Annotated in this window: 49 protein-coding genes and 2 tRNA genes (2 of these 51 cut by a window edge); 23 read left to right on the top strand and 28 right to left on the bottom strand. The window is 63.0% G+C overall.

What is annotated here, in order from left to right:
• From KHO27_RS25380 to KHO27_RS25310, 15 genes are all read left to right on the top strand, one after another.
• On the top strand, positions 1 to 245 hold the 3' end of the coding sequence (locus KHO27_RS25380; protein ID WP_110701043.1) for an IS110 family transposase. Its footprint begins 718 nt before the window's first position; the window shows 245 of its 963 coding nt (coding positions 719–963); its start codon lies off the left edge, out of view; it ends in the stop codon at positions 243 to 245.
• Between the two features lie 175 nt (positions 246 to 420).
• Positions 421 to 597, top strand: a complete 177-nt coding sequence (locus KHO27_RS25375) for a hypothetical protein (protein WP_003250005.1) — start codon at positions 421 to 423, stop codon at positions 595 to 597.
• Positions 581 to 3,556: a sensor histidine kinase gene (locus KHO27_RS25370; RefSeq protein ID WP_178082059.1), complete on the top strand. Its 2,976-nt coding sequence runs from the start codon at positions 581 to 583 to the stop codon at positions 3,554 to 3,556. Before KHO27_RS25375 ends, KHO27_RS25370 begins: the two co-directional genes overlap by 17 nt.
• A gap of 4 nt (positions 3,557 to 3,560) precedes the next feature.
• Entirely contained in the window at positions 3,561 to 5,003 is a 1,443-nt protein-coding gene (locus KHO27_RS25365; RefSeq protein ID WP_110701728.1) for a sigma-54-dependent transcriptional regulator, read from the top strand.
• 746 nt (positions 5,004 to 5,749) lie between these two features.
• A complete protein-coding gene (locus tag KHO27_RS25360) occupies positions 5,750 to 7,144 on the top strand; it encodes a polynucleotide adenylyltransferase PcnB (protein WP_214500950.1) in 1,395 nt (464 codons plus the stop codon).
• Between the two features lie 2 nt (positions 7,145 to 7,146).
• Positions 7,147 to 7,626 carry a 2-amino-4-hydroxy-6-hydroxymethyldihydropteridine diphosphokinase gene (gene folK / locus KHO27_RS25355; protein WP_110701730.1) on the top strand — a complete coding sequence of 160 codons (480 nt, stop codon included), beginning with the start codon at positions 7,147 to 7,149 and terminating at the stop codon, positions 7,624 to 7,626.
• Between the two features lie 250 nt (positions 7,627 to 7,876).
• Positions 7,877 to 8,677 carry a 3-methyl-2-oxobutanoate hydroxymethyltransferase gene (panB, locus tag KHO27_RS25350; protein ID WP_102683204.1) on the top strand — a complete coding sequence of 267 codons (801 nt, stop codon included), beginning with the start codon at positions 7,877 to 7,879 and terminating at the stop codon, positions 8,675 to 8,677.
• Positions 8,674 to 9,537, top strand: a complete 864-nt coding sequence (gene panC, locus KHO27_RS25345; protein WP_214500949.1) for a pantoate--beta-alanine ligase — start codon at positions 8,674 to 8,676, stop codon at positions 9,535 to 9,537. Before panB ends, panC begins: the two co-directional genes overlap by 4 nt.
• A 190-nt stretch (positions 9,538 to 9,727) precedes the next feature.
• Positions 9,728 to 11,392 carry a glucose-6-phosphate isomerase gene (pgi, locus tag KHO27_RS25340; RefSeq protein ID WP_038706862.1) on the top strand — a complete coding sequence of 555 codons (1,665 nt, stop codon included), beginning with the start codon at positions 9,728 to 9,730 and terminating at the stop codon, positions 11,390 to 11,392.
• Between the two features lie 156 nt (positions 11,393 to 11,548).
• A complete protein-coding gene (gene acs, locus KHO27_RS25335; RefSeq protein WP_214500948.1) occupies positions 11,549 to 13,483 on the top strand; it encodes an acetate--CoA ligase in 1,935 nt (644 codons plus the stop codon).
• Between the two features lie 78 nt (positions 13,484 to 13,561).
• Positions 13,562 to 13,864: an ArsR/SmtB family transcription factor gene (locus tag KHO27_RS25330; protein WP_023631021.1), complete on the top strand. Its 303-nt coding sequence runs from the start codon at positions 13,562 to 13,564 to the stop codon at positions 13,862 to 13,864.
• 171 nt (positions 13,865 to 14,035) lie between these two features.
• Positions 14,036 to 15,019: a zinc-dependent alcohol dehydrogenase family protein gene (locus tag KHO27_RS25325; protein WP_110701738.1), complete on the top strand. Its 984-nt coding sequence runs from the start codon at positions 14,036 to 14,038 to the stop codon at positions 15,017 to 15,019.
• Between the two features lie 35 nt (positions 15,020 to 15,054).
• The gene (locus KHO27_RS25320; RefSeq protein ID WP_102683200.1) at positions 15,055 to 15,408 is read left to right on the top strand and encodes an antibiotic biosynthesis monooxygenase family protein; all 354 of its coding nucleotides are present in this window, start codon (positions 15,055 to 15,057) and stop codon (positions 15,406 to 15,408) included.
• Positions 15,409 to 15,439: 31 nt separating this feature from the next.
• Positions 15,440 to 16,309: an oxygenase MpaB family protein gene (locus KHO27_RS25315; RefSeq protein ID WP_110701740.1), complete on the top strand. Its 870-nt coding sequence runs from the start codon at positions 15,440 to 15,442 to the stop codon at positions 16,307 to 16,309.
• Between the two features lie 79 nt (positions 16,310 to 16,388).
• A complete protein-coding gene (locus KHO27_RS25310; protein WP_214500947.1) occupies positions 16,389 to 19,325 on the top strand; it encodes a DUF748 domain-containing protein in 2,937 nt (978 codons plus the stop codon).
• A 66-nt stretch (positions 19,326 to 19,391) separates the two neighbouring features.
• On the opposite strand, the gene KHO27_RS25305 is transcribed toward KHO27_RS25310, so the two are convergent.
• Positions 19,392 to 19,805, bottom strand: coding sequence for a VOC family protein (locus KHO27_RS25305; RefSeq protein WP_046854071.1), 414 nt, complete (start codon positions 19,803 to 19,805; stop codon positions 19,392 to 19,394).
• A 60-nt stretch (positions 19,806 to 19,865) separates the two neighbouring features.
• Here KHO27_RS25305 and KHO27_RS25300 point away from each other — a divergent pair, with 60 nt between their 5' ends.
• Complete coding sequence (locus KHO27_RS25300) at positions 19,866 to 20,168, top strand: heme-binding protein (RefSeq protein WP_111533405.1); 303 nt, start codon at positions 19,866 to 19,868, stop codon at positions 20,166 to 20,168.
• 94 nt (positions 20,169 to 20,262) lie between these two features.
• On the opposite strand, the gene KHO27_RS25295 is transcribed toward KHO27_RS25300, so the two are convergent.
• From KHO27_RS25295 to rlmE, 16 genes are all read right to left on the bottom strand, one after another.
• Complete coding sequence (locus KHO27_RS25295; RefSeq protein ID WP_102683196.1) at positions 20,263 to 20,613, bottom strand: BON domain-containing protein; 351 nt, start codon at positions 20,611 to 20,613, stop codon at positions 20,263 to 20,265.
• Positions 20,614 to 20,873: 260 nt separating this feature from the next.
• Positions 20,874 to 22,979, bottom strand: coding sequence for a polyribonucleotide nucleotidyltransferase (pnp, locus tag KHO27_RS25290; protein ID WP_023629334.1), 2,106 nt, complete (start codon positions 22,977 to 22,979; stop codon positions 20,874 to 20,876).
• Positions 22,980 to 23,227: 248 nt separating this feature from the next.
• On the bottom strand, positions 23,228 to 23,497 hold the full coding sequence (gene rpsO / locus KHO27_RS25285) for a 30S ribosomal protein S15 (protein WP_023629335.1): 270 nt from the start codon (positions 23,495 to 23,497) through the stop codon (positions 23,228 to 23,230).
• Between the two features lie 150 nt (positions 23,498 to 23,647).
• The gene (truB, locus tag KHO27_RS25280) at positions 23,648 to 24,565 is read right to left on the bottom strand and encodes a tRNA pseudouridine(55) synthase TruB (RefSeq protein WP_110701746.1); all 918 of its coding nucleotides are present in this window, start codon (positions 24,563 to 24,565) and stop codon (positions 23,648 to 23,650) included.
• A gap of 3 nt (positions 24,566 to 24,568) precedes the next feature.
• A complete protein-coding gene (gene rbfA / locus KHO27_RS25275; protein ID WP_023629337.1) occupies positions 24,569 to 24,967 on the bottom strand; it encodes a 30S ribosome-binding factor RbfA in 399 nt (132 codons plus the stop codon).
• Positions 24,968 to 25,084: 117 nt separating this feature from the next.
• Positions 25,085 to 27,616 carry a translation initiation factor IF-2 gene (gene infB / locus KHO27_RS25270; protein ID WP_102683195.1) on the bottom strand — a complete coding sequence of 844 codons (2,532 nt, stop codon included), beginning with the start codon at positions 27,614 to 27,616 and terminating at the stop codon, positions 25,085 to 25,087.
• Positions 27,617 to 27,643: 27 nt separating this feature from the next.
• Positions 27,644 to 29,125, bottom strand: coding sequence for a transcription termination factor NusA (gene nusA / locus KHO27_RS25265; protein ID WP_038706865.1), 1,482 nt, complete (start codon positions 29,123 to 29,125; stop codon positions 27,644 to 27,646).
• Between the two features lie 59 nt (positions 29,126 to 29,184).
• Entirely contained in the window at positions 29,185 to 29,643 is a 459-nt protein-coding gene (rimP, locus tag KHO27_RS25260) for a ribosome maturation factor RimP (protein WP_038707604.1), read from the bottom strand.
• Positions 29,644 to 29,772: 129 nt separating this feature from the next.
• Positions 29,773 to 29,849 (bottom strand) — tRNA-Met (locus tag KHO27_RS25255).
• Between the two features lie 98 nt (positions 29,850 to 29,947).
• Positions 29,948 to 30,033, bottom strand: a tRNA-Leu gene (locus KHO27_RS25250).
• Between the two features lie 20 nt (positions 30,034 to 30,053).
• Entirely contained in the window at positions 30,054 to 30,446 is a 393-nt protein-coding gene (gene secG / locus KHO27_RS25245; protein ID WP_046854066.1) for a preprotein translocase subunit SecG, read from the bottom strand.
• Between the two features lie 3 nt (positions 30,447 to 30,449).
• Positions 30,450 to 31,205 carry a triose-phosphate isomerase gene (gene tpiA, locus KHO27_RS25240; RefSeq protein WP_110701748.1) on the bottom strand — a complete coding sequence of 252 codons (756 nt, stop codon included), beginning with the start codon at positions 31,203 to 31,205 and terminating at the stop codon, positions 30,450 to 30,452.
• Between the two features lie 66 nt (positions 31,206 to 31,271).
• The gene (gene glmM, locus KHO27_RS25235; protein ID WP_110701750.1) at positions 31,272 to 32,612 is read right to left on the bottom strand and encodes a phosphoglucosamine mutase; all 1,341 of its coding nucleotides are present in this window, start codon (positions 32,610 to 32,612) and stop codon (positions 31,272 to 31,274) included.
• Positions 32,613 to 32,628: 16 nt separating this feature from the next.
• Complete coding sequence (gene folP, locus KHO27_RS25230; RefSeq protein WP_110701752.1) at positions 32,629 to 33,480, bottom strand: dihydropteroate synthase; 852 nt, start codon at positions 33,478 to 33,480, stop codon at positions 32,629 to 32,631.
• An 8-nt stretch (positions 33,481 to 33,488) separates the two neighbouring features.
• A complete protein-coding gene (ftsH, locus tag KHO27_RS25225) occupies positions 33,489 to 35,396 on the bottom strand; it encodes an ATP-dependent zinc metalloprotease FtsH (RefSeq protein ID WP_038706866.1) in 1,908 nt (635 codons plus the stop codon).
• A 203-nt stretch (positions 35,397 to 35,599) separates the two neighbouring features.
• Entirely contained in the window at positions 35,600 to 36,226 is a 627-nt protein-coding gene (gene rlmE / locus KHO27_RS25220) for a 23S rRNA (uridine(2552)-2'-O)-methyltransferase RlmE (protein ID WP_011532133.1), read from the bottom strand.
• 102 nt (positions 36,227 to 36,328) lie between these two features.
• On the opposite strand from rlmE, the gene KHO27_RS25215 reads away from it, so the two are divergent.
• Positions 36,329 to 36,637 (top strand): YhbY family RNA-binding protein, encoded by a 309-nt coding sequence (locus KHO27_RS25215; RefSeq protein WP_102683191.1) that lies wholly within the window; start codon positions 36,329 to 36,331, stop codon positions 36,635 to 36,637.
• 24 nt (positions 36,638 to 36,661) lie between these two features.
• Here the strand turns inward: KHO27_RS25215 and KHO27_RS25210 are convergent, their stop codons facing one another.
• From KHO27_RS25210 to grpE, 8 genes are all read right to left on the bottom strand, one after another.
• On the bottom strand, positions 36,662 to 37,099 hold the full coding sequence (locus tag KHO27_RS25210; protein ID WP_102683190.1) for an MFS transporter: 438 nt from the start codon (positions 37,097 to 37,099) through the stop codon (positions 36,662 to 36,664).
• Positions 37,077 to 37,559 carry a transcription elongation factor GreA gene (gene greA, locus KHO27_RS25205; RefSeq protein ID WP_011532131.1) on the bottom strand — a complete coding sequence of 161 codons (483 nt, stop codon included), beginning with the start codon at positions 37,557 to 37,559 and terminating at the stop codon, positions 37,077 to 37,079. Before greA ends, KHO27_RS25210 begins: the two co-directional genes overlap by 23 nt.
• Positions 37,556 to 40,777 carry a carbamoyl-phosphate synthase large subunit gene (carB, locus tag KHO27_RS25200; RefSeq protein ID WP_031314636.1) on the bottom strand — a complete coding sequence of 1,074 codons (3,222 nt, stop codon included), beginning with the start codon at positions 40,775 to 40,777 and terminating at the stop codon, positions 37,556 to 37,558. Before carB ends, greA begins: the two co-directional genes overlap by 4 nt.
• A gap of 105 nt (positions 40,778 to 40,882) precedes the next feature.
• The gene (carA, locus tag KHO27_RS25195) at positions 40,883 to 42,019 is read right to left on the bottom strand and encodes a glutamine-hydrolyzing carbamoyl-phosphate synthase small subunit (RefSeq protein WP_102683188.1); all 1,137 of its coding nucleotides are present in this window, start codon (positions 42,017 to 42,019) and stop codon (positions 40,883 to 40,885) included.
• Between the two features lie 226 nt (positions 42,020 to 42,245).
• The gene (dapB, locus tag KHO27_RS25190) at positions 42,246 to 43,052 is read right to left on the bottom strand and encodes a 4-hydroxy-tetrahydrodipicolinate reductase (RefSeq protein ID WP_214500946.1); all 807 of its coding nucleotides are present in this window, start codon (positions 43,050 to 43,052) and stop codon (positions 42,246 to 42,248) included.
• A gap of 13 nt (positions 43,053 to 43,065) precedes the next feature.
• The gene (dnaJ, locus tag KHO27_RS25185) at positions 43,066 to 44,190 is read right to left on the bottom strand and encodes a molecular chaperone DnaJ (protein WP_102683186.1); all 1,125 of its coding nucleotides are present in this window, start codon (positions 44,188 to 44,190) and stop codon (positions 43,066 to 43,068) included.
• Between the two features lie 212 nt (positions 44,191 to 44,402).
• A complete protein-coding gene (gene dnaK / locus KHO27_RS25180) occupies positions 44,403 to 46,328 on the bottom strand; it encodes a molecular chaperone DnaK (RefSeq protein WP_102683185.1) in 1,926 nt (641 codons plus the stop codon).
• A gap of 101 nt (positions 46,329 to 46,429) precedes the next feature.
• Positions 46,430 to 46,984, bottom strand: coding sequence for a nucleotide exchange factor GrpE (gene grpE, locus KHO27_RS25175; protein ID WP_050706997.1), 555 nt, complete (start codon positions 46,982 to 46,984; stop codon positions 46,430 to 46,432).
• A gap of 182 nt (positions 46,985 to 47,166) precedes the next feature.
• Between grpE and recN the strand changes: the two genes are divergently transcribed.
• Entirely contained in the window at positions 47,167 to 48,840 is a 1,674-nt protein-coding gene (gene recN, locus KHO27_RS25170) for a DNA repair protein RecN (RefSeq protein WP_110701755.1), read from the top strand.
• Positions 48,841 to 48,922: 82 nt separating this feature from the next.
• Here recN and fur read toward each other — a convergent pair whose 3' ends face one another.
• Entirely contained in the window at positions 48,923 to 49,327 is a 405-nt protein-coding gene (fur, locus tag KHO27_RS25165; protein WP_110701757.1) for a ferric iron uptake transcriptional regulator, read from the bottom strand.
• Between the two features lie 97 nt (positions 49,328 to 49,424).
• On the opposite strand from fur, the gene KHO27_RS25160 reads away from it, so the two are divergent.
• Positions 49,425 to 49,943, top strand: coding sequence for an outer membrane protein assembly factor BamE (locus KHO27_RS25160; protein WP_110701759.1), 519 nt, complete (start codon positions 49,425 to 49,427; stop codon positions 49,941 to 49,943).
• Between the two features lie 88 nt (positions 49,944 to 50,031).
• Here KHO27_RS25160 and KHO27_RS25155 read toward each other — a convergent pair whose 3' ends face one another.
• Positions 50,032 to 50,466 carry a type II toxin-antitoxin system RatA family toxin gene (locus tag KHO27_RS25155; protein ID WP_046854056.1) on the bottom strand — a complete coding sequence of 145 codons (435 nt, stop codon included), beginning with the start codon at positions 50,464 to 50,466 and terminating at the stop codon, positions 50,032 to 50,034.
• Positions 50,467 to 50,627: 161 nt separating this feature from the next.
• On the opposite strand from KHO27_RS25155, the gene smpB reads away from it, so the two are divergent.
• Positions 50,628 to 51,110 carry an SsrA-binding protein SmpB gene (gene smpB / locus KHO27_RS25150; protein WP_023629355.1) on the top strand — a complete coding sequence of 161 codons (483 nt, stop codon included), beginning with the start codon at positions 50,628 to 50,630 and terminating at the stop codon, positions 51,108 to 51,110.
• A gap of 118 nt (positions 51,111 to 51,228) precedes the next feature.
• On the opposite strand, the gene KHO27_RS25145 is transcribed toward smpB, so the two are convergent.
• The gene (locus KHO27_RS25145) at positions 51,229 to 51,996 is read right to left on the bottom strand and encodes an FCD domain-containing protein (protein WP_102683182.1); all 768 of its coding nucleotides are present in this window, start codon (positions 51,994 to 51,996) and stop codon (positions 51,229 to 51,231) included.
• 260 nt (positions 51,997 to 52,256) lie between these two features.
• Between KHO27_RS25145 and KHO27_RS25140 the strand changes: the two genes are divergently transcribed.
• From KHO27_RS25140 to KHO27_RS25130, 3 genes are all read left to right on the top strand, one after another.
• A complete protein-coding gene (locus KHO27_RS25140) occupies positions 52,257 to 53,927 on the top strand; it encodes a lactate permease LctP family transporter (RefSeq protein ID WP_102683181.1) in 1,671 nt (556 codons plus the stop codon).
• A gap of 63 nt (positions 53,928 to 53,990) precedes the next feature.
• Positions 53,991 to 55,136 carry an FMN-dependent L-lactate dehydrogenase LldD gene (lldD, locus tag KHO27_RS25135; RefSeq protein ID WP_214500945.1) on the top strand — a complete coding sequence of 382 codons (1,146 nt, stop codon included), beginning with the start codon at positions 53,991 to 53,993 and terminating at the stop codon, positions 55,134 to 55,136.
• Between the two features lie 71 nt (positions 55,137 to 55,207).
• Positions 55,208 to 57,671, top strand: the 5' portion of a protein-coding gene (locus KHO27_RS25130; RefSeq protein WP_214500944.1) for an FAD-binding and (Fe-S)-binding domain-containing protein. The gene runs 347 nt beyond the window's last position; 2,464 of the gene's 2,811 nt are visible here — the first part of the coding sequence; the start codon lies at positions 55,208 to 55,210; its stop codon lies off the right edge, out of view.

The raw sequence follows: 57,671 nt of genomic DNA, 5'->3' as shown, positions 1-57,671 counted from the left end.
GACGCCGCCGCCTGACGAAACGAGGCTGCTCGGAGATTAGGCGTCTATTGCATAACGCCGCCATGGCGGCGAGCCGATCGGCTGCTTGGAAAGACGTCTACGAACAGTATCGGAAAGCCGGTAAAGCAACGACACAAGCGCTGGTAATCCTGGCTAGAAAGCTTGCACGGGTGGCATTCGCCCTGATGAAAAATCAGGACGAATATGTCACCAAAGGTGGAAAACTGGCTTGCTGCAAACCATAGAATCTCCCACGAAGAGCACACTGGCCTCGCGATAGAGCCAGAACACGTGAAACCAGCCTCAAAAGCCCAACAAATTCAAACCCTTGGCTAACAGCCCCGATTCCCGCTAGCATCGCCCCAGCCATTTGCGCCAATAATAAGTCCAAACCGCAGCGCCCAACCCATCGAGGCCAGCATGTACATCTATCGTTTGGTCCTGCTTCTGGTGGTGGGGATCTACCTGTTCTCCCCCGCCATCATGGACTGGTGGATCGAGCCGACCGGTGCCTGGTACCGTCCCTACCTGCTCTGGCTGATCCTCATCGTCGTCACCTTCATCCTGCAGAGCCAACGAGATGCCGATGAGCTTTAGCCTGACCCAGATGATCCTGATCAGCGCCGCCTACCTGCTGGTGCTGTTCAGCGTGGCCTGGATCAGCGAGCGCGGGCTGATCCCGCGGGCGATCATTCGCCACCCCCTGACCTACACCTTGTCGCTGGGCGTCTACGCCAGTGCCTGGGCCTTCTATGGCTCGGTCGGCCTGGCCTATCAATATGGCTATGGCTTTCTTGCCTGTTACCTGGGGGTGTCCGGGGCCTTCCTGCTGGCCCCGGTGCTGCTCTATCCGATCCTCAAGATCACCCGCACCTACCAGCTCTCCTCGCTGGCCGACCTGCTGGCGTTTCGCTTCCGCAGCACCTGGGCCGGTGCGCTGACCACCATCTTCATGCTGATCGGCGTGCTGCCCTTGCTGGCCCTGCAGATCCAGGCCGTGGCCGACTCGATCAGCATCCTCACCGGCGAGCCGGTCAAGGCGCGGGTGGCGTTTGCCTTCTGCGTGCTGATCATCCTGTTCACCATCTTCTTCGGCTCACGCCATATCGCCACCCGCGAAAAGCACGAAGGCCTGGTGTTCGCCATCGCCTTCGAATCGGTGATCAAGCTGCTGGCGCTGGGCGGTATCGGCCTTTATGCGCTGTACGGCGTGTTCGGTGGCCCGCATGGGCTGGAGGTCTGGCTGCTGCAGAACCAGACCGCCCTCGCCGCCCTGCACACCCCGCTGCAGGAAGGCCCCTGGCGCACCCTGCTGCTGGTGTTCTTCGCCTCGGCCATCGTCATGCCGCACATGTACCACATGGCCTTCACCGAGAACTTGAGCCCGCGCTCGCTGGTCAGCGCCAGCTGGGGCCTGCCGCTGTTCCTGCTGCTGATGAGCCTGGCCGTGCCGCTGGTGCTGTGGGCCGGCCTGCGCCTGGGCGCCAGCACCAACCCCGAGTACTTCACCCTGGGCCTGGGCATCGCCGCCAACAACGAAGCGCTGGCGCTACTGGCCTATGTCGGTGGGTTGTCGGCCGCCAGCGGGCTGATCATCGTCACCACCCTGGCGCTGTCAGGCATGGCCCTGAACCACCTGGTGCTGCCGCTGTACCAGCCGCCGGCCGAAGGCAATATCTACCGCTGGTTGAAATGGACGCGCCGAGCGCTGATCGTCGCCATCATCACCGCCGGCTTCGTCTTCTACCTGACCCAGAACACCCACCAGAGCCTGGCAAACCTGGGCATCGTTGCCTTCGTCGCCACCCTGCAGTTCCTGCCCGGCGTGCTCTCGGTGCTGTACTGGCCGACCGCCAACCGCCGCGGTTTCATCGCCGGACTGCTGGCCGGCATGCTGGTGTGGATGGTGACCATGCTGCTGCCACTGCTGGGCAACCTGCAGGGCTTCTACATCCCGCTGCTGGACATGATCTACGTGCTGGACGACACCAGCTGGCACATGGCGGCCATCGCTTCACTTGCGGCCAACGTCCTGCTGTTCACCCTGATCTCGCTGTTCACCAACGCCAGCAGCGAGGAGGTCAGCGCCGCCGAGGCCTGCGCGGTGGACAACGTGCGTCGCCCGCAACGCCGCGAGCTGCACGCCGCCTCGCCCCAGGAGTTTGCCACCCAGCTGGCCAAGCCGCTAGGCGCCAAGGCTGCGCAAAAAGAGGTGGAGCAGGCCCTGCGCGACCTCTACCTGCCCTTCGACGAGCGCCGCCCCTATGCCCTGCGGCGCCTGCGCGATCGTATCGAGGCCAACCTGTCCGGCCTGATGGGGCCGAGCGTGGCACAGGACATGGTCGAGACCTTCCTGCCTTACAAGTCCGGCAACGAGAACTACGTCACCGAGGACATCCACTTCATCGAGAGCCGCCTCGAGGACTATCACTCGCGCCTGACCGGCCTTGCCGCCGAGCTCGACGCCCTGCGCCGCTATCACCGCCAGACCCTGCAGGAACTGCCCATGGGCGTGTGCTCGCTGGCCAAGGACCAGGAGATCCTGATGTGGAACAAGGCGATGGAGGAGCTCACCGGCATCGCCGCCAAGCATGTGGTCGGCTCGCGCCTGGTGACCATCGCCGAACCCTGGCGCGGCCTGCTGCAAGGCTTCATCAACGTGCCCGACGAACACCTGCACAAGCAGCGCCTGGTCCTCGATGGCCAGCCGCGCTGGCTGAACCTGCACAAGGCGGCCATCGACGAGCCGCTGGCCCCGGGCAACAGCGGCCTGGTGCTGCTGGTCGAGGACCTCACCGAGACCCAGGCGCTGGAGGACAAGCTGGTGCACTCCGAGCGCCTGGCCAGCATCGGCCGCCTCGCCGCGGGCGTGGCCCACGAGATCGGCAACCCGATCACCGGCATCGCCTGCCTTGCGCAGAACCTGCGCGAGGAGCGCGAGGGCGACGGCGAGATCATCGAGCTGTCCAGCCAGATCCTCGAGCAGACCAAGCGCGTGTCGCGCATCGTCCAGTCGCTGATGAGCTTCGCCCACGCCGGCGGCAGCCAGCAGAACAGCGAGGAGCCGGTGTGCCTGGCCGAGGTGGCGCAGGATGCCATTGGTCTGCTGGCGTTGAACCGGCGCAATTTCGAAGTACAGTTCTTCAACCTCTGCGACCCGCAACACTGGGTCGAGGGCGACCCGCAACGCCTGGCCCAGGTGCTGATCAACCTGCTCTCCAACGCCCGCGACGCCTCGCCGCCCGGCAGCGCCGTGCGCGTGCGCAGTGAAATCAACGAGCACACCGTCGACCTGGTGGTCGAGGACGAAGGCAGCGGTATTCCGAAAAGCATCATGGACCGCCTGTTCGAACCTTTCTTCACCACCAAGGACCCGGGCGAAGGAACCGGACTGGGGCTCGCTCTGGTCTATTCCATCGTGGAAGAGCATTATGGGCAAATCACCATCGACAGCCCGGCCGACATCGAGCGCCAACGTGGTACCCGGATCCGCGTGACCCTGCCCCGGCATGTCGTAGCGACGTCCCCTGAAATTCGAGACCGTCGAGAGAATTGAATCAATGCCGCATATTCTGATCGTCGAAGACGAAACCATCATCCGCTCGGCCCTGCGTCGCCTGCTCGAGCGGAACCAGTACCAAGTCAGCGAAGCCGGCTCGGTGCAGGAAGCCCAGGAACGCTTCAGCATTGCCACCTTCGACCTGATCGTCAGTGACCTACGCCTGCCGGGTGCCCCGGGTACCGAGCTGATCAAGCTCGGCCAGGGCACGCCGGTACTGATCATGACCAGCTACGCCAGCCTGCGCTCGGCGGTGGACTCGATGAAAATGGGCGCGGTGGACTACATCGCCAAGCCCTTCGACCACGACGAGATGCTCCAGGCCGTGGCGCGTATCCTGCGCGACCGGGTGAACGCCCCAGCCTCGGCGCCGGCCGGCGAGCCCCGGGCCGCCAACGGCAAGGCCAGCACGGACAAGGCCAGTCCCGCCGCCGCCAACGGCGAGATCGGCATCATCGGCTCCTGCCCGCCGATGCAGGACATGTTCGTGAAGATTCGCAAGGTCGCGCCAACCGACTCCAATGTGCTGATCCAGGGCGAATCCGGTACCGGCAAAGAGCTGGTCGCCCGCGCCCTGCACAACCTCTCGCGCCGGGCAAAGGCACCGATGATCTCGGTGAACTGCGCGGCGATCCCGGAAACCCTCATCGAGTCGGAACTGTTCGGCCACGAGAAGGGCGCCTTCACCGGCGCCAGCGCGGGCCGGGCGGGGCTGGTCGAAGCCGCCGATGGTGGCACCCTGTTCCTCGACGAGATCGGCGAGCTGCCACTGGAAGCACAGGCCCGCCTGCTGCGAGTGCTGCAGGAAGGCGAGATCCGCCGGGTGGGCTCGGTGCAATCACAGAAGGTCGACGTGCGCCTGATCGCGGCCACCCACCGCGACCTGAAGAACCTGGCCAAGGCCGGGCAGTTCCGGGAAGACCTTTACTACCGCCTGCATGTGATCGCCCTGAAATTGCCGGCCCTGCGCGAGCGCGGCAGCGACGTCAACGAGATCGCCAATGCCTTCCTTGCCCGCCAGAGCGCACGGATCGGCCGCGACGACCTGCATTTTTCCCACGATGCCGAGCAAGCCATCCGCCATTACAGCTGGCCGGGCAACGTGCGCGAGCTGGAAAACGCGGTGGAGCGCGCAGTGATTCTCAGCGAAAGCGCGGAAATTTCCGCCGACCTGCTGGGCATCGACATCGAGCTGAGCGACCTGGAAGACGACGACATGCTGGACAACCTGCCGGCGCTGGCCAGCAGCAACAGCGCCAGCCATGAGCCGACCGAGGACCTGTCGCTGGAGGATTACTTCCAGCACTTCGTGCTCGAGCACCAGGACCACATGACCGAAACCGAACTGGCCCGCAAGCTGGGCGTCAGCCGCAAATGCCTGTGGGAACGTCGCCAGCGCCTGGGCATCCCGCGGCGCAAGAGCAACGCCACCAGCGACAACTGATTCTGTGTAATCTGATCGCGGGGCAAGCCCGCTCCCACAGCGCGTGGGGGCAGGCTTGCCCCGCGGTCGTTTGGGGGTAACACATCAGTTACCGCAAAAATCTGTTACCTACCCTGGCGGGCGTAACATCCCCCGAGGCGTAAGGTAACGAAATTTCTACATTTGCCCCGCGGCGAAACCTGCCTGAAACGCTGAAACCCCCGATTTCATTGGGTTTTCAAAAGTTGGCACGGCACCTGCTATATGTCTGGTACAAGAACAATAACAAGCACTGCAACTCAGAATAAGAACAAGACGAAACGGCTCACGCACAATAAAAACAAGACGGCGGAGGCGCAGCTAACTGATTCTTTTGGAGAGGCGTTGTGTTTGGGGCTTGCCCCACGATCAGGCAGAGAACAACAAAAACTGCACTCAAAAGCAGCACCTGAACTGATTGGATCGACAGATCAGCATCAACTCGGCGACCAAAGCAATCCGTTTGCTCTTCACCCCCGGTTTGGGGGTCGTCCACAAGCTTCGAGATTTGTGGACAGGGCATTCAACAAAAACAAGAAGCCCGGCAGAAGAACAATAAGAGCACGCAACGACTTGATGGGGAGCTTCGGCTCCCCATGTCGTTTCTCACTTCTGCATCACGCTTGGCACACCGCCTACACCATTCCCCCAGTAAATGCTAGAATCCCCGCCCATCATGCGGCCATTCTCCTATCCTTGGCCGATCATTCCTTCAAACAGTGCATCCCATGCTGAAGAAGCTGTTCCAGTCGTTCCGCCCGCCCGTTCGTGGCCAGCACCACAGGCGCACCACGCCTGAAGTGATCAACAAGAGCCAGCACTCGCTGCAGCGCAGCCAGTTCAGCCGCCATGCCGTGGGCATTGTCGAGCGCCTGCAGGCGGCCGGTTACCAGGCCTACTTGGTCGGTGGCTGCGTGCGCGACCTGCTGCTGGGCATCACGCCCAAGGACTTCGACGTGGCCACCAGCGCCACCCCCGAGCAGATCCGCGCGGAGTTCCGCAACGCCCGTATCATCGGCCGGCGCTTCAAGCTGGTCCACGTGCATTTCGGCCGTGACATCATCGAGGTCGCCACCTTCCGTGCGCCCCACTCCGATGACGACCAGTCCGATAGCCACCGTTCGTCGCACAATGCCAGCGGTCGCATCCTGCGCGACAACGTGTACGGCACTTTGGAAGAAGACGCGCAACGCCGCGACTTCACCATCAATGCCCTGTACTACGACCCGGTCAGCGAGCGCATCCTCGACTACGCCAACGGTGTCCACGACATCCGTAACCGGCTGCTGCGCCTGATCGGCGATCCGACCCACCGTTACCAGGAAGATCCGGTACGCATGCTGCGCGCCGTGCGCTTCGCCGCCAAGCTGGACTTCGGCATCGAGAAGCACACCGTGCAGCCGATCCGCGAGCTGGCGCCGATGCTGCGCGATATTCCGCCGGCGCGCCTGTTCGAGGAAAGCCTCAAGCTGTTCCTCAACGGCCAGGGGGCGATCACCTTCGAGATGCTGGTCGACCTGCAACTGTTCGAGCCATTGTTCCCGGCCAGCAGCCATGCCCTGGAAGAACGACCGAGCTACACCCACAGCTTGATCAGCCAGGCATTGGCCAACACCGACCTGCGCGTCAAGCAGGGCAAGCCGGTGACACCCGCCTTCCTGTTCGCCGCGCTGCTCTGGCCAGCCCTGCCAAGCCGCGTACTGTACCTGCAGAGCCAAGGCGTGCCGCCGATTCCGGCAATGAATGGCGCGGCCCACGACCTGATCGCCGAACAGTGCGCACGCATCGCCATCCCCAAGCGCTTCACCCTGCCGATCCGCGAGATCTGGGACATGCAGGAGCGCCTGCCACGGCGCAGCGGCAAGCGCGCCGACATGCTGCTGGACAACCCGCGGTTCCGCGCCGGCTACGACTTCCTGCTGCTGCGTGAAAGCGCCGGCGAGGAAACCGACGGGTTGGGCCAATGGTGGACCGACTACCAGGACGCCAACGACAGCCGGCGCCGCGACATGATCCGCGAGCTGGGCAACCGTGACGACGCCGCTGGCGCCGGTGCCGGCCCACGCAAGCGCAAACGCAGTGGCGGCAAGCGCAAGCGTGACGACGAGCAGGCGTGGGACTGAGCATGACCACCCGTGCGTACATCGGCCTGGGCAGCAACCTGGATGAGCCCGCCGAGCAGCTGCGCAGCGCCCTGCAGGCGCTGGACCTGATCGCCGAGACGCGCCTGGCGGCGGCCTCGGCGCTCTACACCAGCGATTCGCTGCTGCCGGGCCAGCCACGCTACACCAACGCCGTGGCGGCCATCGACACGGCACTGACACCGCTGGACCTGCTGGACGCCCTGCAGGCCATCGAAAACGGCCAGGGCCGCGTACGCAAGGAGCGCTGGGGCCCACGCACCCTCGACCTGGACATGCTGCTGTTCGGCGATCAGGTCATCGATGCCCCGCGCCTGAAAGTGCCGCACTACCACATGCACGCCCGCCCCTTCGTGCTCTACCCGCTCGCCGAGCTGGTTCCCGAAAGCTTCCACCTTGCCGACGGCCGCCCCCTCGCGCAACTGCTCGAGGACTGCCCGTTCGTCGGCCTGGAACGCCTGTAAATCGGGCGTTTCAGACGGCGGTAACGCCAGTAACACCTACGCCGTAACAATGCGGTAACACGGCTGGTTGACTTCCCCCACCTCGCTCACGACTATAGGCGTCCCGCGGCGCTACTGTGCCGCAATCACCCATTTAGGCTCGGACGGATCTGTGCCCGAACATCACGACCGATGATGTGCCGCTCCGGAAGATGAATACACGCGTTGTACGCAGTTGTTGTTCACAGCGCCTGAACGAGGACTCCCCTACATGCCTGAAGTAACCCTGACCACCCTGCACGGCCTGAAGGCCAAGGGTGAAAAAATCACCATGCTGACCTGCTACGACGCGACCTTCGCCAAGGCAGCCAGCCAGGCCGGCGTGGAAGTGCTGCTGGTGGGCGACTCCCTGGGCATGGTCCTGCAGGGCCATGACAGCACCCTGCCCGTCACCAACCGTGACATGGCCTACCACACCGCCTGCGTCAAACGCGGCAACGATGGGGCGTTGATCCTCGCCGACCTGCCGTTCATGGCCCACGCCACACCCGAGCAGGCTTTCGCCAACGCCGCCGAACTGATGCGCGCTGGCGCCCACATGCTCAAGATCGAAGGCGCCGCCTGGCTGGGCGAGACCATCCGCCTGCTGGCCGAACGCGGCGTGCCGGTTTGCGCGCACATGGGCCTGACCCCGCAGACGGTCAACGTGCTGGGCGGCTACAAGGTCCAGGGGCGCCAGGAAGCCCAGGCACGGCAGATGCGCGCCGACGCCATCGCCCTGGAACAGTCCGGCGCGGCCATGCTGTTGCTCGAGTGCGTACCCAGCGAGCTGGCCGCGGAAATCTCCCAGGCCGTGAGCATTCCGGTGATCGGCATCGGTGCCGGCAGTGCCACTGATGGCCAGGTGCTGGTGCTGCACGACATGCTCGGGCTGTCGCTGAGCGGCCGCGTGCCGAAGTTCGTGAAGAACTTCATGGCCGGCCAGCCGGACATCCAGAGTGCCCTGGCCGCCTATGTCCGCGCGGTCAAGGAAGTCAGCTTCCCCGGCAGCGAACATGGGTTCAGCGCATGAATACCGTCAAGACCGTCCGTGAGCTGCGCGCCGCCGTGGCCCGCGCCCGTGGCGAGGGCAAGCGCATCGCCTTCGTGCCGACCATGGGCAACCTGCACAGCGGCCACGCCGCCCTGGTGACCAAGGCCGCACAGCGCGCCGACTTCGTGGTCGCCAGCATCTTCGTCAACCCGTTGCAGTTCGGCGCCGGCGAAGACCTGGACAAGTACCCGCGCACCCTCGCCGCCGACCAGGAGAAACTGCTCCAGGCCGGCTGCCATCTGCTGTTCGCCCCTACCGTCGAGGAGATGTACCCCGACGGCATGACCGTGCAGACCCGCGTCAGCGTGCCGCAACTGTCCGAAGGGCTGTGCGGCGCCAGCCGCCCTGGCCACTTCGAGGGCGTGGCGACCGTGGTCAGCAAGCTGTTCAACATGGTCCAGCCGGACCTGGCCGTGTTCGGCGAGAAGGATTTCCAGCAACTGGCGGTGATCCGCGCCATGGTCCGCGACTTGAACATGCCGATCCAGATCATCGGCGAGCCGACCGTGCGCGCCGAGGATGGTCTGGCGCTGTCATCGCGCAATGGCTACCTGACAACAGAACAGCGTGCCGCCGCGCCGGCGCTGTACCGTGTGCTGAGCGCCATGGCCGACGCCTTGCGCCGCGGCCAGCGCGACTACGCGGCGCTGGTTGCCGAGGGCCAGGCGCAACTCGAAGCCGCTGGATTGCGTAAGGACTACCTGGAGGTGCGCCACGCCGTCACCCTGCGCCCGGCGCAGGTCGATGACCGTGACCTGGTGGTGATCGCCGCAGCTTACCTGGGCAACACCCGGCTGATCGACAATATCTATCTGCACCTGGAAGAGCAGACCGCCTGAGCTCGACGCGTGGGAGCGGCTCAACGTCGCCCCACGCGTGCCCTGGGTATCAGGCCGGTGACAATTTTTAATCCGCGCCGCCCGCCTCCCCCCATTCCCGCCTTGGCGCCAATGCCTATAATGTCCAGCTTGCAACCGGCAATGACTGCCGCTGTCCAAGCCTGACCATGCAACAAGGAAACCACCCGCAATGGCGTATTACCGTACCCCCCACGATGTGACGGCGCTGCCCGCCTGGCAGGCGCTCCAGCAACACCGCGACGCCATGCAGGGCTTCAGCATGCGCGAAGCCTTCGCCGCCGACGGCAAGCGCTTCGACCAGTTCTCCTTGAGCAGCTGCGGCCTGTTTCTAGACTACTCGAAGAACCTGATCACCGAGCAGACCCGAGACCTGCTGGTCAACCTGGCCAAGGAAGTCGACCTGGAAGCAGCCATCAAGTCGATGTTCAGCGGCGAGATCATCAACGCCTCCGAAGGCCGCCCGGTGCTGCACACCGCCCTGCGCCGCCCGGTCGGCGACAAGCTCAGCGTGAACGGCGTCAACGTGATGCCTGAAGTGCACAAGGTGCTCAACCAGATCACCGAACTGGTCGGGCGCATCCACGACGGCCTGTGGCGCGGCTACAGCGAGAAGCCGATCACCGACGTGGTCAACATCGGCATCGGCGGCTCGTTCCTGGGCCCCGAGCTGGTCTCCGAGGCTCTGCTGCCCTACGCCCAGCGCGGCGTGCGCTGCCACTACCTGGCGAACATCGACGGCAGCGAGTTCCATGAACTGTCGGCCAACCTGCGCGCCGAGACCACCCTGTTCATCGTGTCGTCGAAGTCGTTCAACACCCTCGAAACCCTGAAGAACGCCATGGCCGCGCGTACCTGGTACCTGGCCCAGGGCGGATCGGAAGCCGAGCTGTACCGCCACTTCATCGCCGTGTCGAGCAACAAGGCCGCGGCCGTGGCCTTCGGCATCCGCGAAGAGAACATCTTCCCGATGTGGGACTGGGTGGGCGGGCGTTACTCGCTGTGGTCGGCCATCGGCCTGCCGATCGCCCTGGCCATCGGCACCGCCAACTTCAAGGAGCTGCTGTCCGGCGCCTACACCATGGACCAGCACTTCCAGACCGCGCCGTTCGAGAAGAACATGCCGGTGCTGCTGGCCTTGCTGGGCGTGTGGTACGGCAACTTCTGGGGCGCCCGCAGCCACGCGATCCTGCCGTACGACCACTACCTGCGCAACATCACCAAGCACCTGCAGCAGCTGGACATGGAGTCCAACGGCAAGAGCGTGCTGACCGATGGCACGCCGGTGCAGACCGAAACCGGCCCGGTGATCTGGGGCGGCGTCGGCTGCAACGGCCAGCACGCCTACCACCAGCTGCTGCACCAGGGCACCCAGCTGATCCCGGCCGACTTCATCGTGCCGGTGGTGAGCTTCAACCCGGTGGCCGACCATCACCAGTGGCTGTACGCCAACTGCCTGTCGCAGAGCCAGGCGCTGATGCTCGGCAAGACCCGCGAGGAAGCCGAGGCCGAACTGCGCGCCAAGGGCCTGAACCAGGACGACATCGCCAAGCTGGCGCCGCACAAGGTGATCCCGGGCAACCGCCCGAGCAACACCTTGGTGGTCGAGCGCATCAGCCCGCGCCGCCTTGGCGCGCTGGTGGCAATGTACGAACACAAGGTGTTCGTGCAGAGCGTGGTCTGGGGCATCAACGCCTTCGACCAGTGGGGCGTGGAGCTGGGCAAGGAACTGGGCAAGGGCGTGTACCAGCGCCTGGTCGGCGCCCAGGAAGACAGCGCCGAGGATGGCTCGACCCAGGGCCTGATCAACTACTTCCGCGGCCGTCATCGCGGCTGATCGACCTGTAGCCGTCAATTGCGGGGCAAATCGCATCGGTGCGCCGATGCGGCTTGCCCCGCGATGCTTTCCGCCCGGGAACACCCCCACCTTCTACACTGTCCATCGAATAGCCGTTGCAGTCCCTCGCCCCTAACAAGAGCAGGACCACCCGCCATGTTCGATATCCGCGACTATCCCGAGGCCTTGGCCGTCAGCCAGGCCGCCACACTCTCCGTCGACGACTACCGCCGCCTCTATCGCCAGTCGGTGGACGACCCCGACACCTTCTGGGCCGAGCAGGCCAAGCGCCTGGACTGGATCAAGCCCTGGTCGAGCGTGCAGCAATGCGACCTGAAGACCGGCACGGCGCGCTGGTTCGACGGCGCCCAGCTGAATGTCAGCCATAACTGCATCGATCGCCACCTGGCCACCCGCGGCGAACAGACCGCCCTGCTCTGGGAGGGCGACGATCCCAAGGACAGCAAGGCCATCAGCTACCGCGAGCTGCACCGCCAGGTGTGCCGGCTGGCCAATGCCCTGAAAGCCCGGGGTGTGAACAAAGGCGACCGGGTGTGCATCTACATGCCGATGATCCCCGAGGCCGCCTACGCGATGCTCGCCTGTACACGTATCGGCGCCATTCACTCGGTGGTGTTTGGCGGCTTCTCCCCCGATGCCCTGCGCGACCGCATCCTCGACGCCGATTGCCGTACCGTGATCACTGCCGACGAAGGGGTGCGCGGCGGCAAGCGCATACCGCTCAAGCAGAATGTCGACAAGGCGCTGGCCAGCTGCCCGGCCGTCAGCAGCGTGCTCGTGGTCAAGCGCACCGGCGGTGACGTCGGCTGGAGCGAAGGCCGTGACCTCTGGTACCACGAGGCAACGGCAAAGGCCGACGACGACTGTCCGCCCGAACCGATGAGCGCCGAGGACCCGCTGTTCATCCTCTACACCTCCGGCAGCACCGGCAAACCCAAGGGCGTGCTGCACAGCACCGCCGGCTACTTGCTGCAGGCCACGATGACCTTCAAGCTGGTGTTCGATTACCGCGACGGCGAAGTGTTCTGGTGCACCGCCGACGTCGGCTGGGTCACCGGCCACAGCTATATCGTCTATGGCCCGCTGGCCAACGGCGCGATCTCGCTGATGTTCGAAGGCGTGCCCAACTACCCCGACACCTCGCGTTTCTGGCGAGTGGTGGACAAGCATCAGGTGAACATCTTCTACACCGCGCCCACCGCGTTGCGGGCCCTGATGCGTGAAGGCTCCGGCCCGCTGCAGGGCACCTCGCGCCAGAGCCTGCGCCTGCTCGGCAGCGTCGGCGAGCCGATAAACCCGGAGGCCTGGGAATGGTACTTCGAGGCGGTCGGGCAGAAACGCTGCCCCATCGTCGACACCTGGTGGCAGACCGAGACCGGCGGCATCATGCTCACGCCCCTTCCCGGCACACAGAGGCTCAAGCCCGGTTGCGCCACCCAACCGATGTTCGGCGTGCAGCCGGTGCTGCTGGATGAAAAAGGCAAGCTCATCGAGGGGCCAGGCGCCGGCCTGCTGGCGATCAAGGCCAGCTGGCCCGGGCAGATCCGCAGCGTCTACGGCGATCACCAGCGCATGGTCGACACCTACTTCAAGCCCATGCCCGGCTATTACTTCACCGGCGACGGCGCCCGCCGCGACGCCGATGGCGACTACTGGATCACCGGGCGCATCGACGATGTGATCAATGTCTCCGGCCACCGTATCGGTACCGCCGAGGTAGAGAGCGCGCTGGTGCTGCACGACAGCGTCGCCGAAGCGGCGGTGGTCGGTTATCCCCATGACCTCAAGGGCCAGGGCGTCTATGCCTTCGTAACCCCCATGAACGGCATAGAACCGGATGATGCGCTCAAGGCCGAACTGCTGGCCCTGGTCAGCAAGGAAATCGGCAGCTTCGCCAAGCCCGAGCTGATCCAGTGGGCGCCCGCCCTGCCCAAGACCCGTTCGGGCAAGATCATGCGGCGCATCCTGCGCAAGATCGCCTGCAACGAACTGGACAACCTGGGGGATACATCCACCCTCGCCGACCCCAGCGTGGTCCAGGGGCTGATAGACAAACGTCTCAACCAGTAGAACCCTCGGGGCGGCCACCGCCGCCCCGATCATCGTTTACCGCATTGACATATCGGTAAATCCCGATATTATCGCGCCATGGAACTGCTCGACATATTCAAGGCACTCTCGAACCGTACCCGTCTCGAGATCCTCAAAGGCCTGAAAGACCCGGTGAAACACTTTCCTCCCCAGGACGAAGGTGACGTTCATACGGTGGGCGTCTGTGTGAGCAGCATCCAGGAAGGCGTGGGGCTATCGCAGTCGACGGTATCCGACTACCTGGCCACCCTGCAGCGCGCAGGCCTGGTCGAAGTCCGGCGCATTGGCCAGTGGACCTATTACAAGCGTAACGAAGCCGCCATCAGCGCGCTCGCCGAGCTGATCGGGAGTGAGTTGTAGGGTTTTACTTTTACCTCTATATATCGACTTTTCCCGATATCCCGTTTTACCGAACTCAAGGAGGCAACAACTGCGGCATCTGGCAGGTGCCGAGGCATAGAACAGCATCTTCATTCCACTTTATACATCGATATTTCCCGATATCCCTTTTTACCGAAGCAAGGAAACACCATGAAAGCGTTGATACTGGATTCCTTTGGCGGCACGGACGCATTCGCCTATCGCGATGTTGTCAAACCGGTGCCGCAGGCCGGACAGGTACTGGTCCGGGTGCATGCCACCTCCATCAACCCGCTGGATTACCAGGTCCGGCGTGGCGACTACCCCGACCTGGTGCCTCTCCCGGCCATTACCGGGCACGACGTGTCCGGCGTCGTCGAAGCCGTCGGGCCGGGTGTGACCGCGTTCAGGCCGGGCGACGAGGTTTGGTACACACCGCAGATCTTCGACGGGGCGGGCAGCTATGCCGAGTACCACGTCGCCGCCGAAGGCATTGTCGGCCTGAAGCCGCCTTCGCTAAGCCATCTGGAGGCGGCCAGCCTGAGCCTGGTCGGCGGTACCGCCTGGGAGGCCCTCGTGGTGCGCGCGGCACTCAGGGTGGGCGAGCGCATCCTGGTTCACGGCGGTGCCGGCGGTGTCGGCCACGTGGCGATCCAACTGGCCAAGGCCATGGGCGCCAGGGTGTTCACCACCGTGCGCGAGGCCAACGCCGAATTCGTGCGGCAAATGGGCGCGGACGTGGTCATCGATTATGAGCATCAGGATTATGTCGAGGTGGTCCTGCGGGAAACCGGGGGCCAAGGTGTCGACGTGGTCTTCGACACCATTGGTGGCGATACCCTGGCACGCAGCCCAGACGTCCTGGCGCAACTGGGGCGCGTGGTGTCGATCGTGGACATCGCGCAACCGCAGAACCTGATCCAGGCCTGGGGCCGCAACGCGAGTTACCACTTCGTCTTCACCCGGCAACACCGCGGCAAGCTCGACGAGTTGAGCGCGCTGGTCGAGCGCGGGCAACTGAAGCCACACGTGGGCGCCGTCTACACCCTCGCTGAGGTTCCCCTCGCCCATGCCCGGCTGCAAAGCGCCAACAATGGCCTGCAAGGGAAGATCGCCATTGCGGTCGCGCCCATGGCCGATCTCGCCAGCGTTTGAGGCGCCTGCCACCCTTCTCGACTTCAAGGACCGCCATGATCTACGAAATCGCCCTGCTTCCCGTACGCCCAACCCACGTCGACGACTTCCGGCACGCGTTCGCCGAGGTCGCCCCTTTGCTCAGCCGAGCCAAGGGTCACGTCAGCCATATGCTCGCGCAAGGGGTCGAGAGCCCCCATCAATTCAACCTGATCGTGCAATGGCAAACACTCGAGGACCACGCGCCGGGTTTCGAGGCCAGTGAAGACCATCAGGTCTTCATGGCCCGGCTGACACCATATTTTTCCGAGGAGCCTACGGTTTATCATGTGCAGGGCGGCGCGTTCGAAACGAATGCGCCCACCAGCCCGGGCAGTGCCCGACTGGACGACAATTGCCCAACCTCATAGACGGCCGCCATGGCGGCCAGCACAGGTCGCCATGGAAGCCTTGCGTCGCCGCATCGAAACCCAAGTCATGAGCCTCACCGGGCTGGCCCTAGGCCAGCTCGACCTGGAGTCGCCCAAGGGCGATCCCGGCCTGTTTGGCCCACAGAGCATCAGCTGGCAGGTGCATGGCGACTTCCCCAGCATGCTGGTGGGCGGCATCAGCGCGCTGATGCTGCAACTGCTGCATCCGCTGGCCCTGGCCGGGGTCTGGGACCATTCGAACTTTCGTCAGGACCTGCTCGGCCGCCTGCGGCGCACCAGCCAGTTCATCTCCGGCACCACCTTCGGTTCGACCCGTGATGCCGAGTGGCTGATCGACAAGGTCCGCACCATCCACCTCAAGGTGGTCGGCACCGCCGCCGATGGCCGCCCCTACGCCGCCAGCGACCCCGACCTGCTGACCTGGGTGCATGTGGCTGAAGTCAGCAGCTTCCTCGCCGCCCACCTGCGCTACCGCAATCCTGGCCTGGCGCGTAGCGCGCAGGACGCCTACTACAACGAGATAGCCCTGATCGCCGAACGCCTGGGCGCGCGCGACGTGCCCCGCTCCTGTGCCGAAGTGGATGCCTACCTGCAGCGCATGCGCCCGCAGTTGCGGTGCGATGCGCGCAGCCTCGAGGTAGTCGATATCCTGCTCAAGGCCCCGGCCCCCAGCCGTCTGGCCGAACCAGTAGGCAAGCTGATGCTCAAGGCCGGCATCGACCTGTTGCCGGACTGGGCCAGCGCAATGCTCGGCCTGCACCAGGGCGCGGTAGAGCGGCACATGATCCGCCTGGGCCTGAGCAACACCGCGCCAGTGCTGCGCTGGGCCATGCGCAATGGCTCGGCCCAGCGCGCCAGGCGGCGCATGGGCGTCGATTGAGGTATTTTGGTCCGTTCATCGGAACCGATTTAACGTGCCATACTCCAAGCACTCCAGCCTGATACAGACGAAGCGACACATGCCCAAAGGATTGACCCGCGCCCTCGGCGCACTCGTGGCCCTCGTGGCCCTGTACAGCCTGCTCGGCTTTTTCATTCTCCCCGGCATCGCCCTGCGCATCGCCAACCAGCAATTGGCGCAGTACGCCACGGTGCCCGCACACCTGCAGCGCATCGAGCTCAATCCGTTCAGCCTCGAGCTGACCCTGTGGGGCCTGCAGATCGGCGAGCCCGGCAAGGAGCAGGTCGGCTTCGAACGTCTCTACGCCAACCTGTCCCTCGACAGCTTATGGACCAAGGCCGTGCGCCTTGACGCGGTGGAGCTGGACAAGCCGCGCACCGAGCTGCTGTTCGCCAAGGACGGCAGCCTCAACCTGGCCCAGCTGTTCAAGCTCCCGCCCAGCGAGCCCAAGGCCGAGGAACCGCCAAGCGACCCGTTCCCGCTGCGCATCGCCAGCATCAAGCTGAGCGAGGGCTACCTGCACTTCCAGGACCTGCGCCCGAGCGAGCCGATCGAGTTTCTCTACGACTCGATGAACCTGGAACTGAAGAACCTCAGCACCCTCCCCGACGACAACGCCGACATGACCCTGGTGGCCAACGGCCCGGCGGGTGGGCGCATCGACTGGAGCGGCACGCTCAGCCTGACGCCGATCGCTTCCGAGGGCACGCTGAAAGTCACCGACGGCAAGATGAAGCTGTTCTGGCCATATGTGCGCGACGCCGTGCCGCTGGTGCTGGAAGACGGCATGGTCAGTCTCGACACCCACTACAAGCTCAACCTTTCCAAGGAAACCGAACTGCTGCTGGACAACACTTCGGTGCGGGTCGCGCCCTTCGCCATCAAGGCCCCGGATGGTCGCCCACTGGCGCGCCTGGCCAGCCTGGAGGTGAGTGAAACCTCCATCGACCTGGCCAAGCAACTGGTCACCGTCGGTAAGATCCGCAGCGACAAGCTGGAAACCTGGGCGGCCCTGGAGAAGGACGGCCAGCTCGACTGGCAGAAGCTGTTCGCCAGCCAGCCGGCCAAGGCCACGCCAAAGGAGAAGGCCGAGCCCGCCGCCGCCGAGCCAACCCCGGAAGAACAGGCTGCCAAAGAGCCGAGCAAGCCCTGGCAGGTCCTGCTCAAGGACGTGCAGGCGCGCAACTACATGGTCCACCTGGCAGACCGTAGCCAGAAAGAGCCCGTGGCCCTGGATGTCGGCCCGCTCAACCTCGACCTGCAGAATTTCGACAGCCTCAACCAGTCGCCCTTCACCCTCAAGCTCGACACCGGCGTGGGCAAGCAGGGCAAGCTGCAGGCCGCAGGCCAGGTCAACCTGGCACCGGTCTCGGCCAAGCTCGACGTCGCCACCCGCGATATCGACCTGCGGGTGGCGCAGGCCTACATCAGCCCGTTCATCCGCCTGGAGCTGCGCAGCGGCATGCTTTCCAGCGACCTCAAGGTCGATCTGAAGAGTACCGAGCCCCTGGCCTTCAGCATTACCGGCAAGGCCCAGGCCAACCAGTTGCATACACTGGACACCATCAAGAACCGCGACTTCGTCAAATGGCAGCAGGTCAACGTCGATGGCCTGTCGTATGTGCACGGCGACGCCCTGTCCATCGACAAGGTGACACTGCTGCAACCCTACGCACGCTTCATCATCAACGAAGACCGCACCACCAACGTCGACGACCTGCTGATCCCGCAACCCGCCGACAAGCCTGCCACGGCCCCGAGCAAGCCCGCCGCTGCCGGTAGCGGCAAGGAACTGGGCATCCGCATCGGCCAGATCAGCATCAGTGACGGCTCGGCCAACTTCGCCGACCTGACCCTGACACCTAACTTCGCCACCGCGGTACAGCAGCTCAACGGCCAGATTGGCACCATCGACAACCGCAAGCCGCTCCCGGCCAAGGTCGATATCAAAGGTAAGGTGGACCGTTACGCGCCTGTGACCATCAAGGGTGCGCTCAACCCGTTCAACCCGCTGGCCAGCCTCGACATCGCCACCAGCTTCAAGCGTGTCGAGCTGACAACCCTGACGCCCTACTCCGGCAAGTTCGCCGGTATGCGCATCCGCAAGGGCCGGTTGAACCTCGACCTGCATTACCTGATCACCAACGGCCAGCTCAAGGCCGAGAACAAGGTGGTGATCGAGCAACTGCAGTTGGGCGAGAAGGTCGACAGCCCGGATGCCGTGGACCTGCCGATCCGCCTGGCGGTGGCCTTGCTCAAGGATACCGAAGGCAGGATTTCCATTGAGCTGCCGGTGTCGGGCGACCTCAACAACCCGCAGTTCAGCGTGATGCCGATCGTCTGGCAGACCCTGCGCAACCTGGTGCTGCGCGCGGCGCAGGCGCCGTTCAAGCTGCTTGGCGGGCTGGTCGCCGGTGGCGGCGCGGAAGATCTGGGCAATGTCTCGTTCGCGCCGGGCTCCAGCGACCTCACCCCCGACGTGCAAACATCCCTGGACAAGCTCGCCTCTGCCCTCAAGGAACGCCCCGAGCTGCGCCTGGAAATCGAAGGCACGGCGGCCCAGAGCAGTGACGGCCCGCTGATTGCCCAGCAGCGCCTGGAGCGTGAATACCAGGCCACCTGGTACAAGATCCTCCAGCGTCGGGGCGATAAGGTGCCCGCCAATGCTTCGTTGCTGGTAGTGGACGACGGCGACAAGCCGGCGATGCTCGAGGGCATCTACCGTACCCGCCTGAAACAGCAGCCCCCGGCTGAATGGCAGGACCTGGGCCGTGACGAGCGCAGCGCCAAGCTGCGCGAGGCGGTCATCAAGTCCTGGGCGGAAAGCGCCGTGTTGCTGCGTAACCTGGGCCAGGAGCGGGCCAGCAGCATCAAGGACTACCTGGTGGACAAGGGCCAGCTGGAAGATGACCGCGTGTACTTCATCGACACCAACCTCGGCCAGGCCGAGAGCGATGGCCGCGTGGTGACGCCGATGCACCTGGATGCCGAGTAACCCTCGACCGAGTCGCCCTCATCGCCGACAAGTCGGTGATGAGGGCAGCGCAGGCGATCAATACCATCAGGCCAGCCGTTGCCCCGATACCGCCGGGTGATACAGCGGCTGCACCTTGTTCCCCGCCGGGTCCAGCAAATGGAAGCTGCGCGCGCCATCGCCGTGATTGAACGGGCGATCCAGCAGCGTCACGCCATGGGCCTTGAAGTACTGATACCAGGCCTCCAACTCCTCCACGCTGTCGACGATGAACCCATAATGATCCAAGGTCTGCAGCCCGTTGGCCGCACCTGCGCCGCGCCCGAGCGACAGGTTGTCGTTGCCGCAGGTGAGGTAGACCAGGTCTTCGTTGGCACGGTTGAGCACTTCCATGCCCAGCACATCCACGTAGAAGCGCTCGCACTCCTCCAGGTTGGGGACCAGCAGGGCGATGTGCCGCAAGCCATTGAGACGGCCTGGGCGGGCAGGTAGATCGGACATGAGCGCGGCTCCTTTTTTGTATACAATTCATAATAGAATTTAAAACAAAAGGAACGTCATGTGTACTGCCTATTTATCAAGACGCGCGTGAAACCCGGCACCGCCGATGCCTTCCTGGCAGCCATCAATGCCAACGCCGCAGCGTCGGTCGCCACCGAGCCGGGTTGCCTGGTATTCGATGTCTCGCAGGATCGGGAGAATGCCGATGTCATCTACCTGTACGAGATCTACCAGGACGATGAGGCGTACGAGGCGCATACCCGGACCGCGCATTTTCGGGACAGCCGCCCCTTGGTGGAGCCGCTGATCGAAGAGCAGGTGTGTTTCGAGAGCGATGTGATCGCCCGGAACCCGGTGAACTGAAGCGCTTTCCTGAATGCCAATAGAAAAGCCCCGGCGATTGCCGGGGCTTTTGCTTGAAGGGGTGGCCAAATCCTTTTGGCCGACGGGACAATCCTTATTCGGCTTTCAGGCCATCAGCCGAGACGGCCTGTACGCCCTTGATCTTCTTGGCGATGGCAACCGCCATTTCTTTCTGTGCATCGGTAATGGCCACGTCCGAGGACAGGGACACTACGCCTTTGTTGGTTTCAACCTTGATGTCACTGCCCGGCACGCCTTTCTCGGTCATCAGGTCAGCCTTTACCTTGGTGGTGATCCAGGTGTCGGAAGTGGCTTCCTTGGCTTTGGTCACCTCACCGGCCGCAAGCGTCATCGGGGCCTGGGTGGACTGGGCAGCAAAAGCCGCGTTAGCCATGGTCAGGGTCAGAGCGGTAGCAGTAGCGGCAGCAATGGCGAACTTCTTCATGTGGGTCACTCCTGTTTTTTCGAAAGGTCTGCGCCTTGGTTCCTGGCGTCAGGTAGTAAGGTAGTTGCAGGGGCTGTGCCAGTTTTTTCACGCCCTATAAAACCTTTGAAATCAACGAGTTACACAAATCAACCAGAAGCCCGCACCGTGCATTTTGCAATCCCGGGAAAAAAGCCACGTGCAAGATGCATGCTCTCAACTATTTTGCGGCAGGCATAAAAAAAGGACCCCGAAGGGTCCTCCTTTCAGCCTCGAAAGGCTTAGACGCCCGATGCCTTGGCAGCGGCAACGTCCTTGATCGACAGCTTGATACGGCCGCGGTTGTCCACGTCCAGTACCAGTACTTCGACTTCCTGGCCTTCTTTCAGCACGTCGGTGACCTTCTCGACGCGAGCATCGCTCAGCATGGAGATGTGCACCAGGCCGTCCTTGCCCGGCAGGATGTTGACGAAGGCACCGAAGTCGACGATGCGCTCGACCTTGCCGACGTAGATCTTGCCGATCTCGGCTTCGGCGGTGATGCCCAGGATGCGCTGCTTGGCAGCGTCCGCGGCTTCCTTGGTTTCGCCGAAGATCTTGATCGAGCCGTCGTCTTCGATGTCGATCGAAGCCTTGGTCTCTTCGCAGATGGCGCGAATGGTGGCGCCGCCTTTGCCGATGACGTCACGGATCTTGTCGGTGTCGATCTTCATCGCGATCATGGTCGGCGCGTTGGCCGACAGCTCGGTACGCGACTCGCCGATGATCTGGTTCATCTGGCCGAGGATGTTCAGGCGCGCTTCCAGGGCCTGGCCCAGGGCGATTTCCATGATCTCTTCGGTGATGCCGTTGATCTTGATGTCCATCTGCAGCGCGGTGACGCCTTTGGCGGTACCGGCTACCTTGAAGTCCATGTCGCCGAGGTGGTCTTCGTCACCCAGGATGTCGGTCAGTACGGCGAACTTCTCGCCTTCCTTGACCAGGCCCATGGCGATACCGGCAACCGGCGCCTTCATCGGTACGCCCGCGTCCATCAGCGCCAGGGAGGCACCGCAGACCGAAGCCATGGAGCTGGAGCCGTTCGACTCGGTGATTTCCGATACCACGCGGATGGTGTACGGGAACACGTCGGCGGCCGGCAGCATGGCCTGCACCGAACGACGGGCCAGACGGCCGTGGCCGATTTCACGACGGCCAGCACCGCCCATGCGACCACATTCACCTACCGAGAACGGCGGGAAGTTGTAGTGCAGCATGAAGGGGTCTTTCTTCTCGCCTTCGAGGGTGTCCAGCAGCTGGGCGTCACGGGCGGTACCCAGGGTCGCGACGACCAGGGCCTGGGTTTCGCCACGGGTGAACAGGGCCGAACCGTGGGTCTTCGGCAGAACGCCGACTTCGATGTTCAGCGGGCGCACGGTCTTGGTGTCGCGACCGTCGATACGTGGCTTGCCGTTGACGATGTTTTCGCGAACGGTGCGGTATTCGATCTCGCCGAAGATGTCTTTCACTTCGCCAGCCGACGGCTGGCCTTCTTCACCGGAGAACTTGGCGATCGCCTGATCGCGCAGCTCGCCCAGGCGCGCGTAGCGGTCGGCCTTGACGGTGATGGTGTAGCCCTGCGACACCGCTTCGCCGAACTCGGCGCGGATGGCGTTGAACAGTTCGGTGTTGGCAACGGCAGGTTTCCAGTCCCAGGTCGGCTTGGCGGCTTCGGCGGCCAGCTCTTTGACCGCCTTGATCACAGCCTGGAATTCGTCGTGGGCGAACAGTACGGCGCCCAGCATCTGGTCTTCGGTCAGCTCTTTGGCTTCCGATTCAACCATCAGTACGGCCGACTCGGTACCGGCAACGACCATGTCCAGGCTCGAGGCGGCCTGCTGCTCGTAGGTCGGGTTCAGCAGGTAGCCGGTGCTTTCGTGGAAGGCAACGCGGGCGGCGCCGATCGGGCCTTCGAACGGAATGCCCGAGATGGCCAGGGCAGCCGAGGTACCGATCATCGCAGCGATGTCCGGATCGGTCTTCTTGCTGGTGGAAACCACGGTGCAGACAACCTGCACTTCGTTCATGAAACCTTCAGGGAACAGCGGGCGGATCGGGCGGTCGATCAGGCGCGAAGTCAGGGTTTCTTTTTCGGATGGGCGGCCTTCACGCTTGAAGAAACCACCTGGGATCTTGCCAGCGGCGTAGGTCTTTTCCTGGTAGTGCACGGACAGCGGGAAGAAGCCTTTGCTCGGGTCGGCATGCTTGGCACCGACCACGGTCACCAGCACGGTGACATCGTTGTCGACGGTGACCAGCACGGCGCCGGTGGCCTGACGGGCAATGCGGCCCGTTTCGAGGGTAACGGTCGATTGACCGAACTGGAATTGCTTGATTACCGGGTTCACGGTTTCCTACCTTTTTCAGTGGCTCTTGGGGGAACTGGTTCTTGCGAATTCTTGGGCAGAACGGGGAATCGGCCCCATTGACCGTCCAGATACAACACGAGGCTGGGAGCCTGGCGCCGGGCGGATAAACCGCTCGGCACACCAGGCTGCCAACCTCGCAGATCGCGCGGCGTGTCCGACGGCAACGCTGGCAGGCAGCGTTGCCGAAGAATGCGACACACCATGCAACACCACTGGCCAGGCCGCTATTAGCGACGCAGGCCCAGGCGACCGATCAGGGCGCTGTAACGAGTGGTGTCTTTACCCTTCAGGTAATCCAGCAGCTTACGACGCTGGTTGACCATACGGATCAGACCACGACGGGAGTGGTGGTCTTTTTCGTTGGCCTTGAAGTGGCCTTGCAGCTTGTTGATGTTGAAGGTCAGCAGGGCAACCTGTACTTCCGGGCTACCGGTGTCGCCGGCGGCTTGCTGATAGTCTGCAACGATCTGAGCTTTTTCTTCGACGCTGAGGGCCATTTGGCTTCTCCTGATAAACGGATCCCGCAAGCGGGGTCCAATAGGCCAGGGACTGGATCCCTGTATTAATAAAAAGAGTAATGACCGTGCCTACTGACAGCCATCCTCGAATCCGCAGGGCAAAGCGTTGACCTCGCCCTGTGGTATCGGTCATTCCGACCGAATCAGTCGACGCGGCGCAATGCGCCCGTCTTCGCTCACCTCACCGATACCGATGAAGCGGGCATTGTGATCCTGTACGCGGACCATGCCGAATTGCGGCGCGTCCGGCGCACGTACTGCCTGGCCATGTAGCCAATAGAACGCGCTGTGCTCGGACAATACCACCAATGGCCAGTCCTGCAAGCCGCTGTCCGAGGGCATCAGGAAGCGATCGAGCGCTTCGTTGCCACCTTCGGCGTGAGCCTGTTCCAGCTCTTCGAGCGTGACGGTCTGGGCCAGCTCGAAGGGGCCGGCCTGGGTGCGGCGTAGCTCGGCGACGTAGGCACCACAGCCCAACGCCTCGCCCATATCCTCCACCAGGGTGCGAATATAGGTTCCCTTGCTGCAGCCAACCGACAGGCGTGCCCGGGTGCCTTCGCACTCCAGCAGGTCCAGCCGGCCAATAGTAACAGAACGCGCCTCGCGCTCCACTACCTCTCCTGCGCGCGCCAGTTTGTACAGCGGCTGGCCGTCGCGCTTGAGGGCCGAGTACATCGGAGGCACCTGCTGGATTTCACCGCGAAAACGCGGGATGACCGCTTCGATGTCGACGCGACCAACGGTCACGTCGCGGGTCTTCAGCACTTCGCCTTCGGCGTCCCCGGTGGTGGTGGTCTGGCCCATCTGCATCACTGTCTCGTAGCCCTTGTCGGAATCGAGCAGGTACTGCGAGAACTTGGTGGCCTCGCCGAAGCACAGCGGCAGCACGCCGGTGGCCAGCGGGTCGAGGCTGCCGGTGTGGCCGGCCTTCTCGGCGTTGAGCAGCCAGCGGACCTTCTGCAGGGCAGCGTTGGAGGTGAACCCCAGCGGCTTGTCGAGCAGGATGATGCCGCTGACGTTGCGGCGGATACGTTTGACCTGGGCCACCGCTTACTCCTTGGTGTCCGGCGCGTCGGCATCCTGGTGCTGGCGATCTTCGGCCACCGCACGTTCGATCAGCGCCGACAGATGCACACCGCGGCTCACGCTTTCATCGAAGTGGAAATGCAGCTGCGGCACGCTGCGCAGTTGCATCGAGCGCCCCAGGTGCAGACGCAGGAAGCTGGCGGCGCTGTTCAAGGCCTTGAGCGACTGCTTGACGGCGTCCGGGGTTTCTTCGCCCATGACGGTGATGAACACCTTGGCATGGCCGAGGTCACGGCTGACGTCGACGGCGGTGATGGTCACCAGGCCGACACGCGGATCTTTGACTTCACGGCGGATCAGCTCTGCAAGCTCGCGCTGCATCTGATCACCGATACGTTGGGTACGGCTGTATTCTTTTGCCATTCTTGCTACCTGTATCTTAAAGCGGCAAACGCCCGGTCAAGCTCGAAGCCTGACCGGGCGCTACCTTCAGAGGTTCAGGCAACCGCCCTGGGGCGGGGCCTGCACCACGCTCGGCCCTTACAGGGTACGAGCCACCTGGACTTTCTCGAACACTTCGATCTTGTCGCCGACCTTGACGTCGTTGTAGCTCTTGACGCCAATACCGCACTCCATGCCGTTGCGTACTTCGGACGCATCGTCCTTGAAGCGACGCAGCGATTCCAGCTCGCCTTCGAAGATCACCACGTCGTCGCGCAGAACGCGGATCGGACGGTTGCGGTACACGGTACCCTCGATGACCATACAGCCAGCGATGGCGCCGAACTTCGGCGAACGGAACACGTCACGGACTTCGGCGACACCCAGGATATTCTCGCGAACATCGCTGCCGAGCATGCCGGTCAGGGCTTTCTTGACGTCTTCGATGATGTCGTAGATCACGTTGTAGTAACGCATATCCAGACCTTCCTGCTCGACGATCTTGCGCGCGCCGGCATCGGCACGCACGTTGAAGCCGAACAGTACAGCGTTGGACGCCAGCGCCAGGTTGGCATCGCTTTCGGTGATACCACCAACGCCGCCACCGATGACGCGAACCTGAACTTCGTCGTTGCCCAGGCCGCCGAGCGAACCTTGCAGCGCCTCGAGGGAACCGCGCACGTCGGTCTTGAGGACGATGTTGAGGGTCTTCTTCTCTTCCTGACCCATGGTCTCGAAGATGTTTTCCAGCTTGCCGGCGTGAGCACGGGCCAGCTTGACCTCGCGGAACTTGCCTTGACGGAACAGCGCAACTTCACGCGCTTTCTTCTCGTCGGCAACCACCGACATCTCTTCGCCAGCGTCCGGTGTACCGTCCAGGCCGAGGATCTCGACCGGGATCGACGGGCCGGCTTCCTTCACAGGCTTGCCGTTCTCGTCGAGCATGGCACGCACGCGGCCATAGTTGGAGCCGACCAGGACCATGTCGCCCTGACGCAGGGTACCGTCCTGAACCAGGATGGTCGCCACCGGGCCACGGCCCTTGTCCAGACGCGACTCGACCACGACACCACGACCAGGTGCGGTCGGGGTGGCCTTGAGTTCGAGAATCTCGGCCTGCAACAGGACAGCTTCGAGCAACTCGTCGACGCCGGTACCCATCTTCGCCGAAACCTTGACGAACGGGGTATCACCACCCCACTCCTCGGAGGTCACGCCTTCGACGGACAGCTCGTTACGGATGCGGTCGAGGTCTGCGCCTGGCTTGTCGATCTTGTTCACTGCAACGACCAGCGGTACGCCAGCTGCCTTGGCATGCTGTACGGCTTCGCGGGTCTGTGGCATCACACCGTCGTCCGCCGCCACCACCAGGATGACGATGTCGGTCGCCTTGGCACCACGGGCGCGCATTTGCGTGAACGCAGCGTGGCCAGGGGTGTCGAGGAAGGTGACCATGCCACGGTCGGTTTCGACGTGGTAGGCACCGATGTGCTGGGTGATACCACCGGCCTCGCCAGCAGCAACCTTGGCACGACGGATGTAGTCGAGCAGCGAGGTCTTGCCGTGGTCGACGTGGCCCATGACGGTCACGACCGGCGCACGAGAGGTGGTCTCGCCTTCGAACTTCAGCGATTCGGCCAGGGAGTCTTCCAGGGCAGTGTCGCTGATCAGGGTGACCTTGTGGCCCAGCTCTTCTGCTACCAGCTGAGCGGTTTCCTGGTCGAGCACCTGGTTGATGGTGACCGGAGTCCCCATCTTGAACATGAACTTGACCACTTCAGCGCCCTTGACGGACATCTGGTTGGCCAGATCGGAGACAGTGATGGTCTCGCCGATCGCCACGTCACGGATAACCGGGCCAGTCGGGCTCTGGAAGCCATGCGCATTGCGCTTCTTGCCTTTACCCTTGCCACCGCGACGACGGAAACCATCGCTTTCTTCATCGGTGGTACGCGGCGCGGCGCGCGGAGTCGGAGCCTTTTCCTTCTCCTTGACCTTGACCTTGACCGACATGCGCGGCGCTTCGCCACGGCCGGCGGTAGCTTGGCCACCACCGCGACGATCGTCATCACGGGTGCGGCTTTCGTTACGACGGGTCTCGTCCTTCTTGCGCTCGGCAGCACGCGCAGCAGCGTCTTCGGACACCGGTGCGTTGGCCACTACCGGGGCAGCAGCAGGTTCAGCCTTGGCCACTGGCGCAACGGCCGGAGTTTCAGCGGCCTGACGGCGTGCCTGCTCCTCGTTACGCTGGCGAACTTCGGCTTCAATTTTGTCGCGGGCTGCGTTTTCAGCCGCACGGCGCTCTTCCTGTTCGCGCTTCTGCTCAGCCTGGATCTCTTCCGGGCTGCGCTGCACGAATACCTTCTTCTTGCGTACTTCTACGCTGATGCTTTTGCTACCGGCGACACGCAGAGTGCTGGTGGTCTTGCGCTGCAAGGTAATCTTGCGCGGCTCTTCCGCCTTGCTCTTGTGGCTGCTCTTCAAATGAGTCAGCAGGGTCTGCTTCTCATTGTCGGTCACTACCTGACCGGCGTCGGTGTGCGGCAGACCTGCCTCACGCATCTGCTGCAGCAGGCGCTCTACCGGTGCCTCGACCTCTTGGGCCAGTTCTTTCACCGTGACTTGCGTCATGCACTTCTCTCCTCAGGCCGCGCCTAATTACTCGAACCAGTGGGCTCGGGCGGCCATGATCAACTTGCCGGCACGCTCTTCGTCGATGCCGTCGATGTCGAGCAGGTCGTCGATCGACTGCTCGGCCAGGTCTTCGCGGTTAACCACGCCGCGCACCGCCAGTTCCGCCGCCAGGTCCTTGTCCATGCCCTCAAGGGAGAGCAGGTCTTCGGCCGGATGGGCGTCTGCCAGTTTTTCTTCGGTAGCGATGGCCTTGGTCAACAAACGGTCCTTGGCTCGAGCGCGGAGCTCATTGACGATTTCCTCGTCAAAGCCATCGATGTTGAGCATTTCTTCCAACGGTACGTAGGCAATTTCTTCGAGGCTGGTAAAGCCTTCGTCGACCAGCACTTGTGCCAGCTCCTCGTCGACTTCCAGTTCCTCGACAAAATTACGCAGGATGTCGCCGGTTTCAGCTTGCTGCTTGGCCTGGATGTCCTTCTCGGTCATCACGTTCAGGGTCCATGCGGTCAGCTGGCTGGCCAGGCGGACGTTCTGGCCACCACGGCCAATCGCCTGGGCCAGGTTGTCCTCGGCAACGGCGATATCCATCGCATGGGCGTCCTCGTCAACGATGATCGCGGCAACCTCTGCCGGCGACATGGCGTTGATGACGAACTGCGCCGGGTTCTCGTCCCAGAGGACGATATCCACACGCTCGCCACCCAGCTCGCCGGATACGGCCTGGACGCGCGAACCACGCATGCCGATACAGGCACCCTGCGGGTCGATGCGCTTGTCCTTGGAGCGGACGGCGATCTTGGCACGCGAACCCGGATCACGGGAGGCGGCCATGACTTCGATGAGGCCTTCGGCGATTTCCGGCACTTCGATGCGGAACAGCTCGATCAGCATCTGCGGCGCGGTGCGCGACAGGATCAGCTGCGGGCCGCGGTTCTCGGTGCGGATTTCCTTGAGCAGCGCACGCAGACGCACGCCGACACGGAAGGTCTCACGGGGAATGATGTCTTCACGCGCCAGGAGCGCCTCGGCATTGTTGCCCAGGTCGACGATGACGTTGTCGCGGGTGACCTTCTTGACAGTACCGGAGATGATCTCGCCCACGCGCTCGCGGTAGGCATCGACCACCTGGGCGCGCTCGGCCTCGCGGACCTTCTGCACGATGACCTGTTTGGCGGTCTGCGCGGCGATGCGACCGAACTCGATCGACTCGATCTTCTCTTCGATCACGTCACCGATCTTGGCATCCGGGTGCGTGTCCTGGATCTTTTCCAGCCAGGTCTCGATCGCCGGATCGTCCAGGTCGTTTTCGTCGACCACGGTCCAGCGGCGGAAGGTCTCGTAGCTACCGGTGTGGCGGTTGATTTCCACACGCAGGTCGACTTCGTCCTCAAAACGTTTTTTGGTTGCAGTGGCCAGGGCCACTTCCAGCGCTTCGAAAATGACGCCTGGCGGTACACCTTTCTCGTTGGATACCGATTCAACAACCAGCAGTACTTCTTTGCTCATCGTACGCCTCGCCTTGCGCAAGCCATTGGCCCCGGAACATCCGCCGGGCCCGGCACGTCTCAGTCAAAACTGGGAATAATATTGGCCTTGTCGATCGAGTCGATCGGCAACAGGAACTCGTGCTGGTCTACCTGCACCACCACATCCTGTTCCTCCACACCGCGGAGAAGGCCCTGGAAGTTACGACGGCCCTCGAAGGGCGTACGCAGCTTGATCTTCACCTGCTCGCCGGCATGCGCTGCAAACTGTTCTAAGGTGAACAGCGGGCGGTCCATGCCTGGAGAGGACACCTCGAGGGTATATTCAGAGCTGATCGGATCTTCCACATCGAGGATGGCGCTGGCCTGACGGCTGACGGCTTCGCAGTCTTCCACCAGGATGCCGCCTTCCTTGTCGATATAGATACGCAGTACCGAATGCTTGCCTTGGGAGACGTATTCGATCCCCCAGCATTGGTAGCCCAGGCCCTCGACAACCGGGGCCAACAAGGCCTGCAACTGTTCTAGCTTGCTCGACACCTGAACCCCCTCGTGCATGCTGTGCAAATAAAAAATGGGCGAAGCGCCCATCCCTGAAAGCGCCGTTGGACAACGACGCCAAAACTGTTCGGCTAGCAAAAAGCCCCTGAAAAGGGGCTCTGCTGAAGCTGGTTGCGGGGGCTGGATTTGAACCAACGACCTTCGGGTTATGAGCCCGACGAGCTACCAAGCTGCTCCACCCCGCGACAAAGCTGGGGCGAAAGTATAAGACTGAACCCTTTGCTGGGTCAATCCGACCTCCACCTGCAAGAAAGCCCGCTAAAGCGGGCTCTCATGCTTCAATTGGTACCGAGAAGGGGACTCGAACCCCTACACCCTATGGGCACAACCACCTCAAGGTTGCGTGTCTACCAATTCCACCACCTCGGCAATACTACATTTGAAACCCGTTACTGCTGCTCTTTGGCTGGAGGAGGTACATCACCAGAGTTGGTGGTTTCACTCTTCTGCTGCTGGAGCACCGGTACATCATCATTGACTGCCGGCTTTTGCTCTTTGACTTCCAGCACTGCTGGATCTGGCAGACCAGCTTGAGTCAGCTGGTGAGCCTGCTGCTTGGCGAAGTATCCTAACCCAAGTGCAGTCAAAAAGAAAGTGGCGGCAAGTATAGCAGTAACTTTACTCAAAAAGGTAGCGGAACCTTGGCTTCCGAACACAGTATTTGAAGCACCTGCGCCGAAAGATGCACCTGCTTCCGCACCTTTACCCTGCTGCAACAACACCATGACTACCAGTGACAGTGCTGCCAACAGATGAAAAACAACTACGACTGTTTCCAGCATTTTTCAGTTTCCTGCGGCGCGACAAATTGCACCGAATTCGTCTGCATTCAGGGACGCTCCACCAATGAGCCCCCCATCGATATCCGGCATGCCGAACAGTTCGGCCGCATTAGCCGCCTTCACGCTGCCGCCGTAGAGAAGCTGCACCTTGCGGGCAACTTCGGCGTCCTTTTCCGCCAACTGCTTGCGGATGGCTGCATGCACATCCTGCGCTTGCTGGGGCGAGGCCGTCAAACCTGTACCAATGGCCCATACAGGCTCATAGGCAATTACTGCATTGGCAAAAGCGGCGATACCGAACGCGTCGATTACACTGCTTAGTTGACGCCCTACAACTTCGAGCGTCTTGCCTGCGTCACGCTCGGCGAGAGTTTCCCCTACACAGAGCACTGGCGTCAAACCACTTTTCTGTGCGGCTGCAAACTTTTGATTCAGCACTTCGTCACTTTCGCCGATAATCTGGCGACGCTCCGAATGGCCGATCAACACCAACTTGCAACCGACTTCTGACAACTGACTCGGTGCAACTTCACCGGTCAGTGCGCCCTGCTCGGGCTGTACCGCAGAATTCTGTGCTCCAACGATGATCCCCTTGCCTTTCAGCCCATCAACAACTTCATTGATGAACAGGGCCGGTGGAAACACCGCGACTTCGATACCGTCGGGAATGAGCATGTTGCCCAACCCCTGAGTCAGCTCAGCGACGCTGGCGCGGGTACCGTGCATCTTCCAGTTACCAGCTACCATGGGGCGACGCATGCTTTACCTCGTCGGTCAAAGTGGGCGCAGATCTTACCCAACCCGATCTGCGCTGGCAAGCCTCTTTCAGGCACAAACTTCTTCAACGAGCTTGGCCAGGGCTTCGGCATGGCCGCGCACCTGGGTTTCGTCGTCACCCTCTACCATCACCCGCACCAGAGGCTCGGTACCCGACTTGCGCAGCAGCACACGGCCGCGACCGGCCATGGCCTCGGTCGCCTTGGCGCTGGCCTCTTTGACCAACGGATTTTCCAGGGGATCGCTCTTGCCTGCGGCGAAACGCACGTTGATCAGCACCTGAGGGCATTTGCGCACCGCCTGGCGTGCCTGGGCAAGGTTCTCGCCTCGGCGCTTGAGCGCCATCAGCACCTGCAGCGCGGCGATGATCGCGTCTCCCGTGGTGGTGTGGCTACCGCAGACGACATGCCCGGAATTTTCGCCACCCAGCAGCCATTCGCGCTCGAGCAGCTCGGCCATCACGTAGCGATCACCCACCTTGGCGCGCACGAACGGAATATCAAGCTCCTTGAACGCCAACTCCAGGCCCAGGTTGCTCATCAACGTACCGACCACGCCGCCTTGCAGCTTGCCGCGCTCCTGCAAGTCGCGGCCAATGATGAACAGCAACTCGTCGCCGTCGACGATAGTGCCGGTGTGGTCGACCATCAACACACGGTCACCGTCGCCGTCGAAGGCGATGCCGATGTCCGCATGCCCGACCAGCACCGCGGCCTGCAGCGACTCGATATGGGTCGAACCACAGCCCTCGTTGATGTTCAGGCCATCTGGCGCTGCGTGCAGTACCGTGACTTCGGCACCGAGCTCACGGAACACGCTCGGCGCGACCTTGTAGGTGGCGCCGTGCGCGCAGTCCACCACGATCTTGAGGCCATCGAAGCTGGTGCTACTGGGCACGCTGCTCTTGCAGAACTCGATATAGCGCCCCGCCGCGTCGTTGATACGCGAAACCTTGCCCAGCTTGCTGGACTCGACAACGGTCATCGGCTGGTCGAGCAGTTCCTCGATCATCAGCTCGACTTCGTCCGGCAGCTTGGTACCGGCGCCGGAGAAAAACTTGATGCCGTTGTCATCATGCGGATTGTGCGAGGCGCTGATGACGATACCCGCTTCAGCATGGAAAGTGCGCGTCAGGTAAGCGATGGCAGGCGTCGGCATCGGCCCGAGCAGCATCACATCGGCGCCGGCCGCAGACAGGCCGGCCTCCAGCGCGGACTCGAACATGTAACCCGAGATACGCGTGTCCTTGCCGACCAGCACACGGCAATTTCCCTGCTTGCGGAACGCCATGCCAGCCGCCCAGCCGAGTTTCAGCATGAAGTCCGGGGTGATGGGGAACTGGCCAACGCGACCACGGATACCATCGGTACCAAAGTATTTTCTGCTCATAGTGACTCCAATGTTCTTATTCGGCGTACTGCACGGCCGCGATCATGCGCACCACGTCGACGGTTTCCGCCACGTCATGCACTCGCAGGATGCTCGCACCCTTGGTCATGGCCAATGCCGCCAGCGCCAGGCTACCGTACAGGCGCTCACCTACGGGGCGACCCAGCGCGAGGCCGATCATGCTCTTGCGCGAGACGCCCACCAGAAGCGGCCTCCCGAGGCGATAGAGCGCTTCCATGTGTTTGAAAAGGCTGAGGTTGTGCTCGAGGGTCTTGGCAAAGCCGAACCCCGGGTCGAGGAGGATGCGCTCAGCCCCGATGCCAGCCGCCGCGCAGGCGGCCATACGCTGTTCAAGATAGCGCGTAACATCGGCTGTCACATCTTCATACTGCGGATTGTCCTGCATGTTGCCCGGCTCGCCGCGCATGTGCATGAGACACACCGGCAAGCCGGTGTCCGCCGCGGCATCAAGCGCACCGTCGCGCTCCAGGGCGCGCACATCGTTGATCAAGCCAGCACCGAGGCGCGCGGATTCGCGCATGACCGCAGGCGTGGAGGTATCGACCGAGATGACCACGTCGAGCCGACTGTTGATCGCTTCGACGATCGGCGCGACGCGTTCCAACTCCTCGAGCGGGGATACCGCTCGCGCACCAGGCCGGGTGGACTCGCCTCCGACATCGATCAGCGTAGCACCCGCTGAAACCATGGCTTCAGCATGACGCAGGGCCTCGTCGCGCTGATTGAAGCGCCCACCATCGGAGAACGAGTCTGGGGTGACGTTGAGAATACCCATGACATGGGTACGGGACAAATCAAGAACCCGGTTGCCACAAGGCAACCGGGCCGGGTACTGCTTAGAGCTCATAGATGCCCTTAGTGTTGAGCCGCTGGACCGCCGATCGGCGACTCCGGACGATCATCCTGGGAAGCTTGCTTGCCAGAGGTCCCGGCATCGTTGTCCCAGTCACGTGGCTCACGCGGAGTGCGGCCAGCCATGATGTCGTCGATCTGGTCGGCATCGATGGTTTCGTACTTCATCAATGCCTCGGCCATGGCGTCGAGCTTGTCGCGATTGTCGGTGAGAATCTGCTTGGCCGTGGCATAGCACTGGTCGATGATGCTGCGCACTTCGGAGTCGATCATCTTCGCCGTCTCGCCGGAAACGCTGGCATGCTGGCTACCCGCGCTGCGGCCGAGGAACACCTCGCCCTCTTCTTCGGCGTACATCAGCGGCCCGAGTTTTTCGGACAGGCCCCACTTGGTGACCATGTTCCGGGCAATCTGGCTCGCACGCATGATGTCGTTGGAGGCGCCAGTGGTCACACCGTCGAAGCCCAGGGTCATCTCTTCAGCGATACGACCGCCGTAAAGCGAGCAGATCTGGCTGATCAGCGCACGCTTGGACAGGCTGTAACGGTCTTCTTCCGGCAGAAACATGGTCACACCCAGGGCACGACCACGCGGAATGATCGACACCTTGTACACCGGATCATGCTCGGGGACGACACGGCCGACGATGGCGTGACCAGCTTCGTGGTAAGCGGTGTTCTGCTTCTCTTTCTCGGACATGACCATGGTCTTGCGCTCGGCGCCCATCATGATCTTGTCCTTGGCCAGCTCGAACTCCTTCATCTCGACCACGCGCTTGCTGGAACGGGCAGCGAACAGCGACGCCTCGTTGACCAGGTTGGCCAGGTCGGCACCGGAGAAGCCAGGGGTACCGCGGGCGATGACCGCCGCGTTGACGTTCTCGCCGATTGGCACCTTGCGCATGTGCACTTTGAGGATCTGCTCACGACCACGGATGTCCGGCAGGCCGACCACCACCTGGCGGTCGAAGCGGCCCGGGCGCAGCAGCGCCGGGTCGAGCACATCGGGACGGTTGGTGGCGGCGATGACGATGATGCCATCGTTCATCTCGAAGCCATCCATTTCGACCAGCAACTGGTTCAGGGTCTGCTCTCGCTCGTCGTGACCGCCGCCCATGCCGGCGCCACGGTGGCGGCCGACGGCGTCGATCTCGTCGATGAAGATGATGCATGGCGCGTGCTTCTTGGCCTGCTCGAACATGTCGCGCACGCGGCTGGCACCCACGCCGACGAACATCTCGACGAAGTCGGAACCGGAAATGGTGAAGAACGGCACCTTGGCTTCGCCGGCGATGGCCTTGGCCAGCAGGGTCTTACCGGTACCGGGCGGGCCGACCATCAGCACACCGCGGGGGATGCGGCCACCCAGGCGCTGGAACTTGCCAGGGTCACGCAGGAACTCGACCAGTTCGCCAACTTCTTCCTTGGCCTCGTCGCAACCGGCAACGTCAGCCAGGGTAGTCTTGACCTGGTCTTCGGACAGCAGGCGCGCCTTGCTCTTGCCGAAGCTCATCGGGCCGCCTTTACCACCGGCACCGCCCTGCATCTGGCGCATGAAGAACATGAACACGGCGATGATCACCAGAATCGGGAAGCTGGCGACCAACAGTTGCGTCCAGATGCTCTGCTGCTCTGGCTGCTTGCCTTCGACGGTGACGTGGTTATCGACCAGGTCGCCGATCAGGCCGTTATCCGTGATGGCTGGGCGGACGGTCTTGAAGTTGTCGCCGTCGGTGCGCTTGCCGGTAATGATGTAGCCGTCGACGGTCACGCGCTCGACCTTGCCATCCTTGACCTGCTGGATGAAGTCGGAATAGTTGAGGGTCTGCGGCTCGTTAGGGCTCGAGAAGTTGTTCATCACCGTCACCAGGACGGCGGCGATGATCAACCAGAGGATCAGATTCTTTGCCATGTCGTTCAATTCGCTACCCTCTGAGGCCGGCGCACGACGCAGCCGTGCCTCGCATGATATTCATCGCCCTAACTTACTACATTACCCACGCATCCGCAGGCACCGTCTGTAACCCTTTGTGAAAGCTAGACTACACGAAGTTCGGACGATCCAGACGGAGCCGCCGATTGGAAATAACTATCGGCAACCCCGCAGCACGCCTTTCACGCTCCCTTGAAACCCTTGCCCAACAGGTACTGTTCGCGGGAACGATCCCGCGAGGACGACGGCTTGCGCATCTGCACCTTGTCGAACTTGCTGCGCACGTCCTTCAAGTACATGTCGAAACCCTCGCCCTGGAAGATCTTGATCAGGAAATCCCCGCCGGGCTTGAGCACGCGGGTCGCCAGATCCAGGGCCAGTTCGCAGAGGAACATGGCACGCGGCATGTCCACCGCGGGCGTACCACTCATATTGGGGGCCATATCGGAAATCACAAGGTCTACGTGCGAATCACCGACCGCCTGCAGGATCTGCTGCAGCACTTCGTCCTGGGTAAAGTCGCCCTGGATGAAGGTAACGTCCGGAATCGAGTCCATTTCCAGGATGTCCGAGGCGATCAACCGCCCTTGGCCGCCAATCAGACGACTGGTCACCTGCGACCAGCCACCTGGCGCTGCGCCGAGGTCGATCACGCTCATGCCGGGGCGGATCAGGCGATCTTTCTCCTGGATCTCCAGCAGCTTGTAGCTCGCACGCGAGCGATAACCATCCTTCTGCGCTTGCTTCACAAAAGGGTCGTTGAAATGTTCACGCAGCCAGTTGGCGCTGCTTTTGGAACGTTGTACCACGGGGCACCTCGATGATATGCGTCGTGTTTGACTGGGCGGAGCCAGGGGCCCTCGGGTAAAATGCCCGTCAATTTTACAGAATCAGACGAAAAGGGTCAGATTATGCCGCTCAATAACGAGCAGAAGAAGCAATACAAGTCCATTGGTCATGACCTGAAGCCGGTCCTGATCGTTGCTGGCAACGGTGTGAACGAAGGCGTCGCCGCCGAACTGGAGCGCGCCTTGGCCGATCACGAGCTGATCAAGGTCGAAATCCGTTCGGAAGACCGTGAAGAGCGCGCCGCCGCGATTGCCGAACTGTGCAAGGTCGGCCGCGCCGAACTGGTGCAGACCATCGGCAAGAAAGCGCTGATCTACCGCAAGAACCCACAGCCGAACAAGCAGCTGTCCAACATCCACCGTTACAAGTAACAGTGGCGCCGATCAGTGGCGCGCCTAGCGCGCCCTGACCGGAACCGGCTGGGCCACCAGCACGATGCCGGAGAAGCCCAGCACCAAAAAGCAGAACATCTGCCAGCGCTCACCCACGGAGATCCCGTAGCGCAGGGTGTAGTAGCTGAGACAGGCAGCAAAGCCAAGCAGCAGCATCTGCCCACGGAACTGCCGCCACCAGGCCGCCAGGCCATCCACCCTGGCCAATACCGCCAGCTGGGTCAACAGCCCGAGCAGCGCCACGCCGATCAACCAACGGTCGATCTGCACGGCAATATCCTGCACCAGCAACGGCGCAAGGCCACTGACCTTGAGCGCCGGCACCAACCCCACGTGGAACACCCACAAGCCACCGACCCAGAAAACCTGGGCCAGCTGCCAGAGGATCCCCTCGAGGGATGGCGCCCGCAGGCGCCGGTCAGATGTGCTTGACTTCGACAATCTCGTACTCGACCGTGCCACTTGGCGTCTTGACGACGACAGTATCACCTTCTTCCTTGCCGATGATGGCACGGGCGATCGGCGCACCGCTGGAGAGCTTGCCCTGCTTCACGTCGGCCTCGTCCTCGCCGACGATCTGGTAGGTCACCTCTTCATCGGTCTCGGTGTTCGCCAGCACCACGGTGGTGCCGAAAATCACCTTGCCGGTGTGGGCGATGGTGGTGACGTCGATCACCACCGAGTTCTGCAGGCGGCCTTCGATATCGCGGATACGCGCCTCGACCATGCCCTGCTCCTCACGGGCGGCATGGTATTCGGCGTTTTCCTTGAGGTCGCCCAGCTCGCGAGCTTCGCCGATTGCCTGGCTCAGGCGCGGACGCTCGGTCTTGCTCAGGAACAGATGCTCTTCTTCCAGGGCGCGAGCGCCCTGGACGGTCATCGGATACTTGGTAATGCTCATGCTTTGAGTCCTGCATGCAGATCCTGCAGGCGACGAACGGTCTTTTCCGGACCGAATTTCAGCGCCTCGCAGATGGCTTCACCGGCCGCAATGGTGGTGGTGCAGTAAATCTTGTGCTGCAGCGCATTGCGACGAATCGAGTAGGAGTCGGCAATCGACTGGCGGCCTTCGGTGGTGTTGATGATCAGCGACACTTCGTCGTTCTTGATCATGTCGACCACGTGCGGGCGACCCTCGGTCACCTTGTTCACACGGCGTACTTTCAGGCCGGCCGCTTCGATAACCTTGGCGGTGCCTGCAGTTGCAACCACTTCGAAGCCCAGGGCGATCAGGTCGCGAGCAACCCCAGCCACTTGTGGCTTGTCGTCGTCACGCACGCTGATGAACGCGGTACCGCCGGTCGGCAGCACTTCGCTGGCGCCCATCTGGGCCTTGGCGAAGGCTTCACCGAAGCTGTCGCCGACACCCATGACTTCACCGGTGGATTTCATCTCAGGGCCGAGGATCGGGTCAACCCCCGGGAACTTGGCGAACGGGAAGACGGCTTCCTTGACGCTGTAGAAGTTCGGGATGATTTCCTGGGTGAAGCCCAGTTCTTTCAGGGTTTTGCCAGCCATGACGCGCGCGGCGATCATCGCCAGCGAGGTGCCGATGCACTTGGACACGAACGGCACGGTACGCGAGGCGCGCGGGTTGACCTCGATCACGTAGATCTTGTCGCCCTGCAAGGCCAGCTGCACGTTCATCAGGCCGACCACGCCCAGCTCCAGGGCCATTTTCTTGACCTGTACACGGACTTCATCCTGCACTTCCTTGCTCAGCGAGTAAGGTGGCAGCGAGCACGCCGAGTCACCGGAGTGAACGCCAGCCTGCTCGATGTGCTGCATGATCGCGCCGATCACCACGTCGGTGCCGTCGCAGACCGCATCCACGTCCATCTCGATGGCGCAGTTGAGGAAGTGGTCGAGCAGCACCGGGCTGTCGTTGGACACTTGCACCGCTTCACGCAGGTAGCGCTTGAGTTCGTCCAGTTCGTAGACGATCTCCATCGCACGGCCGCCCAGTACGTAGGACGGGCGCACCACCAGCGGGTAGCCGATAGTGCCGGCCGCCTTGATGGCTTCGTCTTCGCTGCGCACGGTGGCGTTTGGCGGCTGCAGCAGGTTCAGGCGCTGAACCATCTGCTGGAAACGCTCGCGGTCTTCGGCGCGGTCGATGGCGTCCGGGCTGGTGCCGATGATTGGCACGCCGGCTTCTTCCAGGGCACGGGCCAGCTTCAGCGGGGTCTGGCCGCCGTAGTGGACGATGACGCCCTTCGGCTTCTCGACGCGGCAGACTTCCAGCACGTCTTCCAGGGTCAGCGGCTCGAAGTACAGACGGTCGGAGGTATCGTAGTCGGTGGAGACGGTTTCCGGGTTGCAGTTGACCATGATGGTCTCGTAACCGTCTTCACGCAGTGCCAGCGCGGCGTGCACGCAGCAGTAGTCGAACTCGATGCCTTGGCCGATACGGTTCGGGCCACCGCCCAGGATCATGATCTTGTCGCGGGTCGACGGGTTGGCCTCGCACTCTTCCTCGTAGGTCGAGTACAGGTAGGCGGTGTCGGTGGCGAACTCGGCGGCGCAGGTGTCGACGCGCTTGTACACCGGGAACACTTCCAGCTTGTGGCGGTGACGGCGCAGGTTCTTGTCGGTGATGCCGAGCAGCTTGGCCAGGCGCTGGTCCGAGAAGCCCTTGCGCTTGAGGCGCAGCATGTAGTCCTTGTCGATTGCCGACAGGGCCAGGGTCTTGACCTTCTCTTCTTCCTTGATCAGGTCTTCCATCTGCACCAGGAACCACAGGTCGATACCGGTCAGCTGGAAGATTTCCTCGATGGTCATGCCCGAACGCATGGCGTCGGCCACGTACCAGATACGCTCGGCACCCGGCACGGTCAGTTCGCGCTTGAGGATGCTGGCCGCTTCCGGGCTGGCCAGGTCGACTTTCGGGTCGAGGCCGCAGGCGCCGACTTCCAGGCCACGCAGGGCTTTCTGCAGGGATTCCTGGAAGGTACGGCCGATGGCCATGACTTCACCGACGGATTTCATCTGGGTGGTCAGGCGGGCGTCGGCCTTGGGGAATTTCTCGAAGGCAAAGCGCGGCAGCTTGGTGACGACGTAGTCGATCGACGGCTCGAAGGACGCCGGGGTACGGCCGCCGGTGATGTCGTTCTGCAGTTCGTCGAGGGTGTAGCCGATGGCCAGCTTGGCGGCGATCTTGGCGATCGGGAAACCGGTGGCCTTGGACGCCAGAGCCGAGGAGCGAGAGACGCGCGGGTTCATCTCGATCACGACCATGCGGCCGGTGTTCGGGCAGATGCCGAACTGCACGTTGGAACCGCCGGTTTCGACACCAATTTCACGCAGCACCGCCAGCGAGGCGTTGCGCATGATCTGGTATTCCTTGTCGGTCAGGGTCTGTGCCGGAGCAACGGTGATCGAGTCACCGGTGTGCACGCCCATCGGATCGAAGTTCTCGATCGAGCAGACGATGATGCAGTTGTCCTTTTTGTCGCGGACCACCTCCATCTCGTATTCCTTCCAACCGATCAGCGATTCGTCGATCAGCAGTTCCTTGGTCGGCGACAGGTCCAGACCACGGGTGCAGATTTCTTCGAACTCTTCACGGTTGTAGGCAATCCCGCCCCCGGTGCCGCCCATGGTGAAGGACGGGCGGATGATGCATGGGAAGCCGAGCTTCTCGAGGACCGCATTGGCCTCTTCCATGCTGTGGGCGATACCCGAGCGCGGGCACTCAAGGCCGATGTCCTTCATGGCCTTGTCGAAGCGCGAGCGGTCTTCGGCCTTGTCGATGGTGTCGGCGTTGGCACCGATCATCTCTACGCCGAATTTTTCCAGAACGCCATGGCGCTCCAGGTCCAGGGCGCAGTTCAGCGCAGTCTGGCCGCCCATGGTCGGCAGGACGGCGTCCGGACGCTCTTTCTCGATGATCTTGGCCACCGATTGCCATTTGATCGGCTCGATGTAGGTGGCGTCGGCCATGGCCGGGTCGGTCATGATGGTGGCTGGGTTGGAGTTCACCAGGATGACGCGGAAACCTTCCTCTCGCAGGGCCTTGCAGGCCTGGGCGCCGGAATAGTCGAACTCACAGGCCTGGCCGATCACGATCGGGCCAGCGCCGAGAATCAGGATGCTTTTGATGTCTGTACGTTTTGGCATGGTGGTCACTCAAATCCGGGGTCAGTCGGCAAGCCGCTTTGAACAATCTGGGTCAGGCGCTTCCGGGCACGGCACAAGCCGGCCCGGGGCCTTGAAGCAGGATGCTCAGCGGCGCTTGGCCATGGCATCGGTGAAACGATCGAACAGTGGCGCGACGTCGGTCGGGCCCGGGCTCGCTTCAGGGTGGCCCTGGAAGCTGAACGCGCATTTGTCGGTGCGCTCGATACCCTGCAGGGTGCCGTCGAACAGCGACTTGTGGATGGCGCGAACATTGCCTGGCAGGGTGGCTTCGTCGACGGCAAAGCCGTGGTTCTGGCTGGTGATCATGACCACACCGGTATCCAGGTCCTGGACCGGGTGGTTGGCACCGTGGTGGCCGTGGCCCATCTTCACGGTCTTGGCGCCGGAGGCCAGGGCCAGCAGCTGGTGGCCGAGGCAGATACCGAAGACCGGAATCTCGGTCTCGAGGATTTCCTTGATCGCCTGGATGGCGTAGTCGCATGGCTCCGGATCACCAGGGCCGTTGGACAGGAACACACCATCGGGGTTGAGCGCGAGCACTTCGCTGGCCGGGGTCTGGGCAGGCACCACGGTGACGCGGCAACCACGCGCGACCAACATGCGCAGGATGTTCAGCTTGACGCCGTAGTCGAAGGCAACCACGTGGTACGGCAGGTCGGCAGCATCGATGGTCGGGTGGCTGTCGGTCTTCAGCTCCCACACGCTGGAACGCCACTCGTAGCGCTCCTTGGTGGAAACGACCTTGGCCAGGTCCATGCCCTTCAGGCCCGGGAAGGCACGGGCAGCGGCGATGGCCTGCTCTTCGGTGATGTTGTCACCGGCGAGGATGCAGCCGTTCTGGGCGCCCTTTTCACGCAGGATACGGGTCAGGCGGCGGGTATCGATGCCGGCGATAGCGACAACGTTGTTGGCCTTGAGGTACTCAGGCAGCGACTGGGTATTGCGCCAGTTGCTGGCCAGCAGCGGCAGGTCGCGGATGACCAGGCCAGCGGACCAGACGCGGTTGGATTCGGCGTCTTCCGGGGTAGTGCCGGTATTGCCGATGTGCGGGTAGGTCAGGGTGACGATTTGCTGCGAGTAGGAAGGGTCTGTAAGGATTTCCTGGTAGCCGGTCATAGCGGTGTTGAATACCACCTCGCCAACGGTCTGACCGTCGGCACCAATGGCTTCACCGCGAAAAATACTGCCGTCGGCAAGGGCGAGTATGGCTGGCTTTGTCAAGAAGACCTCCCGTAAATCAAGCATGAAAGGGCGATCGCAGGTTGCAAAAAAGCGGAGTGACGTATGGACACGTCACCCCGCTTTTAAGTGCTGAATTCAATTCGCTGCGCGCTTTTAGTGGACACACTAAAGCTGTAGCTTACAGAAAAGTGCGTTTTCGGTCTACCGTAGATGTGCCTCTAAAACACACCAATGCGACAAGGGGCTGCCAGGCAGCCCCGCGGCATCAACGTAGCTCGAGCACGTCCTGCATGTCGTACAGGCCAGGCCCACGCCCTTCCAGCCACAGCGCAGCGCGCACGGCGCCCTTGGCGAACGTCATGCGGCTGGAGGCCTTGTGGGTGATCTCCAGGCGCTCGCCTTCGGCGGCGAACAGCACGGTGTGATCACCGACCACATCACCGGCACGCACGGTGGCGAAACCGATGGTCTTGCGATCACGAGCACCGGTCTGGCCTTCACGACCATAAACCGCCACTTCCTGCAGGTCACGCCCCAACGCATTGGCAACCACTTCACCCATGCGCAGCGCGGTCCCCGACGGCGCGTCGACCTTGTGCCGGTGATGGGCCTCGATGATCTCGATATCCACATCATCGCCCAGCACCCGGGCCGCCATGTCCAACAGCTTGAGACTGAGGTTCACACCCACGCTGAAGTTCGCGGCGAAGACGATCGGGATCTCCTTGCCCGCCTCTGCCAGCAGCTCTTTCTCTTCCGGCGTGAAACCGGTGGTGCCGATAACCATGGCCTTGCCCGCCTTGCGGCAGAACGCCAGGTTCTTCAGGGTCACCGAAGGATGCGTGAAGTCGATCAGCACATCGAACTCGTCGGCAACCTTGGCCAGGTCATCACAGATCGGCACGCCGATACGCCCCAGGGCCGCCAGCTCACCGGCATCAGCCCCGACCAGCGAGCTGTCCGGGCGGTCGATCGCCGCCGTCAGGCCCGTCAGGGGCGCCTGCTGCTGCACGGCCTCGACGAGGGTCTTGCCCATCCGCCCCGCCGCGCCCATTACCGCAATACGTCGCATAGCCTGTTCCTTCTCAGAGATCGCCGAAGAAGCGCTTCATACCCTCGAACCAGCCACTGGCCTTGGGCGAATGGGAGCTGTCACCCTCGAGCGAGTCACGCAGCTCTTCGAGCAGTTCGCGCTGGCGACGGCTGAGGTTGACCGGCGTTTCCACCGCCACGCGGCACAGCAGGTCGCCTGCCGCACCACCGCGCACCGGCGCCACACCCTTGCCACGCAAGCGGAACTGCTTGCCGGTCTGGGTGCCTTCGGGAATTTTCAGCTTCACGCGACCATCGAGGGTCGGCACTTCCAGCTCGCCACCCAGGGCGGCGTCGGTGTAGCTGATCGGTACTTCGCAGTAGAGGTGCTTGCCGTCGCGCTGGAAGATCGGGTGCTCGCGCACATTGACGACCACATACAGGTCACCGGTCGGACCGCCATGGGCACCCGCCTCGCCTTCGCCGGACAGGCGGATGCGATCGCCGGTATCGACGCCAGCCGGCACCTTGACCGACAGGGTCTTGTATTCCTCGACACGACCTTCGCCGTGGCACGAGCCGCAAGGGTCGGTGATGATCTTGCCCTGGCCATGGCAGCGCGGGCACGTCTGCTGCACCGCGAAGAAGCCCTGCTGCATGCGCACCTGACCGATACCGCCACAGGTCGGGCAGGTCGACGGGGTCGAGCCCTTCTTGGCGCCGGAACCGTCGCACGGCTTGCAGTTGACCAGCGTAGGGACGCGGATATTGACCGTGGTACCGCGCACCGCCTCCTCGAGATTGAGTTCGAGGGTGTAGCGCAGGTCACTGCCACGCTGGGCGCCGCCACGACCACCACCACGGCCACCGCCGAAGAAATCACTGAAGACATCACCGAAGATATCGGAGAAGTTGGCACCACCGAAACCGGCACCGCCGCCACCCATGCTCGGGTCGACGCCGGCGTGGCCGTACTGGTCGTACGCCGCACGCTTGCTGGCATCCGACAGCACTTCGTAGGCCTCGTTGGCTTCCTTGAACAGGTCTTCCGACTCTTTATCACCCGGGTTGCGGTCAGGGTGGTACTTCATCGCCAGACGGCGGTAGGCCTTCTTCAGATCACCTTCACTGGCGCCACGCTCGACACCCAGGACTTCATAAAAATCACGCTTTGCCATAGGTCATTTGCACTCTTGGGGGCGTTCGGCATACCTCTGCGCATCGGTGCGCCATGCCGTCAGCACCTGCCGCCATACGCGAATGCGCCCAGACAGATGCTGTAAATAATTCTCGTGTTCCAGACACGCCAACGCGGGAGCAAGCCCCCGCGCGGCGACATCCTACCAGCTCACCGGCAAACGACGGTGAACTGGGCGACAACATGCAGGACTTACTGCTTGTTGTTGTCTTTTACTTCTTCGAACTCGGCGTCAACCACGTCGTCGTGCTTGGCTTCCGGTTCGGCCTGCTGGGCGCCGCCCTGCGGTTGCTCGGCCTGTTGCTCGGCGTACATCTTCTGGGCAACAGGGGCCGAAACCTTGGACAGCTCCTCGACCTTGGCGTCGATGGCAGCCTTGTCGTCGCCCTTGACGGCGGCCTCCAGGGCAACCACGGCGGCCTCGATGGCGGTCTTCTCTTCGGCGGTGACCTTGTCACCCGCTTCAGTGACCATCTTGCGGGTCGAGTGGACCAGCGCATCACCCTGGTTACGGGCGGCGGCCAGCTCTTCGAACTTGCGGTCTTCCTCGGCGTTGGCCTCAGCGTCACGCACCATTTTCTCGATTTCTTCGTCGGACAGACCGGAGTTGGCCTTGATCACGATCGACTGCGCCTTGCCGGTAGCCTTGTCCTTCGCACCGACGTGCAGGATGCCGTTGGCGTCGATGTCGAAGGTCACTTCGATCTGCGGCACGCCGCGTGGAGCCGGCGGGATGTCAGCCAGGTCGAACTTGCCCAGCGACTTGTTCTGCGAAGCTTGCTTGCGCTCGCCCTGCAGCACGTGGATGGTCACGGCGCCCTGGTTGTCGTCGGCGGTCGAGAACACCTGCGACTTCTTGGTCGGGATGGTGGTGTTCTTCTCGATCAGCGCGGTCATCACGCCACCCATGGTTTCGATACCCAGGGTCAGCGGGCTGACGTCCAGCAGCAGCACGTCCTTCACGTCACCGGCCAGAACGGCACCCTGGATGGCGGCACCCATGGCAACGGCTTCGTCCGGGTTGACGTCCTTGCGCGCTTCTTTACCAAAGAAGTCGGCAACGGCTTTCTGCACCATCGGCATACGGGTCTGGCCACCAACCAGGATCACGTCGTCGATCTTGCTGGCATCAATGCCGGCGTCCTTCAGGGCGATGCGGCATGGCTCGATGGTACGGTTGACCAGGTCTTCGACCAGCGACTCCAGCTTGGCGCGGGAGATCTTCACGTTCAGGTGCTTCGGACCAGTTGCATCTGCAGTGATGTACGGCAGGTTGACGTCGGTCGACTGAGCCGAGGACAGCTCGATCTTGGCCTTTTCAGCGGCTTCTTTCAGGCGCTGCAGGGCCAGGGGATCGTTCTTCAGGTCCATGCCGGACTCTTTCTTGAACTCGTCGACGAGGTAGTCGATCAGGCGCATGTCGAAGTCTTCGCCACCCAGGAAGGTGTCACCGTTGGTGGCCAGCACTTCGAACTGGTGCTCACCGTCGACTTCGGCGATTTCGATGACCGATACGTCGAAGGTACCACCACCCAGGTCATAGACGATGACGGTATGGTCGCCCTTGCCCTTGTCCATGCCGTAGGCCAGCGCAGCGGCGGTCGGCTCGTTGATGATGCGTTTTACGTCCAGGCCAGCGATGCGGCCGGCGTCCTTGGTCGCCTGGCGCTGGCTGTCGTTGAAGTAGGCCGGCACGGTGATGACCGCTTCGGTGACCGGCTCGCCGAGGTAGTCTTCGGCGGTCTTCTTCATTTTCTTCAGGACTTCGGCGCTGATCTGCGGCGGAGCCATCTGCTTGTCGGCAGCCTCGACCCAGGCGTCACCATTGTTGGCCTTGACGATCTTGTAAGGCACCAGCTTGATGTCTTTCTGTACGACATCTTCTTCGAAGCGGCGGCCGATCAGACGTTTCACCGCGAACAGGGTGTTGTGCGGGTTGGTGACCGCCTGGCGCTTGGCCGACTGGCCAACCAGGATCTCGCCGTCGTTGGCGTAGGCGATGATCGAAGGCGTGGTGCGCGCGCCTTCGGCGTTCTCGATGACCTTGGCAGTGCCGTTTTCCAGCACGGAGACGCAGGAGTTGGTGGTCCCCAGGTCGATACCGATGATTTTACCCATGTTGATTCTCCCGAAACTTGAATTTGGTAGCAGCGACTGCTTTGGCCAACTGCGCTAATACTTGAAGGCTTGACACCTAGATGGGGGTGTCCGAAAAGATTTCAAGCCTTTTCGTTGATCGAAGGCTGCGGGGCACTCGGCGCCTTGCTGACCACCACCATGGCGGGGCGCAGCAGGCGGCCATTGAGCAGGTAGCCCTTCTGGAACACGTTCAGCACACTGTTCGGCTCGACATCAGCACTTTCCTGCATGGCCATCGCCTGGTGGTGCTCGGCGTTGAATGGCTGGCCGTGCGGCTCGATGGTCTCGAGGTTGTAGCGCTTGAGGGTGTCCTGGAACATCTTCAGGGTCAGCTCGATGCCTTCGCGCATCGGCTTGATGGTCTCGTCGTCGGCGCTGGACAGCTCCAGACCACGCTCCAGGCTGTCGATGATCGGCAGCAAGTCGCCGGCGAACTTCTCCAGGGCGAACTTGTGGGCCTTCTCGACATCCTGCTCGGCACGGCGGCGGATGTTCTGCAGGTCGGCAGCGGCGCGCAGGGACTGGTCCTTGGCGGCGGCCAGCTGCTCCTCGAGCTCCAGGACACGGGCATCGGCATTCGCGGCGCCTGCTTCTTCGGAATTCAGGTTCTTCTCATCCAGCTGTTCGTCAGCCATTGGGTTTCTCCTCCACGATTTCTGTCGTGCGAGCCAGGCTCGCCATGTCTTGCCGGCTATATGGGGTCGGAAAAACCAGGTTCAAGGGGGAAGGTGCTTTTCCACATTCATCGACCGGCTATTGGCAGACTTGCGAAAAGCACTGTATAAATATCCAGACAAGACCCTTCGGGAGCCGCTCCATGCTGGTGCACCTGTCCATTCACAACTACGCCATCGTCGAACACCTCGACCTCGAGATCGCCCGCGGCATGTCCGTCATCACCGGCGAGACCGGGGCCGGCAAGTCGATCATGCTCGATGCCCTCGGCCTGGCCCTGGGCGACCGCGCCGACAGCGGCGTGGTGCGCCCGGGCACCGACAAAGCCGACATCCTCGCCACGTTTGACCTGGTCGACATCCCCGAGGCGCACGCCTGGCTCGCCGAGCGCGACCTGGAAAGCGACGGCCCCTGCATCCTGCGCCGGGTGATCACCGCCGAGGGCCGTAGCCGCGGCTACATCAATGGCACCCCTTGTCCGCTGGGCGACCTCAAGGCCCTGGGCGAGCTGCTGATCGACATCCACAGCCAGCACGAACACCAGTCACTGCTGAAAACCGACACCCACCGCCGCCTGGTGGACGAGTACGCCGGCGCCACCGATCTGGCCCGCCAGGTGCAGCTGGCCGCCAAGCGCTGGAACCAGACGCGCCAGGAGCTGGAGCGCCTGAGCAACTCCGGCGACGAGCAGCGGGCGCGCCACCAGTTGCTCAGCTACCAGCTGGAGGAACTCGACAACCTCGGACTGGGCGAAAACGAACTGGAGCAGCTTGAGCAGGAGCACAAGAACCTGACCAACGCCGAGGCACTCTTCGGCATTTGCCGCCAGGTCATCGAACAGTGCAGCGAAAGCGATTCAGGCAACGTGCTGAGCGCCCTGACCATGAGCCTCAACCGCCTCGGCGCGGTAGGCAATGCACCCAAGGCACTGGGCGAGGCGGTCAACCTGATTGCCAGCGCGCAGATCCAGGTGGAGGAGGCCGTCGGCGAACTCAACCGCTTCCTCGACAACTTCGACGCCGACCCGATGCGCCTGCAGAGCCTTGAAGAGCGCCTGGACACCATCTACACCCTCGCCCGCAAGCACCGCGTGCATCCCACTGAACTGCCGCACCTGCAACAGCGCCTGATGGAAGAGTTGGAAGGGCTGAACGCCAGCGACGAATCGATCGAGCGGCTGGGCGAGGAGCTCGCGGCCTTCGCACAGCATTATAAAGAGAAGGCCATCGAGCTCAGCACCCTGCGCCGGCAGGCGGCCAAACAGCTGGCCACCGCCGTGGAGCAGGAAATCCAACGCCTGGGCATGCCCGGCGGACGCTTCTGCATCGAACTCACCCCCTTCGAAAGCACGGACCTCTCACCCCATGGCCTGGAGCAGATCGAACTGCTGGTCAGTGCCAACCCCGGCCAGCCACTCAAGGGCCTGGCCAAAGTGGCCTCGGGCGGCGAACTGTCACGCATCAGCCTGGCGATCCAGGTGATCACCGCACAGACCTCACGCATTCCAACCTTGGTATTCGACGAAGTCGACGTTGGCATCGGCGGCCCGACTGCCGAGATCGTCGGCCAATTGCTTCGCCGCCTCGGCGAGCGCGGCCAGGTGCTGACCGTGACCCACCTGCCACAGGTCGCAGCCCAGGGGCATCACCACCTGTTCGTGCACAAGGTGCGCAACAGCGACACCACGCATACCGCCGTGGCCAGCCTGGGCAAGCGCGAGCGGGTCGAGGAAGTGGCGCGGATGCTGGGCGGCATTGACCTCACCAAAGAGTCGCTGGCCCATGCGCGCAAGATGGTGGTGACCAGCAAGACCTGAGCGGGCCCACCCCACGCACGCTCCCCAGAACGCACAAAGGCGACCCGAAGGTCGCCTTTGTCGTCAATAACGAGATAAATCGTTACTTCTTTTTACGCACATACAGAACCAGATTGTGGTCCACCAGCTCGAAACCGTGCTCGGCAACGATTTCCTTCTGGCGCTTTTCGATCTCGACATCGAAGAACTCGATGACTTCACCGCTATCCACGTTGACCATGTGGTCGTGGTGGCCGCCGTCAGCCAGCTCGAATACCGCGTGGCCGCCATCGAAGTTATGGCGAACCACCAGACCCGCCGCTTCGAACTGGGTCAGTACGCGATACACGGTCGCCAGACCGACATCCTCGCCAGCCTCCATCAGCGCCTTGTACACATCCTCGGCACTCATGTGACGCTGCTCGGTGGAGTCGAGCATCTGAAGAATCTTTACTCGAGGCAGGGTTACCTTGAGGCCCGCTTTGCGCAATTCGCTATTTTCAACCATGGTCAGCTTTCTCGCCGATGCTGCTTCGCAGCTTCTCTTAATACGGGTATGATCGGGGTTTACGTTGTCCAGCCAAGATAGTGGAAGTCGCCCACCGATGCAAAACACCAAGCTCTTGCTAACCAGCCTCACCCTAGTGGGACTGCTCGCACTCGCCGGTTGCTCGTTTCCCGGGGTTTACAAAATCGACATCCAGCAGGGCAATGTCGTCACGCAGGACATGATAGACCAATTGCGTCCGGGAATGACCCGCCGACAAGTAAGGTTTATCATGGGCAACCCCCTGCTGCAGGACACCTTCCACACCAATCGCTGGGATTATCTCTACAGCCTGCAGCCTGGCGGCGGCCAGCGCCAGCAAGAGCGCATGAGCATCTTCTTCAACGAGAACGATCAACTGGTCAACCTCTCCGGCGACTTCATGCCAGGCGTCAGCCGCGACCAGGAAATCCTCGGTGGCAGCAGTGACACCACGGTCAACCCGGACAAGCAGCCGAGCCAACCCGAGAAGCCAGCCAAGCCAGGCTCGCTGGAAGACTCGCTGCAAAAGGAAATCGACAACGTCGAGACCACTCCGGTGCCGACACCAGCACCGCTGGAAACTTCGCCGCAGTAAATGCGCCGATACTAAAAAGCCCGGATCTTGTCCGGGCTTTTTATTGCCTGCATGAATGGTGGGGCTTGCTCACCCGCCACGCGCGCCCTCAACCATTGAGCTGCTTGGCCCGCTGGCAGAAGGCATCGACCATCGTGTTGGCCGCCTGGTTGAACAGCGGCCCCAAGGTGGCCCGCACCAGGGCACCTGCGTAGTCGAACGACAGGTCGAGGCTGATCTTGCAGGCCTTCTCTCCCAACGGCTTGAACACCCACAGCCCGTGCAACTGGGTGAACGGCCCCTCCTCCAGGTTCATCTCGATCGACTGCCCCGGCACCAGCACATTGCGCGTGATGAACTGCTGGCTCATGCCACCCTTGGCCACTTCCAGCCTTGCCCGCATGTGCGTGTCACTGGTCTCGAGCACCGTGGACGCCGAGCACCAGGGCAGGAACTCCGGGTAGCTCGCCACATCGTTGACCAGGTCGTAGAGCGCCTGGGCAGGGTACGGCAGCAGAGCGGAGCGTTGAATATGGGTAGTCATCCAGGCGTCACTTCCAAACTGGGCGGCAGCGCTTGTCAGCGCCTTGAAAACGGCTCTGCGCGGCAGAGCGTGGGTTGCATTGTCCGGGATTCACACAACAGGCTCAAGCGCAGCTAAACCCCGTAGCCGAGGACGCGGCGACTGCCTATAATGCCGCCCCTATGGCTAAACAAAAGAAGCATCCGACCGGGACCATCGCGCAGAACAAGAAAGCGCGACACGATTACTTCATCGAACACAAGTTCGAGGCCGGGCTGGTCCTGTCCGGCTGGGAAGTAAAAAGCCTGCGGGCCGGCAAGGCGCACCTGACCGACAGCTACGTGCTGCTCAAGGATGGCGAAGCCTGGCTGTTCGGCAGCCACATCACCCCGCTGAACACCGCCAGCACCCACGTCATCGCCGACCCCATCCGCACCCGCAAGCTGCTGCTGAACAAGCGCGAGCTCGAGCGCCTGGAAGCGGCCGTGGCGCAGAAGGGCTACACCTGCGTGGCGATGTCGCTGTACTGGAGCAAGCACCTGATCAAGTGCGAGATCGCACTCGGCAAGGGCAAGAAGGAGTTCGACAAGCGCGATACCGTGCGCGAGCGCGACTCCAACCGCGAGCTGCAGCGCACGATGCGCAACAAGGGCAAGGAAGAGTAGGGCTCGGCCTGACCTTTCCCGTGGGAGCGGGCTTGCCCCGCGATAGCGCCAGGCCAGGCAGTACCGCTGCCCCTGCTAGCGCGATCGCGGGGCAAGCCCGCTCCCACGAAGTCCAGAATCAGCGTCCGCTGCGCCGCTCCGCACGCGCCACCCGCTGCGCTTGCTGCTGCGCCTCCTGCAGCACCTCCTGCACATACAGGATGTGCCGGCTGGACACCTCCCGCGCGTCCTCCGCGCGCCCCTCGACAATCGCCAGATACAACTCGCGATGCTGGCTGATCAGCATGTCGCGGGTCTCCGTGCGTTGCTGGTACATGCCGCCAATGTTGGTCACCACATTGCGCTTGAGCAGGTCGAACAACCCGCGAATGGTGTGCAACAGCACGGCGTTGTGGCTGGCCTCGGCAATGGCCAGATGGAAGCGCGCATCCGCCGCGCCCTCCTCCGCCCGGTCCACTTCACCGACACGGTTGTAGCAGTCCTGCAAGGCGTCGAACGCAGTCTTCAGCCGCTCGCGATCCGGCTCGGTGGCGCGCTGCGCCGCGTAGTAGGCGCAGGACGCCTCCAGCGTATGACGAAACTCCAGCAGGTCACGCTGCGCCTCGGGACTGGATTCGAGAAGTTTCAGCAAGGGGTCGCTGAAGGTCGAGCCCAATGACTCGGCCACATAGTTGCCGCCGCCCTGGCGACTGACCAGCAAGCCCTTGGCCACCAACTTCTGGATCGCCTCGCGCAGCGACGGGCGCGACACGCCGAACTGCTCGGCCAGGGCGCGCTCGGCCGGCAGGCGCTGACCCGAGGTGAGGGTGCCTTCGAGAATCATCCCTTCCAACCGATCGACGATGTCGTCGGACAGGCGCCGCTGGCGGACCTGATCAAAAACCATCACATGCTCTCCACGAACCCCGGGGATGCGAATCCGGGGGCGCCTATTCTGCGCCTATCCGGCTTGCGCCGACACCCATCAGGCGGCGTTTTTCCCAGCCATTCAGATGCCCGCTCATCGGCGTCCGACCAAAGTTTCCCCCAGGACAAATTGACACACCCGCTGCTGCGCTTTTAACCTAGCGACCAGCCATTGTAAATTGGTCTTACCAATTATCCAATGCCAGTGCCTTGACCAACAACAATTAGGGGCCACCCCATATGCAAACCTGGCAACAACTCTATACCCCGCTTGGTAGCCTTGGCCTGTCCGCGCTGGCGGCGGTCATCCCAATCGTGTTCTTCTTCCTTGCCCTCGCCGTGTTCCGCCTCAAGGGCCACGTCGCCGGCAGCATCACCCTGGCGCTGTCGATCCTGGTGGCGATCTTCGCCTTCCAGATGCCTGTCGACATGGCCCTGGCCGCTGCGGGTTACGGCTTCCTCTATGGCCTCTGGCCAATTGCCTGGATCATCGTTGCCGCGGTGTTCCTCTACAAACTCACGGTCAAGAGTGGCCAGTTCGAGGTCATCCGCAGCTCGGTGCTGTCGATCACCGACGACCAGCGCCTGCAGGTGCTGCTGATTGGCTTCTGCTTCGGCGCCTTCCTCGAAGGCGCGGCCGGCTTCGGCGCACCGGTGGCCATCACCGCCGCGCTGCTGGTGGGCCTGGGCTTCAACCCGCTGTATGCCGCCGGCCTGTGCCTGATCGCCAACACCGCCCCGGTGGCCTTTGGCGCCCTGGGCATCCCGATCATCGTGGCCGGGCAGGTAACCGGCATCGACGCCTTCCACATCGGCGCCATGACCGGACGCCAGCTGCCGCTGCTGTCGCTGTTCGTGCCGTTCTGGCTGGTGTTCATGATGGACGGCGTGCGCGGCGTGAAAGAGACCTGGCCTGCCGCCCTGGTGGCCGGCCTGAGCTTCGCCGTCACCCAGTACTTCACCTCCAACTTCATCGGCCCGGAGCTGCCCGACATCACCTCGGCCCTGGCCAGCCTGATCGCCCTGACCCTGTTCCTCAAGGTCTGGCAACCCAAGCGCGCGTTCGCCGAGGCCAAGGGCAGCGTCGGCGCCGCCGTCGTGCAGTCGAGCGGCAGCCAACCGAGCCCGTACAGCTTTGGCGAGATCTTCAAGGCCTGGTCGCCCTTCCTGATCCTCACCGTGCTGGTCACCATCTGGACCCTGAAACCATTCAAGGCAGCCTTCGCCCCGGGCGGCGCGATGTACAACTTCGTGTTCAACTTCGCCATCCCGCACCTCGACCAGCTGGTGGTGAAGACCGCCCCAATCGTCACAGCGCCCACCGCCATGCCGGCGGTGTTCAAGCTCGACCCGATCTCCGCCACCGGCACCGCGATCTTCCTCTCGGCACTGATCTCGATGTGGGTGCTGAAGATCAACTTCAAAACTGGTCTGACCACTTTCAAAGAAACGTTCTGGGAACTGCGCTGGCCGATCCTGTCGATCGGCATGGTGCTGGCCTTCGCCTTCGTCACCAACTACTCGGGCATGTCCTCGACCATGGCTCTGGTGCTGGCCGGCACCGGCGCGGCGTTCCCGTTCTTCTCGCCGTTCCTCGGCTGGCTGGGCGTGTTCCTGACCGGCTCGGACACCTCGTCCAACGCCCTGTTCAGCTCGCTGCAGGCCACCACCGCGCACCAGATCGGCGTCAGCGACACCCTGCTGGTGGCGGCCAATACCAGCGGCGGCGTGACCGGCAAGATGATCTCGCCGCAGTCGATCGCCGTGGCCTGCGCGGCCACCGGCCTGGTCGGCAAGGAATCCGACCTGTTCCGCTTCACCGTCAAGCACAGCCTGTTCTTCGCCACCATCGTCGGCCTGATCACCCTGGTGCAGGCTTACTGGCTGACCGGCATGCTGGTTCATCACTAAAGTGAAAGGGCCCGGGCGCCACTGCGCGCCCGGCATCTCCTTCAACCCACGCTGCGAGAATCCATGATCATTTCCGCCTCCACCGACTATCGCGCCGCGGCCCAACGCAAGCTGCCTCCCTTCCTGTTCCACTACGCCGACGGCGGCGCCTACGCCGAGCACACCCTGCGCCACAATGTCTCGGACCTTGCCGGCATCGCCTTGCGCCAGCGCGTGCTTAAGAACATGTCCGAACTGAGCTTGCTGACAAAACTGTTCGACGAGACCCTGAGCATGCCCGTGGCCCTGGCCCCGGTCGGCCTCACCGGCATGTACGCCCGTCGTGGCGAGGTGCAGGCGGCACGCGCAGCGGCGGCCCATGGCATTCCGTTCACGATGTCGACGGTATCGGTGTGCCCGATCGAAGAAGTGGCCCCGGCCATCGACCGGCCAATGTGGTTCCAGCTGTATGTCCTGAAAGACCGCGGCTTCATGCGCAACGCCTTGGAGCGTGCGAAAGCGGCCGGCGTGAAGACCTTGGTGTTCACCGTCGACATGCCCGTGCCCGGCGCCCGCTATCGCGACGCCCACTCCGGCATGAGCGGCGCCAACGGCCCGCTGCGCCGCGTGCTGCAAGCCATGACCCACCCACAATGGGCCTGGGACGTCGGCGTGATGGGCCGCCCCCACGACCTGGGCAATATCTCCGCCTACCGCGGCAACCCCACGGGCCTGGCCGACTACATCGGCTGGCTGGGCAACAACTTCGACCCGTCCATCTCCTGGAAAGACCTGGAGTGGATCCGCGAATTCTGGGACGGCCCGATGATCATCAAGGGCATCCTCGACGCCGATGACGCCCGCGACGCGGTCAAGTTCGGCGCCGACGGCATCGTCGTCTCAAACCACGGCGGCCGCCAGCTCGACGGCGTGTTGTCCAGCGCCCGTGCGCTGCCGGCCATCGCCGACGCGGTGAAGGGCGATATCAAGATCCTCGCCGACTCCGGCATCCGCAGCGGCCTCGATGTGGTGCGCATGATCGCCCTGGGCGCCGACACCGTGCTGATCGGCCGCGCCTTCCTCTATGCCCTGGCGACCCACGGCGAGGCCGGGGTGAAGAACCTGCTGGAGCTGTTCGAGAAAGAAATGCGCGTGGCCATGGTGCTGACCGGCGCCAAGTCCATCGGCGAGATCAGCAAAGACTCGCTGGTCCGCGAACTGGGCGCCTGAGCGCGCCCGCCAACGCCTGATTACCCGGGGCACGCCGCGCACCAGACGCCGCGGCCCCGCGAGGAGACTGCATGAGCCTGCCCGCCGCGTTCCTGCGTGATGCCGAGCGCCTGATCCCCGCCGAGCGCCGCTTCGACGACCCGACTTCGACCCTGGCCTTCGGCACCGACGCCAGCTTCTACCGGCTGATCCCCAAGCTGGTGCTGCGCGTGGAGTCCGAGGACGAAGTGGTCGCGCTGATCCAGCTGGCCCAGCGTGACCGGGTAGCGGTGACTTTCCGCGCTGCCGGCACCAGCCTGTCCGGCCAGGCCATCAGCGACTCGGTGCTGATCGTGCTCGGCGACAACTGGAATGGCCGGGAGATTCGCAACCACGGCGACCAGATCCGCCTGCAGCCCGGCGTGATCGGCGCCCAGGCCAATGCCTGGCTGGCCCCCTATGGGCGCAAGATCGGCCCGGACCCGGCGTCGATCAACGCCTGCAAGATCGGCGGCATCGTCGCCAACAATGCCAGCGGCATGTGCTGCGGCACCGCGCAGAACACCTACCACACCCTCGCCGGTCTGCGCCTGGTGCTGGCCGATGGCACCCGCCTGGACAGCGAAGACCCGGCCAGCGTCGCCGCATTCGAGCAAAGCCACGCCAGCCTGCTGGACGAACTGGCCCGCCTTGGCCGCGAGACCCGCGCCAACACCACGCTGGCTGAGCGCATCCGGCACAAGTACCGGCTGAAGAACACCACGGGGCTTTCGCTTAACGCACTGGTGGACTACGACCAGCCGCTCGATATTCTGCAACACTTGCTGGTCGGCTCCGAGGGGACCCTGGGTTTCATCAGCGCCGTCACCTACGACACCGTGCCCGACCACCCGCACAAGGCCAGCGCGCTGCTGGTGTTCCCCAGCGTCGAAAGCTGCTGCCGCGCCGTGACCGTGCTCAAGCGCCAGCCCGTCTCCGCCGTGGAGCTGCTCGACCGTCGCAGCCTGCGCTCGGTGCAGGAGATGCCGGGCATGCCGGCGTGGGTCAAGGACCTGTCGGCCAACGCCTGCGCCCTGCTGATCGAATGTCGCGCGGCCAGCCAGAGCCTGCTGCACGAGCAACTCGAGCAGGTAATGGCGTCCATCGACGACTACCCGCTGGAGCAGAAGGTCGCGTTCAGCGAAGACCCGGCGGTGTACAACCAGCTGTGGAAGATCCGCAAGGACACCTTCCCCGCCGTCGGCGCCGTGCGCCAGACCGGCACCACGGTGATCATCGAGGACGTGACCTTCCCCATCGAGCAACTGGCCGAAGGCGTCAACCGCCTGATCCAGCTGTTCGACAAGCACCGCTACGACGAGGCGATCATTTTCGGCCACGCCCTGGAAGGCAACCTGCACTTCGTCTTCACCCAGGGCTTCAACAGCGCCGAGGAAGTGGCGCGCTACCAGGCCTTCATGGACGACGTGGCGCAGCTGGTGGCGGTGGAATTCGGCGGCTCGCTCAAGGCCGAGCATGGCACCGGGCGCAACATGGCGCCCTTCGTCGAGCTGGAATGGGGGCATGACGCCTACCAGCTGATGTGGAAGCTCAAGCGCCTGCTCGACCCCAACGGCATCCTCAACCCCGATGTGGTGCTGAGCGAGGACCCCGACATCCACCTGAAGAACCTCAAGCCGCTGCCGGCCGCCGACGAGATCGTCGACAAGTGCATCGAGTGCGGTTTCTGCGAGCCGGTATGTCCGTCGAAAGGGCTTACCTTGAGCCCGCGCCAGCGCATCGTCATGTGGCGCGACATCCAGGCGAAGAAACGCGCCGGCGTTGATACCCGCGAACTGCTGCGCACCTATCAGTACCAGGGCATCGACACCTGCGCCGCCACCGGCCTGTGCGCCCAGCGCTGCCCGGTGGGCATCAACACTGGCGAGCTGGTGAAGAAGCTGCGCGGGCAGGCGGCCGAGCACGGCAAGGCCGCCGACTGGCTGGCCGAACATTTCCACGCCACCCTGCGCGGTGCCCGCTTCACGCTGGCCGCCGCCAATGGCGCGCGCAAGCTGCTCGGTGCCCCACGCATGAGTCGGCTCAGCGCCCGCCTGAGCAAGGCCAGCAAAGGCCGCCTGCCACAGTGGACACCCGCCATGCCGCAGCCGTTGCGGGCCGTCGAGCTCCGCACTGCAAACCACGACGATCGCCCTCGCGTAGTCTATCTGGCCGCCTGTGTTTCGCGGGTGATGGGCCCGGCCTATGCCGACCGCGAGCAAGGCTCGCTGCTGGACAAGACCCGCGCCCTGCTGGAGAAGGCCGGCTATCAGGTAGTGTTCCCGGACAACGCCGACAGCCTGTGCTGCGGCCAGCCGTTCGCCTCCAAGGGCTACCCCGAACAAGCCGAGCACAAGCGCCAGGAACTGATCAACGCGCTGCTGCACGCCAGCCGTGGCGGCCTCGACCCGATCTACTGCGACACCAGCCCCTGCACCCTGCGCCTGGTGCAGGACCTGGGCGAATCGCGGCTGGACCTGTACGACCCGGTACGCTTCATCCGCACCCACCTGGTCG

The sequence above is a fragment of the Pseudomonas sp. RC3H12 genome (genome assembly GCF_018596375.1).
GTDB lineage: Bacteria > Pseudomonadota > Gammaproteobacteria > Pseudomonadales > Pseudomonadaceae > Aquipseudomonas.
This window is presented reverse-complemented; position numbering and strand designations above follow the sequence as displayed.

What these genes read in the sequence shown, in the direction of transcription:
- KHO27_RS25365 (WP_110701728.1), top strand. Translation starts at nt 3,561, where the DNA reads ATGCCGCATATTCTGATCGTCGAAGACGAAACCATCATCCGCTCGGCC.
- lldD (WP_214500945.1), top strand. Translation starts at nt 53,991, where the DNA reads ATGATCATTTCCGCCTCCACCGACTATCGCGCCGCGGCCCAACGCAAG.
- recN (WP_110701755.1), top strand. Translation starts at nt 47,167, where the DNA reads ATGCTGGTGCACCTGTCCATTCACAACTACGCCATCGTCGAACACCTC.
- infB (WP_102683195.1), bottom strand. Translation starts at nt 27,616, where the DNA reads ATGACGCAAGTCACGGTGAAAGAACTGGCCCAAGAGGTCGAGGCACCG.
- tpiA (WP_110701748.1), bottom strand. Translation starts at nt 31,205, where the DNA reads ATGCGTCGCCCCATGGTAGCTGGTAACTGGAAGATGCACGGTACCCGC.
- acs (WP_214500948.1), top strand. Translation starts at nt 11,549, where the DNA reads ATGTTCGATATCCGCGACTATCCCGAGGCCTTGGCCGTCAGCCAGGCC.
- ftsH (WP_038706866.1), bottom strand. Translation starts at nt 35,396, where the DNA reads ATGGCAAAGAATCTGATCCTCTGGTTGATCATCGCCGCCGTCCTGGTG.
- KHO27_RS25360 (WP_214500950.1), top strand. Translation starts at nt 5,750, where the DNA reads ATGCTGAAGAAGCTGTTCCAGTCGTTCCGCCCGCCCGTTCGTGGCCAG.
- KHO27_RS25140 (WP_102683181.1), top strand. Translation starts at nt 52,257, where the DNA reads ATGCAAACCTGGCAACAACTCTATACCCCGCTTGGTAGCCTTGGCCTG.
- KHO27_RS25310 (WP_214500947.1), top strand. Translation starts at nt 16,389, where the DNA reads ATGCCCAAAGGATTGACCCGCGCCCTCGGCGCACTCGTGGCCCTCGTG.
- KHO27_RS25375 (WP_003250005.1), top strand. Translation starts at nt 421, where the DNA reads ATGTACATCTATCGTTTGGTCCTGCTTCTGGTGGTGGGGATCTACCTG.
- grpE (WP_050706997.1), bottom strand. Translation starts at nt 46,984, where the DNA reads ATGGCTGACGAACAGCTGGATGAGAAGAACCTGAATTCCGAAGAAGCA.
- KHO27_RS25160 (WP_110701759.1), top strand. Translation starts at nt 49,425, where the DNA reads ATGCAAAACACCAAGCTCTTGCTAACCAGCCTCACCCTAGTGGGACTG.
- panC (WP_214500949.1), top strand. Translation starts at nt 8,674, where the DNA reads ATGAATACCGTCAAGACCGTCCGTGAGCTGCGCGCCGCCGTGGCCCGC.
- KHO27_RS25320 (WP_102683200.1), top strand. Translation starts at nt 15,055, where the DNA reads ATGATCTACGAAATCGCCCTGCTTCCCGTACGCCCAACCCACGTCGAC.
- pgi (WP_038706862.1), top strand. Translation starts at nt 9,728, where the DNA reads ATGGCGTATTACCGTACCCCCCACGATGTGACGGCGCTGCCCGCCTGG.
- nusA (WP_038706865.1), bottom strand. Translation starts at nt 29,125, where the DNA reads ATGAGCAAAGAAGTACTGCTGGTTGTTGAATCGGTATCCAACGAGAAA.
- greA (WP_011532131.1), bottom strand. Translation starts at nt 37,559, where the DNA reads ATGAGCATTACCAAGTATCCGATGACCGTCCAGGGCGCTCGCGCCCTG.
- folK (WP_110701730.1), top strand. Translation starts at nt 7,147, where the DNA reads ATGACCACCCGTGCGTACATCGGCCTGGGCAGCAACCTGGATGAGCCC.
- panB (WP_102683204.1), top strand. Translation starts at nt 7,877, where the DNA reads ATGCCTGAAGTAACCCTGACCACCCTGCACGGCCTGAAGGCCAAGGGT.
- KHO27_RS25370 (WP_178082059.1), top strand. Translation starts at nt 581, where the DNA reads ATGCCGATGAGCTTTAGCCTGACCCAGATGATCCTGATCAGCGCCGCC.
- smpB (WP_023629355.1), top strand. Translation starts at nt 50,628, where the DNA reads ATGGCTAAACAAAAGAAGCATCCGACCGGGACCATCGCGCAGAACAAG.
- KHO27_RS25155 (WP_046854056.1), bottom strand. Translation starts at nt 50,466, where the DNA reads ATGACTACCCATATTCAACGCTCCGCTCTGCTGCCGTACCCTGCCCAG.
- dnaJ (WP_102683186.1), bottom strand. Translation starts at nt 44,190, where the DNA reads ATGGCAAAGCGTGATTTTTATGAAGTCCTGGGTGTCGAGCGTGGCGCC.
- KHO27_RS25295 (WP_102683196.1), bottom strand. Translation starts at nt 20,613, where the DNA reads ATGAAGAAGTTCGCCATTGCTGCCGCTACTGCTACCGCTCTGACCCTG.
- KHO27_RS25215 (WP_102683191.1), top strand. Translation starts at nt 36,329, where the DNA reads ATGCCGCTCAATAACGAGCAGAAGAAGCAATACAAGTCCATTGGTCAT.
- rpsO (WP_023629335.1), bottom strand. Translation starts at nt 23,497, where the DNA reads ATGGCCCTCAGCGTCGAAGAAAAAGCTCAGATCGTTGCAGACTATCAG.
- KHO27_RS25325 (WP_110701738.1), top strand. Translation starts at nt 14,036, where the DNA reads ATGAAAGCGTTGATACTGGATTCCTTTGGCGGCACGGACGCATTCGCC.
- glmM (WP_110701750.1), bottom strand. Translation starts at nt 32,612, where the DNA reads ATGAGCAGAAAATACTTTGGTACCGATGGTATCCGTGGTCGCGTTGGC.
- fur (WP_110701757.1), bottom strand. Translation starts at nt 49,327, where the DNA reads ATGGTTGAAAATAGCGAATTGCGCAAAGCGGGCCTCAAGGTAACCCTG.
- folP (WP_110701752.1), bottom strand. Translation starts at nt 33,480, where the DNA reads ATGAGCTCTAAGCAGTACCCGGCCCGGTTGCCTTGTGGCAACCGGGTT.
- rbfA (WP_023629337.1), bottom strand. Translation starts at nt 24,967, where the DNA reads ATGGCAAAAGAATACAGCCGTACCCAACGTATCGGTGATCAGATGCAG.
- dnaK (WP_102683185.1), bottom strand. Translation starts at nt 46,328, where the DNA reads ATGGGTAAAATCATCGGTATCGACCTGGGGACCACCAACTCCTGCGTC.
- KHO27_RS25305 (WP_046854071.1), bottom strand. Translation starts at nt 19,805, where the DNA reads ATGTCCGATCTACCTGCCCGCCCAGGCCGTCTCAATGGCTTGCGGCAC.
- KHO27_RS25315 (WP_110701740.1), top strand. Translation starts at nt 15,440, where the DNA reads ATGGAAGCCTTGCGTCGCCGCATCGAAACCCAAGTCATGAGCCTCACC.
- carB (WP_031314636.1), bottom strand. Translation starts at nt 40,777, where the DNA reads ATGCCAAAACGTACAGACATCAAAAGCATCCTGATTCTCGGCGCTGGC.
- dapB (WP_214500946.1), bottom strand. Translation starts at nt 43,052, where the DNA reads ATGCGACGTATTGCGGTAATGGGCGCGGCGGGGCGGATGGGCAAGACC.
- KHO27_RS25330 (WP_023631021.1), top strand. Translation starts at nt 13,562, where the DNA reads ATGGAACTGCTCGACATATTCAAGGCACTCTCGAACCGTACCCGTCTC.
- secG (WP_046854066.1), bottom strand. Translation starts at nt 30,446, where the DNA reads ATGCTGGAAACAGTCGTAGTTGTTTTTCATCTGTTGGCAGCACTGTCA.
- KHO27_RS25145 (WP_102683182.1), bottom strand. Translation starts at nt 51,996, where the DNA reads ATGGTTTTTGATCAGGTCCGCCAGCGGCGCCTGTCCGACGACATCGTC.